The organism is Mesorhizobium sp. M0848 (assembly GCF_040319805.1).
Lineage (GTDB): Bacteria > Pseudomonadota > Alphaproteobacteria > Rhizobiales > Rhizobiaceae > Mesorhizobium.
Window position 1 is genome coordinate 1 of the sequence record NZ_JAMYOM010000040.1, and the last position, 46,876, is coordinate 46,876.

The 46,876-nt window shown below is 62.3% G+C and carries 54 protein-coding genes and 2 tRNA genes; 38 read left to right on the forward strand and 18 right to left on the reverse strand.

Going from position 1 to position 46,876, the window contains the following annotated elements; genetic code table 11:
• Window positions 1-122: 122 nt before the first annotated feature.
• Window positions 123-779, reverse strand: coding sequence for an outer membrane protein (locus tag NKH95_RS31085; RefSeq protein ID WP_023812630.1), 657 nt, complete (start codon window positions 777-779; stop codon window positions 123-125).
• Window positions 780-1,192: 413 nt separating this feature from the next.
• On the opposite strand from NKH95_RS31085, the gene NKH95_RS31090 reads away from it, so the two are divergent.
• The 6 genes from NKH95_RS31090 to NKH95_RS31115 all read left to right on the forward strand — a co-directional run bounded on the left by NKH95_RS31090 (window position 1,193) and on the right by NKH95_RS31115 (window position 6,327).
• A complete protein-coding gene (locus NKH95_RS31090) occupies window positions 1,193-1,957 on the forward strand; it encodes an SDR family oxidoreductase (RefSeq protein WP_352442191.1) in 765 nt (254 codons plus the stop codon).
• Window positions 1,954-4,017 carry an excinuclease ABC subunit UvrC gene (uvrC, locus tag NKH95_RS31095; protein ID WP_023812628.1) on the forward strand — a complete coding sequence of 688 codons (2,064 nt, stop codon included), beginning with the start codon at window positions 1,954-1,956 and terminating at the stop codon, window positions 4,015-4,017. Before NKH95_RS31090 ends, uvrC begins: the two co-directional genes overlap by 4 nt.
• A gap of 100 nt (window positions 4,018-4,117) precedes the next feature.
• Window positions 4,118-4,714, forward strand: coding sequence for a CDP-diacylglycerol--glycerol-3-phosphate 3-phosphatidyltransferase (gene pgsA / locus NKH95_RS31100; protein ID WP_023673449.1), 597 nt, complete (start codon window positions 4,118-4,120; stop codon window positions 4,712-4,714).
• 1 nt (window position 4,715) lies between these two features.
• Entirely contained in the window at window positions 4,716-4,973 is a 258-nt protein-coding gene (gene moaD, locus NKH95_RS31105) for a molybdopterin converting factor subunit 1 (RefSeq protein WP_023812627.1), read from the forward strand.
• 1 nt (window position 4,974) lies between these two features.
• A complete protein-coding gene (locus tag NKH95_RS31110) occupies window positions 4,975-5,451 on the forward strand; it encodes a molybdenum cofactor biosynthesis protein MoaE (RefSeq protein ID WP_023812626.1) in 477 nt (158 codons plus the stop codon).
• A gap of 111 nt (window positions 5,452-5,562) precedes the next feature.
• Window positions 5,563-6,327, forward strand: a complete 765-nt coding sequence (locus tag NKH95_RS31115; RefSeq protein ID WP_023812625.1) for a YbaY family lipoprotein — start codon at window positions 5,563-5,565, stop codon at window positions 6,325-6,327.
• 69 nt (window positions 6,328-6,396) lie between these two features.
• Here the strand turns inward: NKH95_RS31115 and ndk are convergent, their stop codons facing one another.
• Window positions 6,397-6,819 (reverse strand): nucleoside-diphosphate kinase, encoded by a 423-nt coding sequence (ndk, locus tag NKH95_RS31120; protein ID WP_013532476.1) that lies wholly within the window; start codon window positions 6,817-6,819, stop codon window positions 6,397-6,399.
• Window positions 6,820-7,164: 345 nt separating this feature from the next.
• On the opposite strand from ndk, the gene NKH95_RS31125 reads away from it, so the two are divergent.
• Window positions 7,165-7,422, forward strand: coding sequence for a DUF2934 domain-containing protein (locus tag NKH95_RS31125; protein ID WP_023812624.1), 258 nt, complete (start codon window positions 7,165-7,167; stop codon window positions 7,420-7,422).
• A 17-nt stretch (window positions 7,423-7,439) separates the two neighbouring features.
• Here NKH95_RS31125 and NKH95_RS31130 read toward each other — a convergent pair whose 3' ends face one another.
• Window positions 7,440-8,132, reverse strand: a complete 693-nt coding sequence (locus tag NKH95_RS31130) for a glutathione S-transferase family protein (RefSeq protein ID WP_128305352.1) — start codon at window positions 8,130-8,132, stop codon at window positions 7,440-7,442.
• 60 nt (window positions 8,133-8,192) lie between these two features.
• Between NKH95_RS31130 and NKH95_RS31135 the strand changes: the two genes are divergently transcribed.
• A complete protein-coding gene (locus NKH95_RS31135; protein ID WP_023812622.1) occupies window positions 8,193-8,705 on the forward strand; it encodes a DinB family protein in 513 nt (170 codons plus the stop codon).
• A 48-nt stretch (window positions 8,706-8,753) separates the two neighbouring features.
• Here the strand turns inward: NKH95_RS31135 and NKH95_RS31140 are convergent, their stop codons facing one another.
• Both NKH95_RS31140 and NKH95_RS31145 read right to left on the reverse strand, forming a co-directional pair.
• Entirely contained in the window at window positions 8,754-9,344 is a 591-nt protein-coding gene (locus NKH95_RS31140; protein ID WP_206535255.1) for a GNAT family N-acetyltransferase, read from the reverse strand.
• A 1-nt stretch (window position 9,345) separates the two neighbouring features.
• Window positions 9,346-10,305, reverse strand: coding sequence for a LysR substrate-binding domain-containing protein (locus NKH95_RS31145; RefSeq protein ID WP_023812620.1), 960 nt, complete (start codon window positions 10,303-10,305; stop codon window positions 9,346-9,348).
• A 110-nt stretch (window positions 10,306-10,415) separates the two neighbouring features.
• Between NKH95_RS31145 and NKH95_RS31150 the strand changes: the two genes are divergently transcribed.
• The 5 genes from NKH95_RS31150 (at window position 10,416) to NKH95_RS31170 (ending at window position 15,031) form a co-directional block, all read left to right on the forward strand.
• On the forward strand, window positions 10,416-11,249 hold the full coding sequence (locus tag NKH95_RS31150; RefSeq protein ID WP_023812619.1) for a hypothetical protein: 834 nt from the start codon (window positions 10,416-10,418) through the stop codon (window positions 11,247-11,249).
• 45 nt (window positions 11,250-11,294) lie between these two features.
• Complete coding sequence (locus tag NKH95_RS31155; protein ID WP_352894271.1) at window positions 11,295-12,221, forward strand: DMT family transporter; 927 nt, start codon at window positions 11,295-11,297, stop codon at window positions 12,219-12,221.
• Window positions 12,214-12,417 (forward strand): hypothetical protein, encoded by a 204-nt coding sequence (locus NKH95_RS31160; RefSeq protein ID WP_024504288.1) that lies wholly within the window; start codon window positions 12,214-12,216, stop codon window positions 12,415-12,417. Before NKH95_RS31155 ends, NKH95_RS31160 begins: the two co-directional genes overlap by 8 nt.
• A 162-nt stretch (window positions 12,418-12,579) precedes the next feature.
• Complete coding sequence (locus NKH95_RS31165; protein WP_127289180.1) at window positions 12,580-13,029, forward strand: Ros/MucR family transcriptional regulator; 450 nt, start codon at window positions 12,580-12,582, stop codon at window positions 13,027-13,029.
• A 124-nt stretch (window positions 13,030-13,153) separates the two neighbouring features.
• Window positions 13,154-15,031 (forward strand): ABC-F family ATP-binding cassette domain-containing protein, encoded by a 1,878-nt coding sequence (locus NKH95_RS31170; RefSeq protein WP_352894275.1) that lies wholly within the window; start codon window positions 13,154-13,156, stop codon window positions 15,029-15,031.
• Between the two features lie 244 nt (window positions 15,032-15,275).
• Here NKH95_RS31170 and NKH95_RS31175 read toward each other — a convergent pair whose 3' ends face one another.
• A complete protein-coding gene (locus NKH95_RS31175; protein WP_023812614.1) occupies window positions 15,276-15,614 on the reverse strand; it encodes a winged helix-turn-helix transcriptional regulator in 339 nt (112 codons plus the stop codon).
• Window positions 15,615-15,749: 135 nt separating this feature from the next.
• On the opposite strand from NKH95_RS31175, the gene NKH95_RS31180 reads away from it, so the two are divergent.
• The 3 genes from NKH95_RS31180 to NKH95_RS31190 all read left to right on the forward strand — a co-directional run bounded on the left by NKH95_RS31180 (window position 15,750) and on the right by NKH95_RS31190 (window position 19,332).
• Entirely contained in the window at window positions 15,750-16,664 is a 915-nt protein-coding gene (locus tag NKH95_RS31180) for an NAD(P)-dependent oxidoreductase (protein ID WP_352894278.1), read from the forward strand.
• Window positions 16,657-17,070, forward strand: coding sequence for a GFA family protein (locus tag NKH95_RS31185; RefSeq protein ID WP_352676657.1), 414 nt, complete (start codon window positions 16,657-16,659; stop codon window positions 17,068-17,070). The genes NKH95_RS31180 and NKH95_RS31185 overlap by 8 nt, the downstream gene beginning before the upstream one ends.
• 153 nt (window positions 17,071-17,223) lie before the next feature.
• Complete coding sequence (locus NKH95_RS31190) at window positions 17,224-19,332, forward strand: molybdopterin-containing oxidoreductase family protein (protein WP_352894281.1); 2,109 nt, start codon at window positions 17,224-17,226, stop codon at window positions 19,330-19,332.
• A gap of 137 nt (window positions 19,333-19,469) precedes the next feature.
• Here the strand turns inward: NKH95_RS31190 and NKH95_RS31195 are convergent, their stop codons facing one another.
• The 3 genes from NKH95_RS31195 to NKH95_RS31205 all read right to left on the reverse strand — a co-directional run bounded on the left by NKH95_RS31195 (window position 19,470) and on the right by NKH95_RS31205 (window position 21,985).
• The gene (locus NKH95_RS31195; RefSeq protein ID WP_352894283.1) at window positions 19,470-19,973 is read right to left on the reverse strand and encodes a hypothetical protein; all 504 of its coding nucleotides are present in this window, start codon (window positions 19,971-19,973) and stop codon (window positions 19,470-19,472) included.
• Between the two features lie 313 nt (window positions 19,974-20,286).
• Entirely contained in the window at window positions 20,287-21,429 is a 1,143-nt protein-coding gene (locus NKH95_RS31200) for a flavin-containing monooxygenase (protein ID WP_023812609.1), read from the reverse strand.
• Window positions 21,430-21,505: 76 nt separating this feature from the next.
• A complete protein-coding gene (locus tag NKH95_RS31205) occupies window positions 21,506-21,985 on the reverse strand; it encodes an Lrp/AsnC family transcriptional regulator (protein WP_352894285.1) in 480 nt (159 codons plus the stop codon).
• A 103-nt stretch (window positions 21,986-22,088) separates the two neighbouring features.
• On the opposite strand from NKH95_RS31205, the gene NKH95_RS31210 reads away from it, so the two are divergent.
• The 10 genes from NKH95_RS31210 to NKH95_RS31255 all read left to right on the forward strand — a co-directional run bounded on the left by NKH95_RS31210 (window position 22,089) and on the right by NKH95_RS31255 (window position 31,120).
• Window positions 22,089-23,297 (forward strand): diaminopropionate ammonia-lyase, encoded by a 1,209-nt coding sequence (locus NKH95_RS31210; protein WP_352894287.1) that lies wholly within the window; start codon window positions 22,089-22,091, stop codon window positions 23,295-23,297.
• The gene (locus tag NKH95_RS31215; RefSeq protein WP_352894290.1) at window positions 23,294-24,514 is read left to right on the forward strand and encodes a Zn-dependent hydrolase; all 1,221 of its coding nucleotides are present in this window, start codon (window positions 23,294-23,296) and stop codon (window positions 24,512-24,514) included. Before NKH95_RS31210 ends, NKH95_RS31215 begins: the two co-directional genes overlap by 4 nt.
• Before the next feature lie 18 nt (window positions 24,515-24,532).
• On the forward strand, window positions 24,533-25,705 hold the full coding sequence (locus NKH95_RS31220; protein ID WP_128305360.1) for a M20 aminoacylase family protein: 1,173 nt from the start codon (window positions 24,533-24,535) through the stop codon (window positions 25,703-25,705).
• Window positions 25,706-26,192: 487 nt separating this feature from the next.
• Window positions 26,193-26,366 carry a hypothetical protein gene (locus tag NKH95_RS31225; RefSeq protein ID WP_023812604.1) on the forward strand — a complete coding sequence of 58 codons (174 nt, stop codon included), beginning with the start codon at window positions 26,193-26,195 and terminating at the stop codon, window positions 26,364-26,366.
• A gap of 89 nt (window positions 26,367-26,455) precedes the next feature.
• The gene (locus tag NKH95_RS31230; protein ID WP_128305361.1) at window positions 26,456-28,549 is read left to right on the forward strand and encodes an ATP-dependent helicase; all 2,094 of its coding nucleotides are present in this window, start codon (window positions 26,456-26,458) and stop codon (window positions 28,547-28,549) included.
• 19 nt (window positions 28,550-28,568) lie between these two features.
• Entirely contained in the window at window positions 28,569-29,348 is a 780-nt protein-coding gene (gene dapB / locus NKH95_RS31235) for a 4-hydroxy-tetrahydrodipicolinate reductase (protein ID WP_128305362.1), read from the forward strand.
• A 397-nt stretch (window positions 29,349-29,745) separates the two neighbouring features.
• Complete coding sequence (locus NKH95_RS31240) at window positions 29,746-29,949, forward strand: DUF680 domain-containing protein (RefSeq protein WP_128305363.1); 204 nt, start codon at window positions 29,746-29,748, stop codon at window positions 29,947-29,949.
• 47 nt (window positions 29,950-29,996) lie between these two features.
• Entirely contained in the window at window positions 29,997-30,200 is a 204-nt protein-coding gene (locus tag NKH95_RS31245) for a DUF680 domain-containing protein (RefSeq protein ID WP_128305364.1), read from the forward strand.
• A gap of 47 nt (window positions 30,201-30,247) precedes the next feature.
• Window positions 30,248-30,475 carry a DUF680 domain-containing protein gene (locus NKH95_RS31250; RefSeq protein WP_023812599.1) on the forward strand — a complete coding sequence of 76 codons (228 nt, stop codon included), beginning with the start codon at window positions 30,248-30,250 and terminating at the stop codon, window positions 30,473-30,475.
• A 411-nt stretch (window positions 30,476-30,886) separates the two neighbouring features.
• A complete protein-coding gene (locus tag NKH95_RS31255) occupies window positions 30,887-31,120 on the forward strand; it encodes a DUF680 domain-containing protein (protein WP_023812598.1) in 234 nt (77 codons plus the stop codon).
• Window positions 31,121-31,171: 51 nt separating this feature from the next.
• Here the strand turns inward: NKH95_RS31255 and NKH95_RS31260 are convergent, their stop codons facing one another.
• From NKH95_RS31260 to purM, 3 genes are all read right to left on the reverse strand, one after another.
• Window positions 31,172-31,678, reverse strand: coding sequence for a SixA phosphatase family protein (locus NKH95_RS31260; protein ID WP_023812597.1), 507 nt, complete (start codon window positions 31,676-31,678; stop codon window positions 31,172-31,174).
• A 195-nt stretch (window positions 31,679-31,873) separates the two neighbouring features.
• Window positions 31,874-32,587 carry a phosphoribosylglycinamide formyltransferase gene (gene purN, locus NKH95_RS31265; protein ID WP_023812596.1) on the reverse strand — a complete coding sequence of 238 codons (714 nt, stop codon included), beginning with the start codon at window positions 32,585-32,587 and terminating at the stop codon, window positions 31,874-31,876.
• Complete coding sequence (gene purM / locus NKH95_RS31270) at window positions 32,584-33,663, reverse strand: phosphoribosylformylglycinamidine cyclo-ligase (protein ID WP_023812595.1); 1,080 nt, start codon at window positions 33,661-33,663, stop codon at window positions 32,584-32,586. Before purM ends, purN begins: the two co-directional genes overlap by 4 nt.
• Before the next feature lie 238 nt (window positions 33,664-33,901).
• On the opposite strand from purM, the gene NKH95_RS31275 reads away from it, so the two are divergent.
• From NKH95_RS31275 to hdaA, 3 genes are read left to right on the forward strand one after another with little or no spacing between them, the layout of a single operon-like run.
• The gene (locus NKH95_RS31275) at window positions 33,902-34,459 is read left to right on the forward strand and encodes a CDP-alcohol phosphatidyltransferase family protein (RefSeq protein ID WP_127289150.1); all 558 of its coding nucleotides are present in this window, start codon (window positions 33,902-33,904) and stop codon (window positions 34,457-34,459) included.
• Entirely contained in the window at window positions 34,431-35,633 is a 1,203-nt protein-coding gene (locus tag NKH95_RS31280; RefSeq protein WP_023812593.1) for an AI-2E family transporter, read from the forward strand. The genes NKH95_RS31275 and NKH95_RS31280 overlap by 29 nt, the downstream gene beginning before the upstream one ends.
• A 1-nt stretch (window position 35,634) precedes the next feature.
• The gene (hdaA, locus tag NKH95_RS31285) at window positions 35,635-36,339 is read left to right on the forward strand and encodes a DnaA regulatory inactivator HdaA (RefSeq protein WP_023812592.1); all 705 of its coding nucleotides are present in this window, start codon (window positions 35,635-35,637) and stop codon (window positions 36,337-36,339) included.
• A gap of 15 nt (window positions 36,340-36,354) precedes the next feature.
• Here the strand turns inward: hdaA and NKH95_RS31290 are convergent, their stop codons facing one another.
• Window positions 36,355-36,636, reverse strand: coding sequence for a hypothetical protein (locus tag NKH95_RS31290; protein ID WP_023812591.1), 282 nt, complete (start codon window positions 36,634-36,636; stop codon window positions 36,355-36,357).
• A gap of 102 nt (window positions 36,637-36,738) precedes the next feature.
• Window positions 36,739-36,815, reverse strand: a tRNA-Pro gene (locus NKH95_RS31295).
• Window positions 36,816-36,955: 140 nt separating this feature from the next.
• Here NKH95_RS31295 and NKH95_RS31300 point away from each other — a divergent pair.
• On the forward strand, window positions 36,956-37,261 hold the full coding sequence (locus tag NKH95_RS31300) for an ETC complex I subunit (protein WP_023812590.1): 306 nt from the start codon (window positions 36,956-36,958) through the stop codon (window positions 37,259-37,261).
• A 45-nt stretch (window positions 37,262-37,306) separates the two neighbouring features.
• Window positions 37,307-37,383: transfer RNA gene (locus NKH95_RS31305), tRNA-Arg, on the forward strand.
• Window positions 37,384-37,470: 87 nt separating this feature from the next.
• Here NKH95_RS31305 and NKH95_RS31310 read toward each other — a convergent pair.
• From NKH95_RS31310 to NKH95_RS31320, 3 genes are read right to left on the reverse strand one after another with little or no spacing between them, the layout of a single operon-like run.
• Window positions 37,471-37,752 (reverse strand): hypothetical protein, encoded by a 282-nt coding sequence (locus NKH95_RS31310; protein ID WP_023812589.1) that lies wholly within the window; start codon window positions 37,750-37,752, stop codon window positions 37,471-37,473.
• 39 nt (window positions 37,753-37,791) lie between these two features.
• Complete coding sequence (locus NKH95_RS31315) at window positions 37,792-38,073, reverse strand: helix-turn-helix domain-containing protein (protein ID WP_031213538.1); 282 nt, start codon at window positions 38,071-38,073, stop codon at window positions 37,792-37,794.
• Between the two features lie 4 nt (window positions 38,074-38,077).
• A complete protein-coding gene (locus NKH95_RS31320; protein WP_245490282.1) occupies window positions 38,078-38,356 on the reverse strand; it encodes a hypothetical protein in 279 nt (92 codons plus the stop codon).
• A gap of 308 nt (window positions 38,357-38,664) precedes the next feature.
• Between NKH95_RS31320 and NKH95_RS31325 the strand changes: the two genes are divergently transcribed.
• From NKH95_RS31325 to NKH95_RS31340, 4 genes are all read left to right on the forward strand, one after another.
• Complete coding sequence (locus NKH95_RS31325) at window positions 38,665-38,886, forward strand: hypothetical protein (protein ID WP_023814103.1); 222 nt, start codon at window positions 38,665-38,667, stop codon at window positions 38,884-38,886.
• Window positions 38,887-39,124: 238 nt separating this feature from the next.
• The gene (locus NKH95_RS31330; protein WP_023814104.1) at window positions 39,125-39,913 is read left to right on the forward strand and encodes a GGDEF domain-containing protein; all 789 of its coding nucleotides are present in this window, start codon (window positions 39,125-39,127) and stop codon (window positions 39,911-39,913) included.
• A 296-nt stretch (window positions 39,914-40,209) separates the two neighbouring features.
• Window positions 40,210-41,172 (forward strand): glycosyltransferase family 4 protein, encoded by a 963-nt coding sequence (locus NKH95_RS31335; RefSeq protein ID WP_023814105.1) that lies wholly within the window; start codon window positions 40,210-40,212, stop codon window positions 41,170-41,172.
• Between the two features lie 148 nt (window positions 41,173-41,320).
• Complete coding sequence (locus NKH95_RS31340; RefSeq protein ID WP_352894297.1) at window positions 41,321-42,547, forward strand: anion transporter; 1,227 nt, start codon at window positions 41,321-41,323, stop codon at window positions 42,545-42,547.
• Here the strand turns inward: NKH95_RS31340 and NKH95_RS31345 are convergent.
• Window positions 42,544-43,131: a TetR/AcrR family transcriptional regulator gene (locus NKH95_RS31345; RefSeq protein ID WP_023814107.1), complete on the reverse strand. Its 588-nt coding sequence runs from the start codon at window positions 43,129-43,131 to the stop codon at window positions 42,544-42,546. The genes NKH95_RS31340 and NKH95_RS31345 overlap by 4 nt on opposite strands.
• A gap of 87 nt (window positions 43,132-43,218) precedes the next feature.
• Here NKH95_RS31345 and NKH95_RS31350 point away from each other — a divergent pair, with 87 nt between their 5' ends.
• From NKH95_RS31350 to NKH95_RS31360, 3 genes are all read left to right on the forward strand, one after another.
• On the forward strand, window positions 43,219-44,142 hold the full coding sequence (locus tag NKH95_RS31350; protein WP_050592763.1) for a crotonase/enoyl-CoA hydratase family protein: 924 nt from the start codon (window positions 43,219-43,221) through the stop codon (window positions 44,140-44,142).
• Between the two features lie 131 nt (window positions 44,143-44,273).
• Entirely contained in the window at window positions 44,274-45,596 is a 1,323-nt protein-coding gene (gene glyA / locus NKH95_RS31355; RefSeq protein WP_031213889.1) for a serine hydroxymethyltransferase, read from the forward strand.
• A 58-nt stretch (window positions 45,597-45,654) separates the two neighbouring features.
• Entirely contained in the window at window positions 45,655-46,761 is a 1,107-nt protein-coding gene (locus NKH95_RS31360; protein WP_352754054.1) for a branched-chain amino acid ABC transporter substrate-binding protein, read from the forward strand.
• Window positions 46,762-46,876: the final 115 nt, after the last annotated feature.

Sequence of the window (46,876 nt, forward strand, 5' to 3'; positions counted from 1 at the left end):
CGATCATGCCCCCGTGTCGTCAAAAAGCTACCAGCCAAATATCCTGTCAGAACACTGAAGGTGCCTAAGTGAACTGCATTAGGGCGCGAGGCCCGGCTTTTTCGTGTCGTGGCTTGAACGACTTAGAACTTCATACCGACGCCGAAGGTGACGCGGTTGTCGGTGGCCTTGACCTTGCCGATGCCGTCGAAGCTCTTGCTGCCGAAGTCGGTGTAGCGGTACTCGACGCGGCCGAAGACATTGTCGGTCAACTTGATGTCGGTGCCAACACCGGCGGTCCAGCCGAGCATCGTTGCGCGATCGCTGGCCCCAAGGACGGTGTCTTCCACCTTCAGGCTTCTGCCGGCGAGACCGCCGGTGCCATAGAGCAGGATTTCTGGGCTGACCGCGTAGCCGAGACGGGCACGCAGCGAACCTTCAAAGCCGGCCTTGGAGTCGATGCCGTTGTCGTCGCCCTTGACGCCGTTGTAGCCGAGTTCGGCTTCAGCGCCGTAGACGAAGTTCTCCTGCTGCCACTGATAGCCGCCGAAGACACTGCCGACGAAACCCTTGGTATCGGTTTCAACGTCGAAATCCTTTTCCTTGGTCCGGCCGCTGAAGCCATAGCCGACGTTGAGACCGGCGTAGGGGCCGGCCCACGAAGCGACCGGAAGTTCAGCGATCGGCGCAGGTGCCGGCGGCTCTTCCGAAACCACGTCAGCAGCATAGGCGGTTCCGCTGAGGGCGAAGAGGCCGAGCGCAACGGCCAGCGGCCGTGCGAATTTGAGATTGGCTTGCATTGTTCTTTACTCCTTAAGCCACAGGACACAGGCTTGTTTCTCACGATCGCCATCTACCCGTCCGGGGGGTGAAACGGATCTGGCGTTCGTCGGTTCCAAATGTCGTGTCAAAATGCGGCTGAAGCGAACCTGAACTTGGGTCATTCCCCGGCACGAATGAGGCAGAACCTTGACGTTGCATCTTCGCAACAGCGAAATGGCAGGAACCATCCCGTGCTGCGCTGCACACCGCTTGGTGCAAGGACTCCAGCACCCTATATTGCGGTCGGGCGCGCCCGAGTCCAGGGCGGGCCGGGATGTCCAAACGGCCGTTTCGCCACAATGCTGCCCAAGGTGCGAACACCATTTAACGCATGCCGGGCCATATTTCGCCGGCACCGCTTTTTCGGGCCGAAATTGAGGATTGACACCATATGAGCAAAGCCACTGTCACGGCGCTGGTGACGGGCGGGGCCAGGCGGATCGGCAGGGCGATCGTCGAGGATCTCGCCGCGCACGGTTTTGCCGTCGCCATCCATTGCAACCGCTCGCGCATCGAGGCCGATGCGTTGGCTGCCAAAATCATCGCCGGAGGTGGCCGCGCCGCCGTGGTCGCCGCCGACCTGACCGATATGGACGCCGTCGACGATCTCGTCGGCCAGGCGCAAGCAGCGCTCGGACCGATCCCGTTGCTGGTCAACAATGCGTCGCTGTTCGAGGACGATTCGGTTCTGGATTTCGACTGGCGGGCCTGGGACCGGCACTTTGCCGTCCATGTGAAAGCGCCCGCGCTCCTGGCGCAGAATTTCGCCCGGGCGTTGCCGGCAGGGCAGGAGGGCCTGATCGTCAACATGATCGACCAGCGCGTCTGGCGTCCGACGCCGCGCTACTTCTCCTATGCGCTGTCCAAGTCGACGCTGTGGACGGCCACGCAGATGATGGCGCAAGCGCTCGGCCCCAGCATCCGCGTCAATGCCATCGGCCCGGGGCCGACCCTGAAGAACGCGCGTCAGGATGACAGCGATTTTGCAGCCCAAGTCGATGGCTTGGTCCTGAAGCGCGGCCCGGATTTGCCGGAATTCGGCGCCACGATCCGCTATCTCTGGGAAGCGCGCTCGGTCACCGGCCAGATGATCGCGCTTGATGGCGGCCAGCATCTTGCGTGGCAGACGCCCGATGTGACAGGCATGACGGAATGAGTCCCGTAGACCACAAAAGCAAGCCGCGCGGCGGCGCCGACGATCTGCCCCCCGATATCGACGTCGAGGACGAGGCAGTCGAGGAGATCGTTGAAACCGTCGGTCCCGATGTCGCCTTCACCGCCATCGACTGGACGCCGCATGCCGGCGACGCGGAAGGCATGATCGGCGCCGAGGTGATCCAGACGCTGGTCAAGCGGCTGCCCAACGCGCCCGGCGTCTACCGCATGATGAACGCTGCCGGCGATGTGCTCTATGTCGGCAAGGCGCGCAGCCTGAAGAAGCGCGTCACCAACTACGCGCAAGGCCGCTTCCACACCACCCGCATCGGCCGCATGGTGCGCGAAACGTCGACGATGGAGTTCGTCGTCACCCGCACCGAGATCGAAGCGCTGCTGCTCGAAGCCAACCTTATCAAGCGCTTGCGGCCGCGCTTCAACGTCCTGATGCGCGACGACAAGTCGTTTCCCTATATCCTCTTGACCGGCGACCATGTCTCGCCCGGCATCTACAAGCATCGCGGCGCGCGCTCGCGCAAAGGCGATTATTTCGGGCCCTTCGCCTCGGCCGGTGCCGTTGGCCGCACCATCAACTCCCTGCAGCGCGCCTTCCTGCTCAGGAGTTGCACCAACTCGTTCTACGAGAACCGCACGCGGCCATGCCTGCTTTATCAGATCAAGCGCTGCGCCGGCCCCTGCACCGGAGAGGTTTCGCACCAGGACTATGCCGAACTGGTCAATGAGGCGAAGGACTTCTTGTCCGGCCGCAGCCAAAAGGTGAAGACGGAAATCTCGGCCGCCATGCAGCAGGCGTCGGAAGCTCTCGATTTCGAGCGCGCCGCGATCTATCGCGATCGACTTGCGGCCCTGTCGCATGTGCAGAGCCACCAGGGCATCAATCCGGCTACCGTCGACGAAGCCGATGTCTTCGCCATCCATCAGGAAGGCGGCCAGGTCTGCATCCAGGTGTTCTTCTTCCGCACCGGCCAGAACTGGGGCAACCGCGCCTATTTCCCCAAGGCCGATCCGGCGTTGGAAGCAGCCGAGGTGTTGGGTTCGTTCCTGGCGCAGTTCTATGACGACAAGCCGACGCCGCGGAACATTCTTCTGTCGCATGGCGTCGAGGATCAGGAACTATTGGCCGAGGCGCTCTCCACCCGCGCCGGCCGCAAGGTCGCGATCTCCGTGCCGCAGCGTGGCGAGAAGAAGGACCTGACCGACAACGCCCTGCAGAATGCCCGCGAGGCGCTCGGACGCCGGCTGGCTGAAACCTCCACCCAGGGACGCCTGCTTGCGGGTTTCGCCGAGACATTCGGCCTGCCGAAGCCGCCGGTGCGCATCGAGGTCTACGACAATTCGCACATCATGGGCACCAATGCCGTTGGCGCCATGGTCGTCGCCGGGCCGGAAGGTTTTGTGAAGAATCAGTACCGGAAATTCAACATCCGCTCGACCGAGATCACGCCTGGTGACGATTTCGGCATGATGCGCGAGGTGATGGAGCGACGGTTTTCGCGGTTGCTCAAGGAGCATGGCGATGTCCCGGCTGGCGATGCAGTTGATGGTTCGGCAGACGATATGGAGGACGATATCTCCGGCAGCTTCCCGGCCTGGCCCGATGTCATCCTGATTGACGGTGGCCAGGGCCAGATGACCGCGGTGCGCAAGATCCTTTCGGATCTCGGCATCGAGGACCGCGTGGTTGCCATCGGCATCGCCAAGGGCCAGGACCGCGACGCCGGCCGCGAACGGTTCTTCGTCAAAGGCAGGGACTCGTTTTCGCTGCCGGTTCGCGATCCCGTGCTCTATTTCGTCCAGCGGCTGCGCGATGAGGTCCATCGTTTCGCGATCGGTTCGCATCGGGCGCGCCGCAAGAAGGAGATGGTCAAGAGCCCGCTCGACGAGATCAGCGGTATCGGTCCAGGCCGCAAACGCGCCTTGTTGTTGGCCTTCGGCACCGCCAAGGCGGTCAGCCGCGCCGCCATCGAGGATTTGAGGAAAGTCGACGGTATTTCCGAGCAGGTGGCGAAACTGGTCTACAATCATTTCCATGAGAGCTGACAGCAAGGATGCTATTTTCGTCTGGTCAATCGATTCTCGCCTGTTGACCCCCTACATTCGCTTCTGATTTGAGTAGGCAGGCAGAAAGAGTTTCCCAGATATGGCCAAGCGCGCGTTCAACCTGCCCAATATGCTCACCTACGCCCGCATCGTCGCGGTGCCGCTGGTGGTGCTATGCTTTTTTCTCGAAGGACATCTGAAGTCGAGCGACTTTGCCCGCTGGTCGGCGCTGATCATCTTCCTGCTCGCCTCGATCACCGATTATCTGGATGGCTATTTGGCGCGCGCCTGGCAGCAGACCTCCAACATCGGCAAGATGCTCGACCCGATCGCCGACAAGCTGCTGGTCGCCACCTGCCTGCTGCTGCTGGCCGCCGACACCGATCGCCATGCGGGCATTGCCGGCTGGTCGTTGTGGGCCGCGATCATCATCCTGTGCCGCGAAATCCTCGTCTCGGGTCTGCGCGAATATTTGGCGGCGCTGAAAGTTTCGGTGCCGGTGACGCAGCTGGCAAAATGGAAGACCGCCATCCAGATGGTCGCCATAGCGTTCCTCTTGGCCGGACCGGCCGGCGACAAGATTTTTCCGCTGACCACCCAGACCGGGCTGGTGCTGCTGTGGATCGCGGCGCTGGTTACGCTCTATACGGGCTACGACTATTTCCGCGCCGGCCTCAAGCACATCATGGACGAGTGAGATGACGACCCGGCTCATTTATTTTGCCTGGGTGCGCGAACGCATCGGCCTGCCTGAGGAGGATGTCGACCTGCCTGCCGGCATCGAGACGGTCGCCGATCTCCTGCGCTGGCTGAAATCGCGCGGCGAGGGCTACGAGCACGCGCTGCGATATCCCGACGTGATCCGCGTCGCCATCAACCAGGAACATGTCGAGCACCGCGAGAAGATCGCGGGCGCCCGCGAAATCGCGCTGTTCCCGCCGATGACCGGGGGCTGACATGAGCGGCGGGGTCTTACCTGTCGTGCGCATTCAGCGCCAGGATTTTGACGTCGCCGCCGAGATCGCCAGACTGACGCAAGGCCGCGCCGATATCGGCGCCGTGGTGACCTTCTCAGGCCTTTGCCGCGACGAGCAGGGCGCGCTCTCAGCGCTCGAGCTCGAACACTATCCCGGCATGGCCGAAGCGGAAATCGCCCGCATCGCTGCTGAAGCGGTCGAGCGTTGGCCATTGCAGGGGCTCACCGCCATCCACCGCCACGGGAAGATCGCGCCCGGCGAGAACATCGTGCTGGTCGTGGCAGCCTCGGCGCATCGCCATGCGGCGTTCGAGGCGGCGAATTTTCTGATGGACTATTTGAAATCGCGCGCGCCCTTCTGGAAGAAGGAGCATCGGGCTGACGGCTCGGAGGGTGGCTGGGTCGAGGCCAAGGAGGCCGATGCAACGGCCGCGCAACGCTGGTCTCAGTCCGAATAAGATCCGCCGCAGCCATGCATTGACCGCAATCCTTTGGCCAATTGGCAGGATTGGTCAGCCTGGGGCATTGGCAGCCCGGGGCATTGGCAGCCAGGGGTGAGGGAGATGGTCATGCTGGACAGGATCGCGGAGTTCTTCATCTTCGGTTTCGTGCCTCTGGTCGTCGGCATATTGGCCGTTCCGGACCAGTCTGTTGCCGCCGAACAGGCCGTGAGGGGCGAGGTCATCTATCGCGAGCGCATTGCCTTGCCGCCCAGTGCCGTGCTGTCCGTACAACTTGCCGATGTGTCGCTGGCCGATGCGCCTGCCACCATCATCGGCGAGCAGAAAGTGCAGCCGGCCGGCCAGGTGCCGATCAGCTTCGAGATCAAATTCGACCCTTCCGTCATCCGGTCGCAGATGACCTACGCGTTGCAAGCCCGCATCACCGTCGATGACAAGCTGCTGTTCATCTCCGATATGCGCCATCAGGTCGATCCGCTGGCCGACGTGCCGCAGACCATCATGCTGAAGATGGTCACCCCGAGCGCCGAGCCCATGGTTTCGGTCTTCGATCAGCTCTGGCTGGTCGACTATGTCGACGGCATCGGCGCCATTGCTGCCCCGCAAGCGACATTCAGGGTCAGCGAGGCCGGCAAGGCGGGCGGCAGCGGCCCCTGCAACACCTATTTCGCCACTGCCAAACTCGATGGCCAAACGATCGTGATCAGAGACATCGGTTCTACCTACAAGGCCTGTGCGCCCGAGGTGATGGCCGAGGAAAAGGCGCTGTTCGATGCGCTGGCCAAGGCGGCGTCATACCGTGTCGATGCCGGCAAGCTCATCATATCGGACAAGGACGGCCGCGAGATCCTGCGCTTTAGCGCGGCGAGCTGACCCCCCAACGAAGAAGGCCGGCGAAACGCCGGCCTTCTTTTTACGGGATCCAAGGTCTGGACTATCGGCTCAGCCGACGATCTCGGTGTCCGAGAACCAGTACTTGATCTCTTCTGCCGCGGTCTCCGGTGCGTCGGAGCCGTGCACGGAGTTTTCGCCGATCGACAGCGCATGAACCTTGCGGATGGTGCCTTCGGCGGCGTTAGCCGGGTTCGTGGCGCCCATCACTTCGCGGTTCCTGGCAATGGCGTTCTCGCCTTCCAGCACCTGGACGACCGTCGGTGCCGACGACATGAATTCCACCAATTCGCCGAAGAAAGGGCGGTCCTTGTGGACGGCATAGAAGCCTTCCGCTTCGCGGCGGCTCATCCAGACCCGGCGCGAGGCGATGACGCGCAGGCCTGCCTCTTCCAGCATCCTGGTGATGGCGCCGGTGAGATTGCGCCGGGTTGCGTCCGGCTTGATCATGGAAAATGTGCGTTCGAGCGCCATGGGTCGTCCTTGTCTGAGAATGGAATTGAGAGTGGCGGGCTCTATACAAGCCGCCCGGCCCATTGCCAAGGGGTGAGGAACGGTCCGCGCGGCGGACGGAAAGCCAACTGCTTGGCTCTCCGAGTGACGAACGGTGAAAGCCCGGTCCGCCTTCGGGCGGATTGAAAGGTCCAGTGGACCTTTCAAAGGGTTTGAACGCCCGAAGGGCAGGGAGCGAGAGCGAAGGGCCGGACGGCTGCGCGTTTCTGCGGCAAGCCGGCCCCGTTCAGACGGCTGCACAGCAACGCTTTGCTTGCTATAGTCGCGTGTCGGCGCCGCGCTGAGGTCGGGCCGTATGGAGACACCATGACCATGACAGACGATCGTCAGGAACGCATTCGCAACCGCGCACACCAGATTTGGGTGCAGGAGGGCCAGCCGGCTGGCCATCATGAGCGCCATTGGCATCAGGCGGCCACCGATGTCGACCAGGAGGACGCCGCAGGCAAGTCGGCAGCCAAAAAGCCAACCAGGAAGGCAGCTGGCGCAGGCAAGGCAAAGGCCGCCCCCAAGGAGGCAAAGGCTGCCACGAAGGCCGGCAAGCCAAAGAAGGCGGCCAAGTAAGTTACTGCTTTACGGCGTCAAGCCGCGGCGGCGACCTTTCGTCCCAGCCCGCCATGCAGGTCGAGGCAGCGAACGAACCACTGCGCCACCACGTCGCCATCGTCGAGCAGTTGGTAGGGAGAGGCTATGCGCGCCCATTGCAAGGCGCCGAAGACGATATAGTCGCTAAACAGCGGCGACGCGCCGCCGATGAATGGCTGATAGCCGAGCATTGAACGCAGCGGCTCCAGCGCGGCGCGGAATGTCGCCAGCCCGGCGTCGCGCGCGGTGACGACGTCCTCCAGCGTCTTGCCAAAGCGTTGCTCGCGGCTCCGGCGGAAATAAGCGGCGTTCTCCTCGTCCTGCATGGTGTGGAGGTCGATGATCGCGGCGGTGGTCACGTAGGGATGGATGGTCAGTTGCGACCAGCGCTCGACGAAACGAGCCATCGCCTTGCCGCCTTCACCGCCAAACAGCGTCGGCCGGTCCGGATAGGCTTCATCGAGATAGAGGGCGATGGCGAAGGAATCCGCGAGGACCGTCTCGCCGTCGCGGATCACCGGGACGGTTTTCGAAACGCCGCCCTCGACAGCGGGCACCTCGAGAAAGCGCGTCGGCACGGTCGATATGTCGAGCCCCTTGTGGGCGACCGCCATCGCCACCTTCCAGCAATGCGGGCTGAACGGACGTGTGCTGTCGCGTCCGACGAGATCATAGAGCAGAATGGTCATTGGCGGCAGGCCCTTCAAGCGTTAGGTAGGCCCCGCATCGACGCGAGCCGAGGGGAAGCCATGAGACAGCATTTCATGATGTTTGCGGCCTATAATCAATGGGCCAATGGCCGCATCTATGAGGCCGCCGCCGAGCTCGATGATGAGGAATTCAACCGCGATGTCGGTGCCTTCTTCGGCTCGATGATGGGCACGCTCAACCACCTTTTGACTGCCGACCGCATCTGGATGAAGCGCTTCACCGGCGAGGGCGACGCGCCGACGACACTGGATGCCATCCTGCATCGGGGGTTGACCGGCCTGCGGGCGGCGCGTGAAGCCGAGGACAGGAGGATCATCGATTGGGTCGGCGGCCTCAATGACAAGGCGTTGACGGGCCGCTTCACCTACATGACCGTCTCGGATATGCGCACCGTCTCGCAAAGGCTGGCGCCGGCGCTGGACCACGTCTTCAACCACCAGACCCATCATCGCGGCCAGGCGCATACGATCCTGACCATCCTGGGACGGCCAAGCCTGGGGTTGGACCTGATGCTTTTCCAGCGGACCGAGGAGGGCAGGGCTTTCGCCTGATCCGGTGGCGTTTTGCGTAGTCGGTCCGGGGTTGAAGAGCTTGCGCCACTATCGCTGCATTTTGTGCTGCAGCATCGTCTTTACCTCGGGCCACTCGGAATCGATGATGCTGAACCGGACGGAATTGCGCTTCCGACCGTCCGGCATGATCCGCTCGTTGCGAACGATCCCTTCCTGCTTGGCGCCAATTCGCAGGATGGCTGCCCTTGACGCGTCGTTCAGTTCGTCTGTGGTGAATTGCACACGGACACATCCCATGAACTCGAATGCATGGGCCAGGAGAAGATACTTCGCCTCGGTATTGACCCCGGACCGCTGAACCGAACTGCTGAGCCAGCTATGCCCGATCTCCAGCTTTCTATTCGTGCGATCGATCTTCCAAAACCGCGTACTTCCGCAGATCACTCCCGTGCTGCGCATGACGATTGCATAAGGCATGACAGTGCCGGCCCGTCGTCCAGCCAGGGCATTGGCAATATATCCATCGATCGTGTCTGGCCCGGGGACCACGGTGGCCCTCAGGTTCCACAACGCACCATCCGCTGCCGCGCTCAGAAGCCCCGACGAATGTGCCTGCTGAAGTGGCGTGAGCTCAACAATCTTTCCGACCAAGGCGGGCTGTACGGATTGCACGTCCATTTCAGGCAGCCGTCGAAGCTTCGCCCCTGATTTCGCTGTCCAGCTGGCACTGCGTCAGAGCCGCTTCCGCCATCACCCACTGCTTGAACAACTGGACCTTGCGTGCGGCAAGGCCTTTCTGCGGAGAGACAAAATACCAGCCAGCCGTGTTGGGATGGTGGACGGCGAAGGGAGCCACCAGCCTTTCGGCGCGGATGTCGCTGGCCATATAGGCACGGTTGGCCACCGCAAATCCCATCCCGGAATTGGCTGCCTCGTAGGACATCATGCACGAGTCGAAATAGATGCTCTTGGTCTCGCTGAGCACGAAGCTGGCGCCGGCGAAACCAAGCCAGGATTGCCAATTCTGGGTGCAGGTGTCGGAATGCAGCAGGGTGAAGTGCTTGAGGTCGTCCGGTGTCACCTTCGACAGCCGCTTATCGCCGAGGACTTCGTGGAACAGCTTGCGGCTGCACACCGGTGTCAGGTCTTCGCGAAACAGCAGATCGGATTGCAGCCCGTGAAAGTGACCGTCGCCATAACGGATTTCGAGATCGAATTCCGAGGCCGTGAACTCATGCGTCGCGTAGGAGGTCGAGACCCGCATCACGATATCGGGATATTGCTGCTGGAACAGCGGCAGGCGTGGAAATAGCCAGCGTGCGGCAAAGGTCGGCAGCACCGATATTTTTAGCACATGCTCCTGCGATTGCCCGGTCGCTTCCATGCTGGCGGCGACGATTCGCTCCAGCGCCTCGCGAACGCGCGAGACATAGGTCTCACCCTCCGGCGTCAACGAGACCGCATTGCCGCCGCGCTGGAAAATCTTGAAACGAAGCTGATCCTCCAGGCTTTTCACCCGCTGGCTGACCGCTGAAGCGGTAATGAACTGTTCTTCGCCGGCACGCGTGAAATTACCGTGCCTTGCAGCACTTTCCACGATTTTAAGCGAATTGAGGTTGACCTGACTGAGCAGACGCACGGTTTCGACCTTAAGCTTGGCTTACACTAGCACCAGCATTCCTAATTTTACAGGGGTGGGTGAATTAATCGACTGTTTACCAAGTGTTGCCCCCATCCTGGAGAAGTACAATGAACGCCCATACCATTCCCGAACTGCGTTATGCGATGAGCCGCGAAGCCATTATAGGCCATGAAACCGCCTGGAAAGTGTCGAGTTTCGGTGTCGCGCAATATCTGCACGGCTATGACCCGGCACTGCTTGCCGCGATCGAGGAGGCTGCCCTGAAGCTCAAGGCCAGCCATGCCGTGCACAAGCACCTCGATCTGACCTTCATCACCGGGGCCGACCGTTTCATCCCCGAGATCAAGGAATTGCTGCATGACAAGCTGCGCCTGGAGCGGCTGTCCGACATGATGGGCACCAAGCTGGAGCCCTATCCGCTGTCGATCGTCGGCTCGACGGTCACCTTCATGAATCCCAAGGACGGCGCCGTGGAGTGGCATTGCGATGGCGTTCCGGTGACCGAGCTCATTCCATTGTCGATCAGTAATCCGCTGGTCGGCGGCCACCTCGAAATCTACTGCGACGACTCCGAAACCGGCCGCGCCATTCTCGAAGCCGGCCGCGAGATCCCGCGCAACAGTGTCATGCGCATCGATCACAAGATGAACTACGCGACGCTCGGGCAATTCCTGGGCGTCCTGCATCGCACCGCTCCGATCCGGTTCGGCGAGCGCGTCACGCTGGTGCTCAACCAGCGTTCGGTGGCCAAGCCCTATGTCGACGACAACCGTATGTTCTATCTCGCCGCCGACAACGACCACGACCGTGAGTGGGTCAGCGAACTGGCCGAAGATGTCTGGACCAACCAACTGCCGGCCTATCGTCGGTTCGAGGCAGAGCACCCCGTGCCCGCCGCCGTCGATGCGCCGGTTCCGGGCGGCGCCAGGGAATCATGGTAATGAACCATGATCCCGAAAAGTCGGAACCGGTTTTCGGACAGGATCATGGTCGAACAGCAAAATAGAATCCCATGCCGATTGTTTCGGCAGGGATCCGGCTCGATATCCGCGTTGGTCTTCGCTGCCGGTGCGGTGGCGTTGTGGTCCACCAATGCGCTGGTCGGCAAATCCCTGCTGGCCAGCCACCCGGTGTCGCAGGTGCAGTTCCTGCAATTTGCGGGCGCTGCACTGGTCTTTGCCGTCATCCGGCTGATGGGCAGGGAAAGAGCCGCGCTGGTCACGGCCGGGGCCGCGCTCATCTCTCTGGCGGTCGGCTTTATCGGTCTGGTCGGTACCATGGTGCTGCAATACATCGCCTTCGCTTCGATGCCGGTGATCGAGGCCAATGTGGTGGCCTACACCTGGCCGTTGATGGTCGCGGCGGCAGTCATCGCCTTGGAAAATCCGCGGCGTCCGGCACTGTTGGGTCTCGCCGCGGTGGTAGGCTTCATCGGCGTCGCACTGGTGATTTCGGGAGGGCGCAACCAATCCTGGCTCCAGGGCGATCTGGCCGGCTATCTCGCCGCATTCGGGTCGGCGCTGTGCATGGCCTTCTACTCGATCATGGTGGGACGGGTCGCCACCCCAGCGGATCGCCTGTTGCTGCCATCGTCTTTGATCGGCGTCGCTTTGACGTTTCTGTGGTGCGCTCGCGACGGTTTCACCTGGCCCGTCGGCGCGGACCTGGCTCTCGGCCTTTATCTCGGCGCCGGTCCGATGGGCCTGGGCTACTATTTCTGGTCGCGCGCCTTGAAGCTTGAAGGCAGCGGCAGGGTCGCGGTGGTCGCCTATCTCACGCCGATCGCCTCGACCCTGCTTTTGACCTTGTCCGGCGAGCGGCTGACGGTAACGGCCATTGTCGGAGCCATCCTTGTCATCGGCAGTTGTATCGCGGTCGGTGTGGAACGTTCGGAGGCCGAAAACCATGTTTGACGAGAATGAGCGTCTGGCCATCCAGGAAGCGCATTGGCTGATCGACGAATTCGGCGCCGAGGCGCCGCTTTACGCCGCGATGAGGGCCGAAAAGGCGATAGAACAAAAGGATTTCGCGCGTTGCGCCCGCTGGAAGCGTATTCTGGAGATATTGGACGAAAGTCCTGCCGCTAAGTCTGCTGGTTCCAAGTATTAGATTTTCTAATTTGCACAGCGTCGATTTTGCATGAATGCTATTTTTGCCGATTCTTGATTCTTTTATGAGGCTTGGCGGTCCGTTGGGGGACGCGGTTAAAGAGATACATCGACACAAGTCTTCGCTGGGGTGGATGATTTTGTCGCAAATAAGGTGAAAGAATTGTCAAATATCGATGATAAGACCGTTATCGAGCTGACGGCCGATATTGTCTCGGCCTATGTAGGCAACAATCCGCTTCCGGCTGCCGGCCTGCCCGAGCTGATTGCCAGCGTCAGCGCCTCGGTTCGCAAACTCGCCGGTGCGGCTGTCGCGGAAGTCCCAAACCTGGTTCCGGCCGTCAATCCGAAGAAGTCGGTGTTTCCCGACTACATCATCTGCCTTGAGGATGGAAAGAAGTTCAAGTCGCTCAAGCGGCACCTGCGGACCGACTACGGCCTGAGCCCGGACGACTACCGGGCCAAATGGAGCTTGCCGCCGGACTATCCGATGGTAGCGCCAAACTATTCGGCGACGCGATCGGCGCTGGCAAAGTCGACGGGACTTGGCCGCAAACCGGCAGCAGCGCCGGCCGCTGTCGCCAAGGCAACGAAGCGCAAGGCGACTGCCTGAGAGCAGGCAAGCCACTGTTCGGCTGCTTTGACGGCGCCCTAGCGGGCGTCGTTTCGAGGCCTTGTGCGGCCAACTGGCCCGCAAGGCCTTGCGAAGCGTTGATGTCCGGTGCAAAAGCGCGGCCATGCTGATCATCAACGACCTATCGCTCCGCATGGCCGGACGCTTGCTTCTCGACCATGCCTCGCTGACCTTGCCGGCCGGCACCAAGGCCGGCCTTGTCGGCCGCAACGGCACCGGCAAGACGACACTGTTCAAGGCCATCACCGGCGATTTCCCGTCCGAGACAGGATCGATCAGCCTGCCGAAGAGCACCCGCATCGGCCAGGTGGCGCAGGAAGCGCCGGGCACCGAGGATGCGCTGATCGAGATCGTGCTCAAGGCCGATCTCGAACGCACGGCGCTGCTCGAAGAAGAAAAGACGGCGACCGATCCGCACCGCATCGCCGACATCCATATGCGGCTGGCCGATATCGACGCGCACTCAGCCGAATCCCGCGCCGCCACCATTCTCGCCGGCCTCGGCTTCGACGACGCTGCCCAGAGGCGTCCGGCATCGTCCTTCTCCGGCGGCTGGCGCATGCGCGTGGCGCTCGCTGCGGTGCTGTTTGCCGAGCCCGACCTTCTGCTGCTCGACGAGCCGACCAACTATCTCGATCTCGAAGGCACGCTGTGGCTGGAAAACTATGTGTCGAAATACCCGCACACAGTGCTCTTGATCTCGCATGACCGCGACCTGCTCAACCGCGCCGTCAACTCGATCGTCCATCTCGACCAGAAAAAGCTGATCTTCTGGCGCGGCGGCTACGACCAGTTCGAGCGTCAATATACAGAACAGAAGGAATTGCAGGAGAAGGGCCGGGTCAAGCAGGAGGCCGCGCGCAAGCACATGGAATCCTTCGTCGAGCGGTTCCGCGCCAAGGCCTCCAAGGCGAGACAGGCGCAGTCGCGCATCAAGGCGCTGGAGAAGATGAAACCGATCGCGGCCCTCGTGAACGATTCGGTGCGGCCGTTCTCCTTCTCCGAGCCAGTGAAGACGGTGGCCTCGCCGATCGTGGCGCTGAACAACGTCAATGTCGGCTACACCGAGGGTCAGCCGATCCTCAAGAAGATGACGCTGCGCATCGACGCCGACGACCGCATCGCGCTGCTCGGCGCCAACGGCAACGGCAAGTCGACCTTCGCCAAATTGCTGTCCGGCCGGCTGAAGCAGGAGAGTGGCACCATGACGGTGGCGCCCGGGTTGAAGGTGGCGATCTTCGCCCAGCATCAGCTCGATGATCTGCGGCCGGACGAAAACGCCTACGAGCATGTCCGCCGGCTGATGCCGGAGGCCCCGGAATCGAAGGTACGCGGCCGCGTCGCCCAGTTCGGCCTCACGACCGAGAAGATGAACACCGCCGCCAAGGATCTGTCGGGCGGCGAGAAGGCGCGCCTGCTGATGGGGCTGTCGGCCTTCGAGGGTCCAAACCTGTTCATCCTCGACGAACCGACAAACCATCTCGACATCGACAGCCGCGAATCGCTGATCCATGCGCTGAACGAATTTCCCGGCGCCGTCATCCTGATCTCGCATGATCGCCATCTGCTGGAGGCAACCGCCGACCGGCTGTGGCTGGTCAAGGACGGCGCGGTCAACCCGTATGACGGCGACTTGGAAGACTACAAGTCGCTGGTCACCGGCGTCTCCGGCGACCGCCGCGGCAAGCGCGAGGCCGACAAGGCGTCAAAAGCCGACCGCCGCCGCGATGCTGCGGCACGCCGCGCCGCCTTCGAGCCGCTCGCCAAGGAGATCCGCGCCACCGAAGCGCTGATGGACCGCATTCGCAAGCGAATCGACGGCATCGAGGACGAACTGTCCAATCCGGCGGTGTACGAAAAGGATCCCTCGACGGCGACCCGGCTGGCCAAGGAGCGCTCGCAACTGGCCCAGACACTGGCCGGCCACGAGGAAAAATGGCTGACCATGTCGGCCGAGTATGAGGAAGGCACGGCGGAGTGAGCAGCCGGCTATGCAAGCGAATTCATCGTGCCAGCCGCACGATGAATTGCCTGTGAACGCCGGGACGGTGTAGAGTAGCGGCGGATCCGGCAGATGGCTGAAAGGCCTGTGGCACAGATGCACTTGCTGCGGCTATTTTGCTCGACCGGACGACGCTGCCCGGCATCTATTGCCGCCTTTGGCGTTTAGAAGCGGACCGCGGATCACAAACTCTTCCGCGACCATGCACGAGTTCCTGCTTTTTTCAGGCGGCTTTCCGCTCGTCTTTCCATGTCTCGTGCCGCTTTCCCCATGCCGACATAGCGGTGACCGCATCGTTCAGACTCATGCCCAGGGTCGTGACCGAGTATTCCACGCGTGGCGGTACCTCGTCATAGGCGCGCCGGCTGACGAGTCCGTCGGCCTCCATCTGTCGCAATTGTTGCGCGAGCATCTTCTCACTGATTCCAGGCAACCGCCGGTGCAGTTCGGCGAAGCGGTGCGGCCGCAGGTGCAATTCCCACAATAGCGAGGTTTTCCACTTTCCGCCGATTGCCTGCATCGCGGCGGCAAAGCCGCAACTGTCTGGCTCCTTGCTCCTCATGTGACAACTCCTGACATGATTCCAATAGCTTACCTCAAGGTGCGTACTTCTCAACACAGCAAGAATATATATCTTTGGATCAGCGCGCCAAACACAAACCAATCCCTCGTCGAGAGGGCTATCGGAGAAGTCACCATGAAATCCAATGTCTGCGTGCTCGGCGCGGGCCGCATGGGCTCGTCCATCGTTCGAACGTTGCTCGACCGAAATTATCCAACATCCGTGTGGAATCGCACTGCAGCCAAGTGCCAGCCCCTGGCTGCTCTTGGCGCGAGGTTGGCCTCTTCAGTAGAGGACGGAATCCGGTCGGCCGATGTCTTGATCATAAACGTTCTGGATTATGCCGCCAGCGATGCGCTGCTCAAGCAGCGCAATGTCGCTTCGGCGCTGGCCGGCAAAGCCGTCATACAACTCACCTCCGGCTCAGCGCGTTTGGCGCGGGAGGAGGCGCGCTGGATCGAAGCGCATGGCGCCGGCTATCTGGACGGCGCGATCCTGGCGACTCCGGATTTTATTGGCAAACCGGACACCGCATTGCTGTATTCAGGATCCCACGCCGTCTACGAAGCGAACAAGACCCTGCTTTTTGCCCTTGGTGGCGGCACGAGTTATGTCGGCGAGGTGCCTGGCCAAGCCTCCGCGCTTGACACCGCGCTGCTCACCCAGATGTGGGGCGGGCTGTTCGGTGCGCTCCAGGGCATGGCTGTCGCCGAGGCCGAAGGTCTCGATCTGGATACGTTCAGGAGCCATCTGTCCGCATTCAAGCCGGTTGTCGATGCCGCTTTGTTCGATGTGGTTGACCGGACAAAGGCGCGCCTCTTTGCCGGCGACGACGCAACGCTCGCGTCATTGGGCGCCCACTACAGCGCCTTCCGGCATCTTCTCGAAGCATGCCAGGAGCGAGGTCTTGACGCGGCCATGCCGCGCGCAATGGACGGGATTTTTCAGCAGGCGCTCTCGCGCGGGCGCGCGGATGATGATTTTGCATCTCTCTCACCCCTGTTTGGAAATGGCTCGCCCCGTCCGGGCAGGGAGCCCGCGAATGCGTGATGGCAAGACGGAGCGAAGGGCGACCTGCTCGTGTCGCGGCGCGGAACTGGTTCTCGCCGGAGAGCCTCGGCGCGTCTATGCCTGCAGTTGCCTGGAATGCCAGAGATGCACCGGGGCAGCGTTCTCATACCGAGCCATCTATGCCGACTCCGCCATAGTCGCCCAGAAAGGCGAGACGAAATCCTGGCGACGAACCGGTTCGTCGGGGCAATGGCTGGAGCAGACATTTTGTACCACATGCGGATCGATCGTCTTCATGCGTGCAGAAGGCCTGACGGAAGCGCTGTCGGTATCTGTCGGCTGTCTGGAGGACCTGGAATTTCCGGCTCCGGCAATTCTCCATTGGCCCAACAGGAAGCACAAATGGCTCTTCCTGGAAGGCGTGCCCCTGGCGGAAGTCTCCTGAAGCAATGACTGCCCCAGCATTGAGTGACCGATCGGCTTTGCAGTACCCTGCCTTCTTCCAAAGAGGAGAAGGCAGGGGGCTTGCTCGCCGAGGCAAAACCGTGCGCCGCATCTGGCCCTACACGCGGCGTTCTGAACCCGTTAGTCTTGCAGAATGAACCAGCACGCGCACCTCCGCATCGGCCATTCGGCCTGTCCGCATGATTGCCCCTCGACCTGTGCGCTCGAGGTCGAGCTGCTCGACGGCAATCGCATCGGTCGCGTCCATGGCGCCAAGTCCAACAGCTACACGGCCGGGGTCGTCTGCGCCAAGGTCGCGCGTTATGCCGACCGCGTCCACCACCCCGACCGTTTGCTGAAGCCGCTGATCCGCGCCGGCGCCAAGGGCGACGGCGCCTGGAAGGAAGCAAGCTGGGAGGCGGCGCTCGACCTCGTCGCCGAAAAATTCATCGCGGCCGAGGAGAAATACGGCTCGGAGACGGTCTGGCCCTATTATTATGCCGGCACGATGGGACTGGTGCAGCGTGACGGCATCGACCGGCTGCGCCACGCCAAGAAATATTCGGGCTTCTTTGGTTCGATCTGCACCAATCTCGCCTGGACCGGCTGGATGATGGGCGCCGGCGCCTTGCGCGGGCCGGACCCGCGCGAGATGGCGAAATCCGACTGCGTGGTGATCTGGGGCACCAATGCGGTGGTGACGCAGGTCAACGTCATGACCCACGCCATCAAGGCGCGCAAGGAGCGCGGCGCGAAGATCGTCGTCATCGACGTCTATGAGAATGCGACGATGAAGCAGGCCGATCTCGGCCTGGTGCTGAAGCCGGGCACCGATGGCGCGCTGGCCTGCGCGGTCATGCATGTCCTGTTCAGGGAAGGCATGGCCGATCGCGCCTATCTCTCGAAATACACCGACGACCCGAAGGGGCTGGAAGCGCATCTCGAGACGCGCACGCCGGAATGGGCGGCCGGGATCACCGGCTTGACGGTCGCCGAGATCGAGGCCTTCGCCCGCCTCGTCGGCACGACGAAAAAGACCTATTTCCGCCTCGGCTACGGCTTCGCGCGCCAGCGCAATGGCGCCGTCAACATGCATGCAGCGTCCTGCATCGCGGCTGTCACCGGCAGCTGGCAATATGAGGGCGGCGGCGCCTTCCATTCCAATTCCGGCATCTTCAAGCTCAACCAGGATGTGCTGGAAGGCACGAAGATGCGCGATCCTTCGATCCGCCATCTCGACCATTCGCGCATCGGCCCGGTGCTGATGGGAGCCAGCGACGCGCTCTATGGCGGCCCGCCGGTGACGGCGATGCTGATCCAGAACACCAACCCGGTGAATGTTGCACCGGAGCAGCGGCTGGTGACGCAGGGTTTTATGCGCGACGACCTGTTCACTTGCGTGCATGAGCAGTTCATGACCGACACGGCCAAGCTTGCCGATGTCGTGCTGCCGGCGACGATGTTCCTCGAGCACGACGACGTCTACAAGGGCGGCGGCAACCAGCACATCACGCTTGGCCCCAAGCTGATCGAGCCGCCGGAAGGGCCGCGCACCAACCATTTCGTCATCGAGCAATTGGCTGATCGCCTCGGCGTCGCCGATCGCCCGGGCTTCGGCCTGACCGAGCAGCAGCATATCGACATCATCCTGGGCAAGCGCGGGCTGGGCAGCTTCGACAGCTTGAAGGAAGAAAAGTGGGTCGACCTGCAGCCGGATTTCGACACCGCGCATTTCATCAGGGGATTTGGCCATGCGGATGGAAAATTCCGCTTCCGTGCCGACTGGACCGGACAGGCCGCGCCCAACCGGCCGCCCAAAAGCATGGGCCTGTTCGGCCCGGTGGCGCGGCTGCCGGAATTCCCCGACCATGTCGACCTGATCGAGGTCGCCGACGAAACCCACCCGTTCCGGCTGACGACATCGCCAGCGCGCAATTTTCTCAACTCGACCTTTTCGGAAACGCCGGTGTCGAAGGCCAGGGAGGGCCGCCCGGAACTGCTTCTGCATCCCGACGATGCCGCAGCCCTTGGGTTGGCCGACGGCGATCGCGTCGAAGTCGGCAACACGCGCGGCGAAGTCGTGCTGCATGCGAAGCTGTTCGACGGCATCAAGCGCGGCGTGGTGATCGCCGAAGGCATCTGGCCAAACAGCGCCCATGAGCGCGGCGAGGGCATCAACGTGCTGACCGGCGCCGATGCGCCGGCGCCCTATGGCGGTGCTGCCTTCCATGACAACAAGGTCTGGCTGCGCGCGGCGGGGTGAGGGCGGCATAGCCGGTCAGGGATTTCCTGGTCGTGCATCTGGCGATGCGGCAACAATAGCAAGTATTGGCCGCGCGCCGTGCATAGCTGCGACGTTAATATTGTTGAGATTTCAGCGGGGGCTATGTATCGCGGAAGTTAGGAGGGATTCGAAATAATTTCGCTTTGGGATGGATGCACGTGAAGTTCATTTTCAAGAAATATTAGAATATTTTTTATTTGGTTGTTGAATGAAATCGAAATTATTAGGTGGAAAACCGCAAAAAATATGAGGTAGAAAAACATATTGGCCCCATTTTCATTGGTTACTAGGAAATATACCCATCCAAAAAAGGCTAAAATTAAAATAGGGTATGATATCAATGTCCCACTATTAGTAAATGAGCCACGTATAAAATTACCATTGTTGCCTTCAATAAACTGTGCCTTAAATGTTGTTATGTTTCTGTATACTCCAGCTTCAATCCAGAATTTCTTGTTAACTTTGTCTAAAAGCACACTGCTTACCAGGTTGCCGTGTTTTTCATTCGAATCAGAAATTTTAAAGAAGAGATCTTTTTCTAATGTCTCATATTTAAAATCCCCAACCATTCTAGGGAGGACTAAAATTCTTAGGAAATTGCTATATCTGGGAGATTTCATGAAGCGCCGCTTGCTCTCTTTTACCAAATAAGAGGTTTCGCATAAACTCCCAATTTAAAGCTACGATTTTGTACCAGAGCTTTGCAACACCCTTTAGCGGGCTTTGCGTCATCTCACCACCATCACCCAACATTCTGGCTCTTCCGGCCGTGGCTGGCGTTTTTCCCATTCGACCGTAAATCCGGCTCCAGCTAGGGCCGCCCCCGCCCCAAACCAGGATCTCTAAAACACGATGGCGCTTGTCGCCGCCAAGCTGACGAAGGAGATTGCCAGCATGATGCTGACGACTGCGCTGGGATAGGCAGACCGCAGATCAAACCGGCAGGATTTCAGCCGCCTTGTTTCGGTCTCGTCGGAGGCTGATGTCGTCGGCGATCTGCTCTGCCTCGATCGAGATTTCGCGCAGCAATCCGGTGACCGGATTGTGAAACCCAATCAGATAAAGACCGAGGTCCGAAGCCCTCGCATTGACGCCGCTACCGCCTGGCTGGACGCCGGGCTCCAGCAATCTGGCATAGCCCGGCCGGAAACCGGTGGCGAAGATGATCGCATCGAACGCGCCATGCTTGCCATCGACAAAACGGGTGCCTTGTTCGGTGATCTCGGCAATATCGGGTGTGACCTTGATCGCGCCTTCGCGGATCTTGCCGACCGTACCGATATCGATCGTCGGGATGCGCGACGAGAGCGCGATCTGCTGCAGCATTCCTTGCCGCGGCCGCTTCAGCCCATATTTCCCCAGCCTGCCCAACGCCAGATCGAGAATGATGGGGAACAAGGCATCGTTGATGCGTTGCGGCATCAGGCGAGCCGCCATGCCGATCATCTGGATGGGCACGCCGAGCAGCTCGCGCGGCACGATATGGACGCCGCCGCGCACCGAAATCGTCGGTCGCGCACCGCCTTCCACCAGATCGAGCGCAATCTCGGCGCCGGTGTTGCCCATGCCGACGATCAGAACCGACTGGCCGGCAAAAGGCATGGCGTTGAGATAGTCGGCGCTATGCAGCCTTTTGCCCCTGAAGGCATCGGCGCCGGCAAATCCGGGCATCAGCGGCTCCGCGTTGTTGCCCGACGCGATCACCACGTTTGAAGCGTGCAGGGGGCCGGTTGTCGTGTCCACGAGCCAGCTTCTGCCTCGCCGGCTGATCGCCCGCACCGTTTCTCCAAATCTGGGCCGCAGATCGAAGCGTTGCGCGTAGGCATCGAGATATGAAGCGAACAGATCGCGCGGCACATAGCGCGGATACTCCCTGGGAAAGGGCACGAAGGGCAGAGACGAATAGCGTTTGGTCGTGTGCAAATGGACGCGCTCATAGTGGCGTCGCCACGCGGGTGCGGCCTGCTCCTCTTTTTCGAGCAGGACGAAATCCTGCCCTGCCTGCCGCAGGCACGCGGCAATGGCCAGGCCCGCCGGCCCGGCACCGATAATCGCAACTGGTGTGGTGTCGTCCAAGCGCGCCTCCCCCGACAAATTCGCTTCCGGAGAATGGCAAAAGCATGGCAGCCGGAGCCTGCCATGCCTGCAACGCTCAGCCGGGCAAGGGCACCGTCAACCCGACCTTGACCCTGTCCATCGCAACAAACGTGCGGAACTTGCGGACATTGTTGCTGTCGAAGAACAGTTTTCGCGTCAGCGCTTCATAAGCGCCCATGTCGGCCACGGTGATGAGCAGGATGAAATCGGCCTCGCCGGTGACATAGTAGCATTGCTGGATTTCAGGGGTCGCCGAGAATTGCCGCTTGGCCGCGTCGATCAGTTCGGCGCGTTCGCTCTCGAGTTCCACCTCGACGAAGATGGTGATCGGCTGGCCGACCGCCGCCGGCTCGATCACCGCGACATTGCCGGCGATGACGCCGGTCTGCTCCATGCGCTTGATGCGGCGCTGCACCGCCGGCGCCGACAGGTTCACAGCTTCGCCGATCAGCCGCTGCGGCGTCGTGTTGTCGCGCTGCAGGATGGCAAGGATGGCGAGATCGAAACTGTCGAGCGAGGGCGGGATTGCAGGCAATGAATATTCCTGACGAAACAAATTTGCATTCGGGAGACCATATTACAGCGCTCCTTGCGCCGATGCTGCAATATATTCTCGCTGAATGCCAAGGAGGCCGCCAGTGTTCGTGCTCAACCGCAATACTCTGCATCGCCTGCCACTCGATCCGGCCGATGCCGAAACCCTTGGCGTGGCCGGCGCCGACACGGTCGAGCGTTTTCTCAGCCATCGCGACAATCACCTGATGACGCCGCTGCATGCGCTGCCGGCGCTCGCCGCCGAATTCGGACTTGGCGCCGTTCACATCAAGGATGAGGGCTTTCGCCTCGGCCTTGGCAGCTTCAAGGCGCTTGGCGGCGCCTATGCCGTCTTCCGGCTGGTGCTGGAGGAGGCAGGCAGCCGGCTTGGTCGCCCCGTCGACGTGGCCGATCTCGATCGCTCTGATGTGCGGGCCGTCGCCGCGGCGATGACATTTGCCTGTGCGACCGACGGCAACCATGGCCGCTCCGTCGCGCAAGGCGCGCAATTCCTCGGTGCGCGGGCGGCGATCTTCGTCCACGCCGGGGTCAGCGAGGAGCGCATCTCGGCGATCGCCCGCTATGGCGCCGAGATGATCCGCATCGACGGCAATTATGATGATTCGGTCAGGCAAGCCGCTCAGGTTTCGGCCGACAAGGGCTGGACCGTAGTCTCCGACACCTCGTGGCCCGGCTACGAGCGCATTCCCGGCCTTGTGATGCAGGGCTATACGGCGATTGTGCGCGAGGCCTTGCGCCAACTCCCTCGGACGCCGACCCACGTCTTCGTGCAGGCCGGTGTCGGTGGCATTGCCGCCGCGCTGGCCGGACATCTTGCCATCGTGCTCGGTGACGCCAGGCCGACCTTCATCGTGGTCGAGCCGGCGCGTGCCGCCTGTGTCTTTGCAGCCGCCCAGGCCGGGCGCCCGGTCAAGGTCGCGCATGGCCGGCCGACGGTGATGGCCATGCTCGAATGCTACGAGGCCTCTCCGGTCGCCTGGCGGGTGCTGGCGCGCGCCGCCGATGCCTTCATGACGGTGGATGAGGCCGACGCCGTCGCGGTGATGCGGCGGCTGGCCCGGCCGGACGCCGGGGATCCGGTGATCGTCGCCGGCGAAAGCGGCGGTGTTGGTCTTGCCGGGCTGATCCGGGCGATGGCCGATAACCCGACCGAGCTTGGACTGGACGGCAAATCGCGGGTGCTGGTGATCAACACCGAAGGTGCCACCGACCCGCATCGCTATGCCGAGCTGGTTGGCATGAGCCCGGCCGATGTGCTGGAAGGCAAGATGAAAGCCGAGGCAACGGCATGACCGCGATCGATGCACAGCGCCTGCTTGGCCGTATCCGCGAACTCGGTGCCGTCGGTCGCGACGGCGAGGGCAGGCTGATCCGGCTGGCCGCCTCCGACACCGACAAGCAGGGCCGCGATCTCTTCGTCGGCTGGCTGCGGCAGGCAGGGCTCGATGTCGCCATCGACCGGGTCGGCAATATTTTCGGCATCTGGCAAAGCCCGGACAGGGAGCAGGCGCCGCTGCTCATCGGCTCGCACATCGACACTGTCATCGATGCGGGCATCTATGACGGCTGTTATGGCGTGCTTGCCGGGCTGGAGGTGATCGAGACGCTCAAGGCATCAGGCTTTTCGCCGTCGCGTCCGGTCGCGGTCGCCGCTTTCACCAATGAAGAGGGCGTGCGCTACACCCCCGACATGATGGGCTCGCTGGTCCATGCCGGCGGCATCGATGCCGAAACGGTGCTGGCCGCTGTCGGCACCGACGGCAGCGTGCTGGGCCAGGAGCTCGCCCGCATCGGCTATGCCGGCGACCGGGAACCCGGGTTCCTCAAACCGCATGCTTATCTCGAACTGCATATCGAACAGGGGCCGGTGCTGGAGCGTGAAAGCGTGCCGATCGGCGCGGTGGAGAATCTGCAAGGCATCTCCTGGCAGCGTATCACCATCGACGGCGTCGCCAATCATGCCGGCACCACGCCGATGTCGATGCGCAACGATGCCGGCCATGCCGCCGCCCGGACCATCACCTTCCTGCTCGACCGGATCAAAGCCTCGAACGCGCCGACGGTGGCGACCGTGGGTACGATCCGCTTCGAGCCGAATGCCATCAACGTCATTCCCTCACGCGCCGTCTTCACCATCGATCTGCGCGATCCCGACGAACAGCGCCTGCAGGCGGAGGAGGCGGCGCTTGCCGCCTATCTCGAGCAGCTTGCCACCGAGAACCTGACGGTTTCGGTAGAGCAGCTGGCCCGCTTCGAGCCGGTGATCTTCGACCTTCGCATCGTCGAGCTGATCGAGGCCGCCGCGAAGAACCGTGGCCTCGGCGTCCGGCGCATGACGTCCGGCGCCGGCCACGATGCACAGATGCTGGCGCGCATCGCACCGGCAGCGATGATCTTCGTGCCGAGCACCGGCGGCATCAGCCACAGTCCGCGCGAGCACACCGATGACGCCGAGCTTGTTGCCGGTGCCAACATCCTGCTTGATGTGGCCGCGCAACTGGCAAAGTAGGTCAGGAGGGGCAGAAGAATGTCTGAACTGGATCGTGACGCGCTGAAGCAGGAGATGATTTTCTGGCGGCGCGATTTGCACGCTCACCCGGAATTCGGCTTCGAGGAGAAGCGCACCGCGGCCTTCGTCGCCGCCAAACTGCGTGAGTTCGGCCTCGACGATGTCACCGAAGGTGTCGGCGGCACCGGCGTCGTCGGCACGCTGAAGCGCGGCAGCGGCAACCGGGCGATTGCGCTCAGGGCCGACATGGATGCGTTGCGCATATCAGAGCAGTCGGACGCATCCTACCGTTCCTGCAACCCTGGCATCATGCATGCCTGCGGCCATGACGGCCACACAACCATGCTGCTCGGCGCGGCAAAGCTGCTGGCAGGTGAGGGCGGTTTCGACGGCACCGTGCGCTTCGTCTTCCAGCCAGCCGAGGAATGGGGCAGGGGCGCGCTCGCCATGCTCGACGATGGGCTGATGCAGCGCTTTCCCTTCGACGAGATCTTCGGCCTGCACAACATGCCCGGCCTGCCGATCGGGCATTTCGAGACCCGTGCCGGCCCCATAATGTCGGCCGAGGATATCTTCGAGATCGTGCTTAAAGGGCTCGGCGGTCATGCCGCGCGACCGCATGCGGGCAACGAGACGCTGGTCGCCGCCTGCGCGCTGGTCACCAATCTGCAGACCATCGTCTCGCGCCGGCTGAGCCCGGCCGACATATCGGTGGTTTCGGTGACCGAGCTGATCACCGACGGCACCCGCAACGCTCTGCCCGGCCTTGCCCGCATCCTCGGCGATGCGCGCAGCTTCCGGCCCGAGGTCAGCGCCGAGATCGAGCGGCAAATGCGCATCATCGCCGAGGGCATCGCCGTCGCCTACAATGTCACCGCCGAGGTCAAGTACAGCAGGGAGTTCGTGCCGCTGCGCAACGATTCCGAACTGGTCGATGCGGCATTTGCCGCCGCAAGGCACGTCTTCGAACCCGGCAACATCGCCGTCGCCCGCGAGCCGATGACCGCCTCCGAGGATTTCGCCCGCTTCCTCGACCATGTGCCGGGTTGCTTCGTCTTCCTCGGCAATGGCGAGGCTTCCGCGCCGTTGCACAATTCCAGCTACGACTTCAACGATGAGGGGCTGTTGTTCGGCACGGACTTCCATGTCGCCGTGGTCAGGCAAAGGCTGAGTGGCGAGGCGGGAAGATGATCGAGTTTTGATCCCCAGGCCGCGCTCGCCGCTAGCCCAAACACCACCGCTATTGCCAACCAGCTCCGGAGTTTATTGAGATTGCGGGGATGATGGTCAAGACAAGCTTGTGACGGACCGGCGACCGATAGGGCCGTGCGCATCGGTACGTTTTTAACAAAGATAATCCCCCAATGACGCAGGGGAAAGACTCAGCTAGCCTCACCTGTGCGGCGGACCTCATTATCCGCTTGGCCGGCGCTTCATTCCTCCTCCCAAGCGGCGCCGGCCTTCTTCCCCAAAAGCCTGTCCGGGACGCCACAGCGGCATGCGGCAGGACACGAGCCCCGCAAACGCCAAGTTCCGCCTCCGGTGCCCCGAGAATGCATCGGGAAAGCGCTGGCGAAACCCATAGCCGTCCTCCATCTTCGACTGCGCGCGTGGACGATTGGCAAGGGAACCAAAGGCGGTTTCCCCGGTTGGTTCTGCTCCAAAGGAGTGTTGCACCATGTTCCGTCTGCTCGTCGTCGGCGCCTTCGCCTATGTCACCTATCGTATCGCCAGGAAGATGGTCGAAAACGTGCCCGATACGGTCGACCCGCTGCTGTTGCCGCCGTCGCAATATGATCGCGAGACCTTGCGGCGGCAGTCGGCCGACATGGGTGTCGATCCGCAACGCTAAAGACACGGACGTCACGCTTCGGCCTGTCGAGCACGAGGCCAGCCTCGCATCGACGTTGCGAACAAAGCAGAAACGATGCTTGATGGGCGATGAACCTCGCCACTGCTGATTCGACCTTTCGGGCCCCGACCGTCCAGCCTGCCTATCTCGCCCGGCTCAACGATGCCCAGCGCCAGGCAGTCGAGCACGGCGACGGCCAAATAGCCGGTCCGCTGCTGGTCATTGCCGGCGCGGGTTCGGGCAAGACCAACACGCTGGCTCACCGCGTCGCCCATTTGGTCGTCAAGGGGGCCGACCCGCGCCGCATCCTGCTGATGACTTTCTCGCGCCGCGCCGCGTCCGAAATGGCCAGGCGCGTCGAGCGTATCGCCGGCGAAGTGCTCGGCCGCGATGCAGCTGTCCTCACCGATGCGCTGACCTGGGCGGGAACCTTTCACGGCATCGGCGCGCGGCTGCTTCGCGACTATGCGCTGGAGATCGGCCTCGACCCTGCCTTCACCATCCATGATCGCGAGGATTCCGCCGACCTGATGAACCTGGTCCGCCACGAACTCGGCTTCTCGAAGACGGAAGCGCGCTTCCCCACCAAGGGAACCTGCCTTGCCATCTATTCGCGCGCCGTCAACGCACAGGCGCCGCTCAACGAGGTCTTGGGTTCTGCCTTTCCCTGGTGCGCCGGCTGGGCGGAGCAACTGAAAGAATTGTTCGCCGGTTATGTCGAGGCCAAGCAGGCACAGAACGTGCTCGATTACGACGATTTGCTGCTCTACTGGGCGCAGATGGCGGCGGAGCCCGAGATGGCGGCGCATCTGGGCGGGCGTTTCGACCATGTGCTGGTCGACGAATACCAGGACACCAACCGCTTGCAGGCTTCGATCCTGATGGCACTGAAACCCGACGGCGCCGGGCTGACGGTGGTGGGCGACGATGCACAGTCGATCTATTCGTTCCGTGCCGCCGAGGTGCGCAACATCCTCGACTTCCCCAACCAGTTCGCGCAAGCCGCCGACGTCGTGATGCTGGAGCGCAATTACCGCTCGACCGAAACCATCCTGGAGGCCGCCAATGCGGTGATCGGCGAAGCCTCGGAGCGCTTCACCAAAAACCTGTGGTCGGAGCGCAAGTCGACCGACAGGCCAAAACTGGTGAGCGTGCGCGACGAGGTCGAGCAGGCCAATTTCGTCTGCGATACCATCCTGGCCGAGCGCGAGGCCGGCACGGCACTGAAATCGCAGGCGGTGCTGTTTCGCGCCTCGCACCACAGCGGCCCGCTGGAGATCGAGCTGACGCGGCGCAACATTCCCTTCGTCAAGTTCGGCGGGCTGAAATTCCTCGATGCAGCCCATGTCAAGGACGTGCTGGCGGTGCTGCGCTTCGCCGAGAACCCGCGCGACCGCGTCGCCGGCTTCCGCGTGCTGCAGCTGATGCCAGGCATCGGCCCTTCGGCTGCCGCGCAGATCGTCGAGACCATGACGACGGCGCTGGACGAGGCCATGGGGCTGGCCGGCTGGCGTCCGCCGCAACGCGCGGCGGATGACTGGCCGGGCTTCGTCTCGCTCTATTCCGGCCTGCGCGCCGGCGCCAAATGGCCTGCCGACCTCGAACAGATCAGGCTGTGGTATGAGCCACATCTGGAGCGCATCCACGAAGATGCGACGACGCGGCGCGCCGACCTGTTGCAGCTCGAGCAGATCGGCTCGGGCTATGCCTCGCGCGAGCGCTTCCTCACCGAACTGACGCTCGACCCGCCGGACGCCACCAGTGACCAGGCCGGGCCGCCGCATCGCGACGAGGACTATCTGATCCTGTCGACCATCCATTCGGCCAAGGGCCAGGAATGGAAGAACGTCTTCGTGCTCAACACGGTCGACGGCTGTATCCCGGCCGATCTCGGCGTCGGCACCAAGGAGGACATCGAGGAGGAGCGCCGGCTGCTCTACGTGGCGATGACGCGGGCCAAGGACAATCTCAACCTGGTCATGCCGCAACGCTTCTTTCCGCACGGCCAGGCGGCGCGCGGCGACCGCCATCTCTATGCCTCGCGCACCCGCTTCATCCCGGCTTCGATCCTTGCCGCGTTCCAGCAGGTATCGTGGCCGACCGCGCAAGCGGCACAGGGCAGGGCGGCCCGGCCGGAGGTGCGCGTCGACATCGGCGCGCGCATGCGCGGCATGTGGAAATAAATAGCCGCGGGATAGCGCCATGTCGAAACCACCGGTCAGGGTCGCCATCGCGGGTGCGCTGGGCCGCATGGGCCGCGAGATGGCGGCGGCCGTGCAGGGCGACGCGCGGCTGGCGCTCGCCGCCCGCTTCCACCGGCCGGGCAGTATCGGCGAAGGGCTGGTGAGCCGCGACGAGGCGCTTGCCGTGGCCGACGTGGTCATCGACTTTACCACGCCGGCTGCCTCGGCTGATCTGGCCAGCATTTGCGCCGAACGCGGCGGGCCGGCCCTGGTCATCGGCTCAACGGGCTTCGATGCTGATGATTCGGCTGCGATCGCCGACGCCGCGAAAACAATTGCCATCGTGCGCTCCGGCAGCTTTTCGCTCGGGCTCAACATGTTGATCGGACTGGTCGAGCAGGCCGCGCGGGCACTCGATCCCGATGACTGGGACGTGGAGATTATCGAGGCGCATCATCGCCACAAGGTCGATGCGCCATCGGGAACGGCGTTGATGCTGGGGCATGCCGCAGCCGGCGGACGCGGCATCGATCTGGACACGGTCGCAAGGCGTGCACGCGACGGCGTCATGGGCTCGCGGCCGACCGGCGAGATCGGCTTTGCGGTACTGCGTGGCGGCAGCATCGTCGGGGAACACAGCGTCAGCTTCTGCGCCGAGGGCGAGACCTTAACCTTGTCGCATGCAGCCGGCGACCGCATCATGTTCGCCCGCGGCGCCATCGCCGCCGCACTCTGGGTGGCTGGACGTCCGCCCGGCGAATATGACATGCGCGACGTGCTGGGCATGACCGGCCTGTAGCGGCCGGTTTGTCGTCCCGGTTGGACGTACGCACCCATATCTCGTCCGCCTCCGCACCGTAAAAAAGAATGCTGGAGGGGTCAGGTCTCTTCAAACCGAACCGTTCGGTTCGATTTCTGTTGACGGACTGTATAGCAGATGGTGAACGCTGGCTTGGTTGTCGGCCTCGTATGGTGGGAGAAGAATCTCACTAACGATTTGATTTCGAACAGTAAAATTATGACCACCGAGGCCCTGTGCCAAATTTCAAGGTCCGAATTCGAGCCGCGGGGGAACATCTTCGTGATTGGAATCCGCGGCAGGGCAAGCCCATCTCGGGGTGGTCCGAGTGACGCGAAATTCCTCCCAAGGGCACGCCCCTAGACGGACAGAACAAAGAAATACTGGAGTAAATAAAATGACCAAGATCGCTCTTACCGCCGCCGCCATCCTCGTTGCCACGAGCACTGCTTTTGCCGGCAGCGACAACTATGGCTCGGCCAACGCCAATCAGCCTGCCGTCACTGTCGACCATTCGGTCACCGCTTCGACCTCGAAGGTGACACAGACCGTCCAGGCCCCCGCTTCGCAGGGCGCTGACCGCAATCTCTTCGGCCGCTAATCGCGACTGCCGATATCAACCCAATCTTGAATTCAGGAGTAAATAAAATGACCAAGATCGCTCTTACCGCCGCCGCCATCCTCGTCGCCACGGGCACTGCTTTTGCCGGCAGCGACAACTATGGCTCGGCCAACGCCAATCAGCCTGCCGTCACTGTCGACCATTCAGTCACCGCTTCGGTCTCGAAGTCGACGCAGACCGTCCAGGCCCCCGCTTCGCAGGGCGCTGACCGCAATCTCTTCGGTCGCTAATCGCGACTGCCGCTATCAACCCAATCTTGAATTCAGGAGTAAATAAAATGACCAAGATCGCACTCACCGCCGCCGCCATCCTCGTTGCCACGGGCACCGCTTTTGCCGGCAGCGACAATTACGGCTCTTACAATGCCAACCAGCCGGTTGCGAACCAGTCCGTGTCCAACATCGACACCACGCACACCGGCTCGATCCCGAAGTCCGTGAAGACGCAGGGTGATGCCAATGCCAACGTGCCGGCTCAGTCGGGCCAGGGCATCTGGGGTCGTTGATTTTCTGAAGTCTGCGACCACAAAGAGCGGTGGGCTTTGCCCGCCGCTCTTGTTTTTTATGCATGAGCAGGACTTCGGCCGACGGCGCCAGTGTCGGGCGCCGATCGTAATCGAACCAACTGGTTCAATTTATGTTGACGAATCGTGAACGGATGGCGAGCGCTGGCTCGACGAACCGCCGCACCGTGCGTCAGGTATCCCCCTTATAAGCGTTTGAGATCAATTGATAAAACAGGGTGAGCTCAACACCTTGGCCCACGTTCGAGGTCCGGATTTCGCGCGTGAGGGAACGTCTTCGTGATTGGAAGTCGGCGCACGAAAAACCCAGATCGAGGCTGTCCGAGCGACGCGAAATTCCTCCCAAGGGCACGCCACTAGACGGACAGGAACAGGAATACCGGAGTAAATAAAATGACCAGGATCGCTCTTACCGCCGCCGCCATCCTCGTTGCCACTGGCACCGCTTATGCCGGCAGCGACAACTATGGTTCGGACAATGTCAATCAGCCGGCCGTCACCTCGCGCGCGGTCAATGTCGACCACAGTTACACGGCTTCGACCCACAGGCTGGTCAAGCACCGCGACCTCACGCTGAGGCCCGATTCGGTCCAGCCGGAATCCGGCCAGGGCAACTGGGGAAACTGACGGCTCAAGCGGGCGTGCGGTGGGCTTGGCCTGCCGCACCTGCCATGGACGCTAGCCAAGGTCCTTCGGCCGCAGGCAATGTGTCAACCGGGCGGGGGACACGACGGACCAATCGCCTTCGAAGACCACCCGGGCCAGGGCTGCCGTCGGGAATTTCTCCTCAAGTCTCTTGAGCGCCTTGGCGTCTGACCCCGGCCCGGCAAGCTGTCTGGCCAAATGTTCCAGGCCCGGATTGTGGCCAATTACCAGCAAGCTGCCGCTTGAAGCGTCGGTTTGACCAATCTGGCTCAGAATGTCCGCCGCTGAAGCATCGTACAGCGCCTTGAATGCGATCCGGGGTGGCACGGGCAGCTCCGCCGCCACAAGCCGCCAGGTGTCGCGGGTGCGCAGTGCCGGCGACACCAGCGCCAGGTCCGGCAGCCAGCCGCGCGCCGCAAGCTCGCGTCCCATCAAGCACGCCGCCTTAACCCCGCGTTCGGCCAAAGGCCGGTCGAAATCATCGAGATCAGGGTCGTCCCAGCTCGATTTGGCGTGACGGAGGAGGAGTAGTTGTCTCATCGATGTCGGTCAGGACCAGGGAGACTGGTCAGACGAGTGCGGGCCTTTTGTTTGATCGCTTCAATGTCGAAGGGATCTAACGGGCCGCTTTCCAATCCTTCCAGCCAAGCTCTGCGCAGCCGGTCCGTTTCGGCCTGGCACCGAGTCTGATTTGGCGGTTCCAGGCTAAGTGCCGTTGTCATTCCCGATCTAGGTTCAAGGCGTGATGCGCGCCAGATGCTCGAGGTCGGCTTCCTCGCGCAGCGGATCCGGGGCCATCACCACCGAGGTGCCGTTGTCGGCATCGTCGGCAAAGTGGGCAAGCACGGTGCGGCCGGCCTCCATGCGCGCCTTGCCTTCGGCAACCAGTCCCAGCGCCAGCGGATAGAGCCGGTGTTCGGTCTTCAGCACGCGGGCTGCCAATGTATCGGCGGTGTCGCCGACCATCACCGGTACGGCCGCCTGTGCGATGATCGGACCGTCGTCCATCTCGGAGGTGACGAAGTGCACGGTGCAGCCATGGATGCGGATGCCGGCGGCCAGTGCGCGCACATGGGTGTCGAGCCCCTTGAACGCCGGCAGCAGGGCAGGGTGGATGTTGATCATGCGGCCCTGCCATCTCTGGACGAAGCCGGGGGTGAGGATGCGCATATAGCCGGCCAGCGCCACGATCTCGGCGTTGAAGGCCGCGAGCGCCGCGTCTATTGCCGCGTCATGCGCCTGCTTGCTGCCATGGTCGGCACGCGAGACGACCTGCGTGGCGATGCCGCGCGCCCTGGCGATGCCGAGCCCGGCGGCATCCGCCTTGTCGGAAATGACACCGACGATCTCGGCCGGGAACGCCGGGTCGCTGGCCGCGGCAATCAGCGCGGTCATGTTGGAGCCGCGTCCCGAGATCAGGACAACGGTGCGTTTCCTCTGCGCGCTCATAGGCCGATCGAGCCCCGATAGATGACCCCGGCGTCGCGGCGCGGCACGATGCGGCCGATCGGCGTCACCGTCTCGCCGGCCTCCTGCAGCACGGCGGCGACCTGTGCTGCCTGGCCGGATGCGACGGCCAGAATCATGCCGATGCCGCAATTGAAAGTGCGCATCATCTCTTCCGGCGCCACGCCGCCGGTCTTGGCCAGCCACGAAAACACGGCAGGAACGTCGATCGCCTCGAGGTCGAGTTCGGCCGAAAAATCCTTGGGCAGCACGCGCGGGATGTTTTCCGGGAAGCCGCCGCCGGTGATGTGGGCGAGCGCCTTGATACCATGCGTGTTGCGGATCGCCTTGAGAATCGACTTGACGTAGATGCGGGTCGGCTCGAGCAGCGCCTCGGCCAGCGTGGCCTCGTCGTTGAACGGCGCCGGATCGCTCCACGACAGACCGCTGACGGCGACGATGCGGCGCACCAGCGAATATCCGTTCGAGTGCAAGCCAGAGGAAGCCAGGCCCAGCAGCACGTCGCCTTCGACAATATCGTCGGTGGGCAGCAATTGGCCGCGTTCGGCGGCGCCCACCGCAAAGCCGGCCAGGTCGTAATCATTGCCGTGATACATGCCGGGCATCTCGGCCGTCTCGCCGCCGATCAGCGCGCAGCCGGCCTGGCGGCAGCCCTCGGCAATGCCGCCGACGATCGCGGCACCCTGGTCGGGATCGAGCTTGCCGGTGGCGAAATAGTCGAGGAAGAACAGCGGTTCGGCACCTTGCACGACGATGTCGTTGACGCACATGGCGACGAGGTCGATGCCGATTGTGTCGTGCTTGCCGGCATCGATGGCGATCTTGAGCTTGGTGCCGACGCCGTCATTGGCCGCCACCAGCACCGGGTCGGTAAAGCCCGCGGCCTTGAGGTCGAACAGGCCTCCGAAACCGCCGATCTCACCATCGGCGCCCGGCCGGCGCGTCGCGCGCACCAGCGGCTTGATCTTCTCGACCATGAGATTGCCGGCATCGATATCGACACCGGCCGCGGCATAGGTGAGCCCGTTCTTGCGCTTGTTCACGTCGCGCTTGCTCATTTCTGGTGCCCGTTCAACAATTTTCCTTGTCGCGGGCTCTTCGCATGAACGGTTTCTGTCCGCAAGGATAACGGCCATCTCGACCTACAAAACCGTGGACAGGGCGCGCGTAGGGGCTCGTGATTGGCGAAAGCCGGGCTGAAAACCGCTCTCCCATGCGGGGAGATCGGCAGCTTCTCCCTTGTTGCCACCCGCCATCTTCATCATCTATCTCCGACCAAGAGGAGGTGCCAAGCATTTGACCATCCCCAACCTGATCACCATCCTGCGCCTTGTCCTGGTGCCGGCGGTGGTGCTGGCGATGCTGCAGGCGCGCTGGGACTGGGCTTTTGCCGGGTTCCTCGTCGCCGGTATTTCCGACGGCGTCGACGGGTTCATCGCCCGCCGTTTCAACCAGCAATCCACCCTCGGCGCCTATCTCGACCCGGTGGCCGACAAGCTGCTGCTGGTTTCGGTGTTCGTTGTCATGAGCTTCATCGGGCAATTGCCGCTGTGGCTTGTCGTCATCATGGTGTCGCGCGACGCGTTGATCGTCTGCGCGGTGGTGTTGTCCGCCGTCATGACCCATCCGGTCGAGATGAAACCGTTGTTCGTGTCGAAGGCCAACACCGCGATCCAGATCGTGCTGGCCGCGCTTGTGCTGGGAGAACTTGCCCTTGCCGTTCACCTCGACCCGCTGAGGTCAGTTCTCATATTGCTGTCCGGGGTCTTGACCGTGGCTTCGGCCGCAGCCTATCTCGTGACTTGGCTGAGGCACATGAGCGGCTATGGCGAAGGCTCCACTCCGGACATCTGAGACAGAAGCGGCAGCGATCGAGGCCGCGGCCGCCGACACCGCCGCGTCCGCGACCTTTCGCCGCCAGATCTTCTTCTGGCTGGCCGGCGCCGCGCTGCTGGCGCTTTTCCTCTATGTTTTCAGCGCGATCCTGCTGCCCTTCGTCGCCGGCATGGTGCTTGCCTATTTCCTCGATCCCGTTGCCGACCGGCTGCAGCGGCTCGGCCTGTCCCGTTTCATGGCGACGGTGGTCATCCTCATCACCTTCCTCATCGTGCTGGTGCTGGCCTTCGTCATCCTCATCCCCGTTCTGGCCACGCAGATGGCCGATTTCGCCGGCAAATTGCCGGAATATCTGACCCGGCTGCAAAGCCTGATCACCTCGTTCGATCCGAAATGGCTGGAACAGAAGTTCGGCGTCAACGCCAATAGCTTGCGCGACGGGCTGAATTCGCTGCTGACCTCGGGCTTCGGCCTGATCACCACCGTCTTCACCTCACTGTGGAGTTCCGGCATGGCGCTGGTCTCGGTGGTCAGCCTGTTCGTGGTGACGCCGGTGGTCGCCTTCTACATGCTGCTCGACTGGGACCGCATGGTGGCGGTCATCGACGGTTGGGTGCCGCGCGACAACGTCGCGACCGTGCGCGCCATCGCGCGTGACATCAACACCGCCACAGCCGGCTTCGTGCGCGGCCAAGGCACGCTGTGCCTGGTGCTGGGCGCCATTTATGCCACCGGGCTGACGCTGACCGGACTGAATTTCGGCATCCTCATCGGCCTGTTCGCCGGGCTGATTTCCTTCATCCCTTATGTCGGCTCGCTGACCGGGCTGGTGCTGGCCGTCGGCGTCGCCTTCGTCCAGTTCTGGCCGGACTGGACGATGATCGTCGCCGTCGCGGTCGTGTTCTTCATCGGTCAGTTCATCGAGGGCAACATCCTGCAGCCGCGGCTGGTCGGCAAAAGCGTCGGCCTGCACCCGGTATGGCTGATGTTTTCGCTTTTTGCCTTCGGTGCGCTGTTCGGCTTCGTCGGCTTGTTGATCGCGGTGCCGGCTTCTGCGGCCGTCGCCGTGCTGGTGCGGTTCGCCATTGCCCGCTATCTCGAATCGCCGCTCTACAAGGGCCGCGGCACGGCACCTGTGCCGCAGCTTCCGGCCGATCGCGGCGGCGGCCACCGCACGCAACCGCGTCGCTGAAGTGACTGCCCAGCCAACCGACCCGCCACGCCAGTTGCCGCTCGATCTCGGCCATGGCACCGGCTATTCGCGCGACGAACTCGTCGTCTCCGGCACCAACAACCAGGCGGTGGCGCTGGTCGACCGCTGGCCGGACTGGCCATCGCCGGTGGTGGTGCTGGCCGGTCCCGCGGGTTCGGGCAAGACGCATCTGGCCTCGATCTGGCGCGCGCGTGCCGATGCGGTGGCGGTCGACGCCAGGCGCATCGGCGACAGCATTGCCAATCTCGGCGCGCGGCCGGCGCTGATCGACGATGTCGATACCGGCGCGGTCGATGAACAGGGCCTGTTCCATCTGATCAATGCGGTGCGTGGTGCCGGGTCGACGCTGCTCCTGACGGCGCGCCGCTTCCCGTCCGCCTGGGGCGTCACGCTGCCTGATCTCGCCTCACGGCTGAAAGCAGCGGCGACAGTGGAAATTCATGAGCCCGACGATCTCCTGCTCGCCGGCGTCATCACAAAACTCTTCGCCGACCGTCAGATCGAGGTCGAACCGCATGTCGTGCAGTATCTGGTCCGCCGTATCGAGCGCTCGCTGGCGACAGCGATGCGCGTGGTTGAGCGGCTCGACCGGACCGCGCTCGAACGCAAGACGCCGATCACCAGGGCGCTGGCAGCCGAAACCGTCAACGCCATGGACGAAGGGCAGGGCGAATTCGAGATTTAGCCTGAGAGGCCAGTCTCAGAGCCACATTCTGGCGAAATGACGGACCGCGAGGTAGACGGCAGAGTGAGCGGCGATATAGCCGGCGGCGACCAGCACAAACATTCCGATACTGATACGCCAGGAGCGGGAGACGACAGCGCCTGGGGCCTGCCTCGCCTGTCTGCGGCTTTCACGGTTGTTCCACATCGCCAGCGCGGCGCAGGCAATTGCCCACGTCACCATGAACGGAACGGTGATGCCGGCATAGGCAAAGTAGGCCGGTCCGAAAAGCGACACCCAGGCATCGATTCCAAGCATCTGAACCCCCTGTTTGCCGAACCGGCCCGCGGCTGCCGGATGCACGACCGGAGCCGGAGCAAGTGACCATATGGCTGCGCCGGGCATTGGGCTGTGAGGGGATGGTCGGAGTGGAGAGATTCGAACTCCCGACCCTCTGGTCCCAAACCAGATGCGCTACCAGGCTGCGCTACACTCCGAACGGTCTGTTGCCTATTCATTTCGGTGGTGCATGGCAAGTGCAAAAACCCGCGAGAGCAAAAACCTTGCCGCCGTGCGCATTGCGCAGTAATGACGGGCGAAGGGTGGCGATGCTGCCTTGCACAAGAACGAGGTGGCCATGTCCGCGCGCATTTTCAGCCCAGCCAAAACCGCGATGCAGTCCGGCAAGGCCAAGACCGGCCACTGGGTGCTGGAATTCGATCCCGAGACGCGCAAGAAGATCGATCCGCTGATGGGCTATACGACGTCGGCAGACATGAGAAGCCAGATCAGGCTTAGCTTCGACACGCGGGAAGAGGCGGTGGCCTACGCCGAAAAGCAAGGGCTCGCTTTCCGCGTCGAAGAGCCGAAAGAGACCAAGCGCCGCCAGATTTCCTATGCGGAGAATTTCCGCTATGACCGCAGGACGCCCTGGACGCATTGAACCGCCCAGCGCCAGAATATCCAGCCGGTCCAAAGGCCGGCCAGCGGTCCCGTAGCTCAGCTGGATAGAGCACCGGCCTTCTAAGCCGATGGTCACAGGTTCGAATCCTGTCGGGATCGCCAAAGCCTTTCGGGTCCATTCCGGACACATAGGTCGCGGTTTATACCGGAGACATGGGCTTTCAGAGAGCGTCACCAGGCCTCGTGCGCTCAAACCGCCGCCGCCAGAAGCAGCGTTACCCCCAGGACCGTCGACGCGTAGATCGTGGCTAGAAGCACGATCGGGCGAGGATATTCGGCGGGTGTCGCGAGGCCGGCAAAGTGGGGATTTCGAAATGTTTCGGTGCCGGGCGACGGGCCGTCGGCGGCAGCGGGAGTGTTGTCATTGCAAGCGAGTAGAGAAAGACGCTGGGCAATATCGGCGGCGATCAGAGGATCGTCCGCCACCAATTTCGACCAGTCCGAAACAATGCCGATTTCACCTTTGAACATCGCGCGCCTCCCGTTTGGGATCTAACAGCGATATCTAAATTATGTTCCGCCGATAGTTTGACGAGGCGGACCGCTCTTGGTCCTTGCAACCTTCTGATCGATGAAAACCACGCCCGCTGCCTCCAACCCTCGACGGATGGCAGCCAGCTTGGCCGAACTCGGAATCCTTCGTCCGCTCTCGAAACTGCCGATCGTTCCTTCGCTAAGGCCGCACTTCGCGGCGAGTCGCACCTGCGACCATTTCAGCATCGCTCGTGCGGCTCTGCACTGCTGGGACGTAAGGGGCTGGATCCCTGAGACGGTGGAGCTTCGCGTGTTCACATCCTCAGATCCCTTCGCTTCGGCGGGAGGTGGCTTTGCACCAGGTGCACCTTGTCCAGACCCACGGTGACCATTGTCCGAACGACACCGTGACCTTGTCGCCCTCGATCTGCGTAACGTCGCCGGATAATTCCATCGGCTGGCCCTCGGTCAGCTTGGTCGCTGGACCAATGACCGAATGCGGAAAATTGTAACCGGGGATCGACACGCTGACGCGGTCTTCCGTGACGCGCTTCAGCACCGTCGCCATGACCGCCACTTCGTCGCCGACCTTTATTGCCATGCTTCTGATTCTGGGGCGGCATCCGGCTGGCGTCAAGGATTAGCTATGCCTTATATAGCAAGTCACGGAATCACCTCTTTCCATCCAGGAACGCCACGACAGCGGTAAATACCGCAAGCTGTTCAGCTCTATCATGGTGATGAGGGGATTTAGCGTGGCCGGGCAGTCGGCTGGGGCCAGCGTATTATTTCGTTACTCTGCCTTTTCGGAACCTTCCCGCGCACGGCGCGTTCGGCCCGCTGTATTCGCGGACCCTCATATAAAAGTGGACAGGCGGGAGGCAAACAAGGGTGGGGAGGAGTGTTGCCATGTCGAAGCGAGAAATAGGCATATCTTCGGCTCTGGATCGGCGCATCGCCGACCTCAAGGCCAGGATGCAGGACGCCCGGATCACGGAATATGAAATGAAGACCTTTCAAAAAGTGGCTTCAGCCATGGGAGGCGACGGAGGCTCCCTGCGCCTCGATGCCGACGACCTGATCGCGGCATCCTTTGTCGTCGATGCGCTGAGTGAGCCGACGCTCAACTGACGACGAGCGGTCTGGCTTCGCGCGCCGTTTTGCCCTTGCTCGGCCGGCAGTTGGCCCACGCCTTCAAGCTCTGAAACAGGATGGCTGCTTTCCAGCGGCCGTCTTGTAGCGTCTGTCGCAAGTCATCGACAGGGCCGGCGGGTTGGTTCCGCCGCCCGATATCGAATTGGAGGGAAAGTCTTATCAATTTGTTGGGGTTGGTGCGTCATAGTAGCGACGGCTAACGGAGTTGAACGCGATGAAGCTCGATCTGTCGCCGACGAGCTGGGGCAGGGTGATCGCTGTCACGGCAGTCGGTACGGCATTCTTCATTGCCGTGGCGTTCTTCGTCGATTCCTTCAATTTTCCCTATCTTTCGCCCGAGGCCGTGTGGCGGGCGCAGATGACCGACCTGATGCTGCCTTTGGTGCTGGGCGGCTCCTTTTTGTTTTTCCTGATGTGGAAGATTCGCCAGCTGGCCATCGCGCAGCGCGACCTCAGCGTCATCGCCGCGACCGACAGCCTGACGGCGGTGCTGAACCGTGGCGCTTTCTCGATGCTGGTCGAAGCTTATCTCGAGCAGACCCGAAAGCAGGAACAGACCCGTTCGGGCGCGCTGCTGATCATCGACGCCGACCACTTCAAGTCCATCAATGACCGTCTGGGTCATGATTGCGGCGATCAGGCACTCAAACTGATAGCGCAGGCGATCAAGGGGCAACTTCGTGGGGGCGATATCGTCGGCCGCATCGGTGGCGAAGAATTCGGCGTGTTTTTGCCCGGCGTGGATCCCTCGCAATCCTGGGTGGTTGCCGAAAGCATCCGCCGGCGTATCAGGGAGATGGAATTCTCACCCGGCGGCAGGCCTTGTCCGCTTTCCGTCAGCATCGGCGGCACAAGCTTTACCGGCCCGATCACCTATGAGGAAATCTTCTCCGCTGCCGACAAAAGGCTTTACACGGCCAAGTCGAACGGACGCGATCAAGTCAGCTTCGATCCGGCCGGAACGTCTCCGGCGCCTGCGCCCGGGGTCGCCACCGTGCATTGACGGCATAAATTTGCTGATGGCTGATCGGGAAGCTCTCGAAATCGACGCAGGCCGCTTTCTCGACGCTTCGATGCTTACAGTCATATGCCGGGGTTCCGATCTTTATGGATAGCATGCCGGCTCGATAGGCCATGGACTGCAACCGCTTACCGGTATACTCCCCCCGCGTTGGCGATGTTTCGTTGTCGGCAGAAACGGTTCTCACTCCTGAGTTTCCAAGGGTTACGGCCGACGTGCGATCATGATTTTTGACGCCGGCGAACAATGGCGGAAACGGTCAGGTAAGCACAGCTATTATGATCCATTTGTTCAACGGCTTTCAGGATCCTTTCGGTGGCAGTGACCTCAAGACCTTGGAACTCTATCGGCTGTTGAGCGCCGATTCGGACGTGCGCCTTTGGGCTGCGTCATCGCGGGCTTCAGATGAATTAATGCGGCAATTCCCGATACGTCGTATTTCCCCGCTTACGCGAAAAGTTCCGGATGGCGGCACTTACGTTTTTCTCGGAGCGCATTGGCGCAACAAGGTGTGGCCTTACCTGATCCCGCGGCCGCGCCGGCTGATCTACGACTTCAACACCCTTCATCCGAAGGTTCTCAACCTCACCACGCGCATGCCTCGGAGCTTGGGATGGCCCACCGCCGAGATAGTGCTTGTTTCCGACTTTCAGAAGCGATTGCTCCAAATCGACGGCACGGTGCACCCCTCTCCGATCGAGATCGAACGTTTTTCACCACGGCGTCTGGATTCGGATCGTCCGTTCACCGTCGGACGCTTGAGCCGCGATGGGCCGGGCAAACATCATCCCGATGACATACCCCTTTACGAGACATTGCTGGCCGAAGGTACAGCCTTGCGGATTCAGGGAGGGACAGGGCTCAAGGGCAGCCTCATGCCGCATCCGCAACTCGAGCTGTTGCCACCCGGCCAATTTATCGCCGAAGAGTTTCTGCAGACGCTCGACGTGTTTTATTATCGCACCGGTTGGCATGTCGAAACCTTCGGTCGCGTCGTGTTCGAGGCGATGGCCTGCGGCTTGCCCGTGGTCTGCCATTCATATGGAGGCTATTCCGACCATATCAGGCATGGCGAAAACGGTTTTCTGTTCGAAACGACGCAACAGGCGGCACGGATCCTGGCCGATCTCAAAGCCGATCCGGCGCTGCGGGCGGCAGTGGGCCTCAAGGCCCGGCAGACCGTCGAGCAGCTGTTTTCGCCGCAGGCACTGCGACAAAGGCTGGATTTCTATCTGCGTTAGCGGCACGTCATCCCTTGGCGGTGCTTGACGCAACAACATGCCTGGCTGTCTGTCGTCGATCTCGACATCGCGCTAAAGCAGGCACGCAAATCAGACCATTGGGGCTGACAGGCAGCGGCGCGCCACAGACTGGGCAGGACTTCTATCGATGACATTGATGGGCGCGGCGGCACTGCTGATCCTGATCCTGACTTACGCCGGTGTTGCCATCGGCCGCATCCCCGGCCTGCGCCTCGACCGGGCGGGGATCGCGCTTCTCGGCGGGGCCGCGATGATCGCCATCGGCGCGCTCAGCATGGAGGATGCCTACCGGGCGATCAATTTCGACACCATCACGCTTCTGCTCGGCATGATGATCGTGGTGGCGCATCTGAAAGTGTCGGGCGCCTTTCGCGGCCTTGGCGCCATCGCCATCGAGCACGCGCACGCGCCCTTCATGCTTTTGGTGATGGTGACGCTGCTGACCGGCGTGTTGTCCGCCTTCCTGGTCAACGACGCCATCTGCCTCGTCATGGCGCCGATCGTCGTCCACGTCACCCGCATCATCAAGCGCAACCCGATCCCCTATCTGATCGCCACCGCCACCGCGTCGAATTGCGGCAGCGTCGCCACCATCACCGGCAATCCGCAAAACATGGTCATCGGCGCGCTGTCGGGTATTTCCTATCCGGCCTTTTCGGCAGCGCTGGCTCCGGTCGCCCTTTTCGGCCTCGTGGCGGTCGTTGTCATCATTCGCATCGTCTACCGGGCCGAATTCGCCCGAACGGTCCAACTGACGTCCGAAGTCTCGCTTGGCCGCATGCACAAGGGGCAGGTGCTGAAGGCGGTGGTGGTCTGCATCGGGCTGGCAATCGCCTTCTTCGCCGGCGTGCCTGTCGCCAAGGCCGCACTCATCGGCGGCGCCATCCTCTTGCTCACCCGCGCCATCAAGCCCGAACGCATCTACCGCGAGATCGACGGTCCGCTGCTGTTCATGTTCGCCGGTCTGTTCGTTGTGGTCGCCGGCGCCGAAAAGACGCTTCTTTCGCCCGACATGATCGCTTCGGCCAAGAACCTCGGGCTGGGCGACGTCTGGCGCCTGTCCGGTTTCACCGCGGTGCTTTCCAACATCATGAGCAATGTCCCGGCCGTACTGGCGCTTCGGCCCTTCATACCGGGCCTCGAAAACCCCGAGCGTGCCTGGCTGGTCGTCGCCATGAGCTCGACACTGGCCGGCAATTTCACGCTGCTGGGTTCGGTCGCCAATCTGATCGTCGCCGAACAGGCACGAGCCGCCGGCACGACGCTGTCGTTCGGCGCTTTTTTCAAGGTCGGCTTGCCGCTGACGCTGATAACGCTGGCCGCCGGCACGGCATGGCTGGCGTTTGGGTTCTAGAGCTGGCTGCCTGAAATCCGCGCCCGCACAAGCGTTGCCGCGGCGCGGCCGGCGGCCTCGATGTAATCGGGGTTGCGGTGGATCAGCATGATCGAAAAGCAGCCGTCGATCAAAAGCACGATCTCGCGTGCCAAGGCGGGCGGCTCGCCGACGCCATGGTCCGACAAGGCGCCGGCCAGCCATGTTTCGAAATTCAGCTTGTGCCGCGCGCCGACCTTGACCGCCGGATGTCCGGGCATCGAGGCGAGTTCGGCGGCCGTGCGCAGGAAGCCGCATCCTTTCCATTTCGGGTGACGAGCGGACCTCGCCAGATTGGTGAAGATCGCCTCGACTTTGCGATCCGCGCCGCCTTCGGCAGCATCGAACCAGCCAGCCATCCGCTTCAGATTGGGTTGGTCACGGCCATCGAGATAGGCGGCGATGAGGTCGTCCTTGCTCTTGAAATGGTAATAGAGCGTGCGCTTGGTGAGACCCGCTTCCTCGGCGACGGCATCGACGCTGACGCGACCGATTCCTTCGGCATAGAAGAGCCTGGTCGCGGCATCGACAATGCGTTTGCGGGTAGGACTTTGCGTGTCAGGCATGAGCTTAGGTATACCGACTAGTGAATATACACAAGCGGAAAGAGGCATAGTCTTCCGGTCATCAGCATGATGAAGAAGGAAGAGCCAATGACCGATCTTGTCCTTAACGAAACCCGGGATGGGATTGCCATCCTCACCCTCAACCGGCCGGAGAAGCTGAACGCGTTGAACTATGCCCTGATCGATCGCCTGCTTGCGATCCTCGACGACATTGACGTCGATGACAGCGTCCGCGCAATCATTCTGACCGGAGCAGGGGAGCGGGCGTTTTCGGCCGGCGGCGACATTCCTGAGTTCTCGGCCAGCGTGGCGGTCGGCGTCGATGTCGCGATGCGTGATTTCGTCATGCGCGGGCAACGGCTGACGGCAAGGCTGGAAGCGTTTCGCAAACCCGTCATCGCTGCCGTCAACGGCATTGCCTTTGGTGGCGGTTGCGAAATCACCGAGGCGGTGCCGCTCGCCATCGCCAGCGACCGCGCTTTGTTCGCCAAGCCGGAAATCAGCCTTGCAATGCCCCCGACCTTTGGCGGAACCCAACGCTTGCCCAGGCTTGCCGGGCGCAAGCGGGCGCTCGAACTGCTGTTGACCGGCGACTGGTTTGCGCCGCCGCGGGCGCTTGAGCTGGGTCTCGTCAACGAGGTTGTGCCGCATGCCGAGTTGATGCCGGCCGCGATCGGCCTGGCCAGGCGTATCCTGCGGCACTCCGATCTGGCGATCGCCAGCATCCTCACGGCAGTGACGCGCGGCCTCAACCAGAGCATCGCCGAAGGCTTGGCTGTCGAGGCCGAGCAGTTCGCCCGCATGGCCCCGACCGCTGATCTGCGCGAAGGGCTGGATGCCTGGATCGCACGCCGCGAGCCGGGCTATGACGACTCGTGGACGCACATCACCCGGCCGGATGAAGCCAGGCGAGCGTCGCTGGAGCAGGACCGGCTTGCGGAACAGGACCAAGGCGCTGTCGTCGCCGGCACATGGCCTTCGATGTCTGGATGGAAGCGACCCTCAAAATAGGGCGGGGAGAGTAGACCTAGTTTTTCTAAGCCTAGGCGCTAGAACTACTCGCTTGCGCCATGCCGACCGACGGCTCCACCTTAGGCTCCATTCACAGCCGTATTGTCCGCCGGTTGGCAAAGGAGGCATCGATGGTCGCTCTCGCTCGCAGGCCCTGGGTTCCATCGCATTGCGACGAGTTTGCCCAGCAGTTGGCGCAGAAGACGAGCACTCAGAAGACCGATGCCGTCATGGCGGCAGTCAACAGGGGCATCGAGCTGAACCGTTCGATCCACGAGGCCGACTGCATCAACCTCAACCCGGCGACCAATGTGATGAACCCGAAGGCCGAAGCCGCACTCGCTTCCGGCCTGGGGTCGCGCCCGTCGCTTGGCTACCCCGGCGACAAATATGAGATGGGATTGGAGGGTGTCGAGCAGATCGAGGTGATCGCGGCCGAGCTGGCGGCCGACGTTTTCGGCGCCAGCTATGCCGAGATCCGGGTACCTTCCGGCGCGATCGCCAATCTCTATGCGTTCATGGTTGCAGCCAGGCCGGGCGACAGCGTCATTGTCCCGTCGCCGGCGATCGGAGGCCATGTAACCCATCATATGGCCGGCTGCGCCGGGCTCTACGGGCTCGATATCCACACCGCTCCAGTCGATGCCGACAGCTACACCGTTGACGTCGGCAAATTGCGCGACCTGGCCAGATCAATAAGGCCGAAGATGATAACGATCGGCAGCAGCCTCAACCTGCTGCCCCATCCCATTCGTGAGATACGGGAGATCGCCGACGAGGTCGGTGCGCTTGTTCTCTTCGATGCGGCCCATCTGTGCGGCATGATTGCCGGAGACGCGTGGCAACAGCCCTTGCAGGAAGGGGCTCATCTGATGACGATGAGCACCTACAAAAGTCTCGGCGGTCCGGCGTCCGGGCTGATCGTCACCAACGATGCGGTCGTTGCCGAAAAGCTCGACAGGATCGCATTTCCAGGCATGACCGCCAACTTCGATGCCGCCAAGTCGGCTGCCTTGGCGATCACACTTCTAGACTGGAAAGACCACGGCAAGGCCTACGCCGCGACGATGGCGCGGACCGCAAAGGCGTTGGCCGAAAGCCTTGCCGATCGCGGCCTGCCGGTTTTTTCGACCGGCAAGGGCTACACGACATCGCATCAGTTCGCCCTCGAGGCAGCCGAGTTTGGCGGCGGCCAGGCGGCGGCAAGGAAATTGCGGCTGGCCAACATCCTGACCTGCGGCATCGGCTTGCCCATAGACGCTGTCGACGGCGACATGAACGGGTTGCGCCTGGGTACGCCCGAGATCGTCCGCTGGGGCATGACCGAAGACGACATGCCGGCACTCGCGGCTCTCATCGCCAGAGGACTGCGCGGCAATGACGCCAGCGAACAAGTCGCGGCAGATGTCACGGCATTCCGGCGCCGGTTCAACAAGCTTCACTTTGTGAACTGACGCCTGAAGCGGCGGGAAAAGCCCGCCTTTCTCTAAAAAACAGGGGAATAAAATGCGCATGATCGTGCAGATGATGACTGCTGCCCTTATGACTGCGGCTGTTGGTGCGGCCAGGGCTGATATTGTGTTCGGCGTCGCCGGCCCGATGTCGGGGCCGAACGCCGCCTATGGAGAACAGTACCGCGTCGGTGTCGAGATCGCCGTTGAACGCATCAACGCCAATGGCGGCGTTCTTGGACAAAAGCTTGCCGTGTCGATCGGTGACGATGTCTCCGACCCGAAGCAGGGCGTTTCGGTCGCCAACAAATTCGTCGCTGATGGCGTTCACTACGTTGTCGGGCACTATAATTCCGGCGTCACCATTCCCGCTTCCGAGGTCTATGCCGAGAATGGCGTTCTGTTCGTGACGCCGACTGCCACCAACCCGATGGTGACGGAGCGCGGCCTGTGGAATGCCTTCAGGGCGTGCGGGCGCGATGATCAGCAAGGCTCCATCGCCGCCAAATTAGTTCTCGACCGTTTCAAGGACAAGAAGATAGCGATTGTCGACGACAAGTCGACGGCGGGCAAAGGCCTCGCCGACGAAATGGCCAAGGCCTATAACGCCGGCGGCGGCAAGGAGGTTCTCCATGAGGAGGTCAACCCGGGCGAGAAGGACTACAGCCCTCTCGTCACAAGGATCAAGCAATCGGGCGCCGACCTCGTCTACTATGGCGGTCAGCACACGGAGGCTGGACTGATTGTGCGCCAGATGCACGATCAGGGCGTCACCGCGATCCTGATGGGCGGTGACGGCATCTCCAACAGCGAATTCGGCGCCATCGGCGGTGATGGTGCTGTTGGAACCCTGATGACGTCGTTCCCCGACCCGGCAACGTTTGCAGAAGCCAAGGATGCCGTCGCCGATCTGAGGGCCAAAAACGTGCCCACCGAAGCAGTGACCCTCTACGCCTACGCGGCAACGCAGATTCTTGCCGAGGCTATCGCCAAAGCCAAGGCCGACGATCCAAAGGCCGTTTCCGATTATCTTCATTCCGGCGCCGGTATCTCGACGGTGCTCGGTTCGATCTCCTATGACGACAAGGGGGATATCAAGCAGCCCGGGTTCGTCGTATTTGAGTGGCAGAAGGTCGACGGCAAGCTGACCCCGGTCGCCCTCAAGTAGAAACACCGCGTCGGGGGGGGGGGGGGGGGGCGCCGCCGGCGGGCGGCCGCGGGGGGGGGGGGGGGGGTAGGGGGCGGGGCGGCGCCGGGGCCGGGGGCCCGCCACGAGCGGGGGG

What these genes read in the sequence shown, in the direction of transcription:
- NKH95_RS31310 (WP_023812589.1), bottom strand. Translation starts at nt 37,752, where the DNA reads ATGTTCAAAGGTGAAATCGGCATTGTTTCGGACTGGTCGAAATTGGTG.
- pgsA (WP_023673449.1), top strand. Translation starts at nt 4,118, where the DNA reads ATGGCCAAGCGCGCGTTCAACCTGCCCAATATGCTCACCTACGCCCGC.
- NKH95_RS31150 (WP_023812619.1), top strand. Translation starts at nt 10,416, where the DNA reads ATGAACGCCCATACCATTCCCGAACTGCGTTATGCGATGAGCCGCGAA.
- NKH95_RS31320 (WP_245490282.1), bottom strand. Translation starts at nt 38,356, where the DNA reads ATGGCAATAAAGGTCGGCGACGAAGTGGCGGTCATGGCGACGGTGCTG.
- NKH95_RS31115 (WP_023812625.1), top strand. Translation starts at nt 5,563, where the DNA reads ATGCTGGACAGGATCGCGGAGTTCTTCATCTTCGGTTTCGTGCCTCTG.
- NKH95_RS31280 (WP_023812593.1), top strand. Translation starts at nt 34,431, where the DNA reads ATGGCGAAGGCTCCACTCCGGACATCTGAGACAGAAGCGGCAGCGATC.
- NKH95_RS31360 (WP_352754054.1), top strand. Translation starts at nt 45,655, where the DNA reads ATGATCGTGCAGATGATGACTGCTGCCCTTATGACTGCGGCTGTTGGT.
- NKH95_RS31300 (WP_023812590.1), top strand. Translation starts at nt 36,956, where the DNA reads ATGTCCGCGCGCATTTTCAGCCCAGCCAAAACCGCGATGCAGTCCGGC.
- NKH95_RS31135 (WP_023812622.1), top strand. Translation starts at nt 8,193, where the DNA reads ATGAGACAGCATTTCATGATGTTTGCGGCCTATAATCAATGGGCCAAT.
- NKH95_RS31345 (WP_023814107.1), bottom strand. Translation starts at nt 43,131, where the DNA reads ATGCCTGACACGCAAAGTCCTACCCGCAAACGCATTGTCGATGCCGCG.
- NKH95_RS31185 (WP_352676657.1), top strand. Translation starts at nt 16,657, where the DNA reads ATGCGTGATGGCAAGACGGAGCGAAGGGCGACCTGCTCGTGTCGCGGC.
- NKH95_RS31140 (WP_206535255.1), bottom strand. Translation starts at nt 9,344, where the DNA reads ATGGACGTGCAATCCGTACAGCCCGCCTTGGTCGGAAAGATTGTTGAG.
- NKH95_RS31170 (WP_352894275.1), top strand. Translation starts at nt 13,154, where the DNA reads ATGCTGATCATCAACGACCTATCGCTCCGCATGGCCGGACGCTTGCTT.
- NKH95_RS31260 (WP_023812597.1), bottom strand. Translation starts at nt 31,678, where the DNA reads ATGAGACAACTACTCCTCCTCCGTCACGCCAAATCGAGCTGGGACGAC.
- NKH95_RS31090 (WP_352442191.1), top strand. Translation starts at nt 1,193, where the DNA reads ATGAGCAAAGCCACTGTCACGGCGCTGGTGACGGGCGGGGCCAGGCGG.
- NKH95_RS31245 (WP_128305364.1), top strand. Translation starts at nt 29,997, where the DNA reads ATGACCAAGATCGCTCTTACCGCCGCCGCCATCCTCGTCGCCACGGGC.
- ndk (WP_013532476.1), bottom strand. Translation starts at nt 6,819, where the DNA reads ATGGCGCTCGAACGCACATTTTCCATGATCAAGCCGGACGCAACCCGG.
- NKH95_RS31130 (WP_128305352.1), bottom strand. Translation starts at nt 8,132, where the DNA reads ATGACCATTCTGCTCTATGATCTCGTCGGACGCGACAGCACACGTCCG.
- NKH95_RS31325 (WP_023814103.1), top strand. Translation starts at nt 38,665, where the DNA reads ATGTCGAAGCGAGAAATAGGCATATCTTCGGCTCTGGATCGGCGCATC.
- NKH95_RS31290 (WP_023812591.1), bottom strand. Translation starts at nt 36,636, where the DNA reads ATGCTTGGAATCGATGCCTGGGTGTCGCTTTTCGGACCGGCCTACTTT.
- NKH95_RS31330 (WP_023814104.1), top strand. Translation starts at nt 39,125, where the DNA reads ATGAAGCTCGATCTGTCGCCGACGAGCTGGGGCAGGGTGATCGCTGTC.
- NKH95_RS31125 (WP_023812624.1), top strand. Translation starts at nt 7,165, where the DNA reads ATGACCATGACAGACGATCGTCAGGAACGCATTCGCAACCGCGCACAC.
- NKH95_RS31155 (WP_352894271.1), top strand. Translation starts at nt 11,295, where the DNA reads ATGGTCGAACAGCAAAATAGAATCCCATGCCGATTGTTTCGGCAGGGA.
- NKH95_RS31220 (WP_128305360.1), top strand. Translation starts at nt 24,533, where the DNA reads ATGTCTGAACTGGATCGTGACGCGCTGAAGCAGGAGATGATTTTCTGG.
- NKH95_RS31340 (WP_352894297.1), top strand. Translation starts at nt 41,321, where the DNA reads ATGACATTGATGGGCGCGGCGGCACTGCTGATCCTGATCCTGACTTAC.
- NKH95_RS31350 (WP_050592763.1), top strand. Translation starts at nt 43,219, where the DNA reads ATGACCGATCTTGTCCTTAACGAAACCCGGGATGGGATTGCCATCCTC.
- NKH95_RS31215 (WP_352894290.1), top strand. Translation starts at nt 23,294, where the DNA reads ATGACCGCGATCGATGCACAGCGCCTGCTTGGCCGTATCCGCGAACTC.
- NKH95_RS31255 (WP_023812598.1), top strand. Translation starts at nt 30,887, where the DNA reads ATGACCAGGATCGCTCTTACCGCCGCCGCCATCCTCGTTGCCACTGGC.
- uvrC (WP_023812628.1), top strand. Translation starts at nt 1,954, where the DNA reads ATGAGTCCCGTAGACCACAAAAGCAAGCCGCGCGGCGGCGCCGACGAT.
- NKH95_RS31240 (WP_128305363.1), top strand. Translation starts at nt 29,746, where the DNA reads ATGACCAAGATCGCTCTTACCGCCGCCGCCATCCTCGTTGCCACGAGC.
- NKH95_RS31190 (WP_352894281.1), top strand. Translation starts at nt 17,224, where the DNA reads ATGAACCAGCACGCGCACCTCCGCATCGGCCATTCGGCCTGTCCGCAT.
- NKH95_RS31250 (WP_023812599.1), top strand. Translation starts at nt 30,248, where the DNA reads ATGACCAAGATCGCACTCACCGCCGCCGCCATCCTCGTTGCCACGGGC.
- glyA (WP_031213889.1), top strand. Translation starts at nt 44,274, where the DNA reads ATGGTCGCTCTCGCTCGCAGGCCCTGGGTTCCATCGCATTGCGACGAG.
- NKH95_RS31225 (WP_023812604.1), top strand. Translation starts at nt 26,193, where the DNA reads ATGTTCCGTCTGCTCGTCGTCGGCGCCTTCGCCTATGTCACCTATCGT.
- moaD (WP_023812627.1), top strand. Translation starts at nt 4,716, where the DNA reads ATGACGACCCGGCTCATTTATTTTGCCTGGGTGCGCGAACGCATCGGC.
- NKH95_RS31335 (WP_023814105.1), top strand. Translation starts at nt 40,210, where the DNA reads ATGATCCATTTGTTCAACGGCTTTCAGGATCCTTTCGGTGGCAGTGAC.
- NKH95_RS31230 (WP_128305361.1), top strand. Translation starts at nt 26,456, where the DNA reads ATGAACCTCGCCACTGCTGATTCGACCTTTCGGGCCCCGACCGTCCAG.
- NKH95_RS31175 (WP_023812614.1), bottom strand. Translation starts at nt 15,614, where the DNA reads ATGAGGAGCAAGGAGCCAGACAGTTGCGGCTTTGCCGCCGCGATGCAG.
- purN (WP_023812596.1), bottom strand. Translation starts at nt 32,587, where the DNA reads ATGAGCGCGCAGAGGAAACGCACCGTTGTCCTGATCTCGGGACGCGGC.
- NKH95_RS31195 (WP_352894283.1), bottom strand. Translation starts at nt 19,973, where the DNA reads ATGAAATCTCCCAGATATAGCAATTTCCTAAGAATTTTAGTCCTCCCT.
- NKH95_RS31180 (WP_352894278.1), top strand. Translation starts at nt 15,750, where the DNA reads ATGAAATCCAATGTCTGCGTGCTCGGCGCGGGCCGCATGGGCTCGTCC.
- NKH95_RS31160 (WP_024504288.1), top strand. Translation starts at nt 12,214, where the DNA reads ATGTTTGACGAGAATGAGCGTCTGGCCATCCAGGAAGCGCATTGGCTG.
- purM (WP_023812595.1), bottom strand. Translation starts at nt 33,663, where the DNA reads ATGAGCAAGCGCGACGTGAACAAGCGCAAGAACGGGCTCACCTATGCC.
- NKH95_RS31085 (WP_023812630.1), bottom strand. Translation starts at nt 779, where the DNA reads ATGCAAGCCAATCTCAAATTCGCACGGCCGCTGGCCGTTGCGCTCGGC.
- dapB (WP_128305362.1), top strand. Translation starts at nt 28,569, where the DNA reads ATGTCGAAACCACCGGTCAGGGTCGCCATCGCGGGTGCGCTGGGCCGC.
- NKH95_RS31110 (WP_023812626.1), top strand. Translation starts at nt 4,975, where the DNA reads ATGAGCGGCGGGGTCTTACCTGTCGTGCGCATTCAGCGCCAGGATTTT.